General features: G+C 54.9%; 54 protein-coding genes, 3 tRNA genes, 1 other RNA gene and 1 other annotated feature (2 of these 59 running past the window's edge). Of the genes, 36 read left to right on the plus strand and 22 right to left on the minus strand.

The features are described 5' to 3' along the window. From thrS to ihfA, 8 genes are all read left to right on the plus strand, one after another. On the plus strand, positions 1–1,474 hold the 3' portion of the coding sequence (gene thrS / locus LQ945_RS24310) for a threonine--tRNA ligase (RefSeq protein ID WP_270101931.1). The gene continues 455 nt to the left of window position 1, outside the view; the window shows 1,474 of its 1,929 coding nt (coding positions 456–1,929); its start codon lies beyond the left edge, outside the window; its stop codon occupies positions 1,472–1,474. A gap of 3 nt (positions 1,475–1,477) precedes the next feature. Then, the gene (gene infC / locus LQ945_RS24315; protein ID WP_013812633.1) at positions 1,478–2,029 is read left to right on the plus strand and encodes a translation initiation factor IF-3; all 552 of its coding nucleotides are present in this window, start codon (positions 1,478–1,480) and stop codon (positions 2,027–2,029) included. A 98-nt stretch (positions 2,030–2,127) separates the two neighbouring features. Then, complete coding sequence (gene rpmI, locus LQ945_RS24320) at positions 2,128–2,325, plus strand: 50S ribosomal protein L35 (RefSeq protein WP_004931418.1); 198 nt, start codon at positions 2,128–2,130, stop codon at positions 2,323–2,325. A 43-nt stretch (positions 2,326–2,368) separates the two neighbouring features. Then, positions 2,369–2,725 carry a 50S ribosomal protein L20 gene (gene rplT / locus LQ945_RS24325; protein WP_020826620.1) on the plus strand — a complete coding sequence of 119 codons (357 nt, stop codon included), beginning with the start codon at positions 2,369–2,371 and terminating at the stop codon, positions 2,723–2,725. 113 nt (positions 2,726–2,838) lie between these two features. Further along, positions 2,839–2,961 (plus strand) — a sequence feature (Phe leader region). After that, positions 2,843–2,887 (plus strand): pheST operon leader peptide PheM, encoded by a 45-nt coding sequence (gene pheM / locus LQ945_RS24330; RefSeq protein WP_121626058.1) that lies wholly within the window; start codon positions 2,843–2,845, stop codon positions 2,885–2,887. It overlaps the preceding feature by 45 nt. Before the next feature lie 118 nt (positions 2,962–3,079). Then, positions 3,080–4,063, plus strand: a complete 984-nt coding sequence (pheS, locus tag LQ945_RS24335) for a phenylalanine--tRNA ligase subunit alpha (RefSeq protein ID WP_020826621.1) — start codon at positions 3,080–3,082, stop codon at positions 4,061–4,063. Between the two features lie 14 nt (positions 4,064–4,077). After that, complete coding sequence (pheT, locus tag LQ945_RS24340; RefSeq protein ID WP_270101932.1) at positions 4,078–6,465, plus strand: phenylalanine--tRNA ligase subunit beta; 2,388 nt, start codon at positions 4,078–4,080, stop codon at positions 6,463–6,465. Positions 6,466–6,469: 4 nt separating this feature from the next. Next, positions 6,470–6,766: an integration host factor subunit alpha gene (ihfA, locus tag LQ945_RS24345; RefSeq protein WP_004943604.1), complete on the plus strand. Its 297-nt coding sequence runs from the start codon at positions 6,470–6,472 to the stop codon at positions 6,764–6,766. Positions 6,767–6,968: 202 nt separating this feature from the next. Here the strand turns inward: ihfA and LQ945_RS24350 are convergent, their stop codons facing one another. Beyond that, positions 6,969–7,100 carry a hypothetical protein gene (locus tag LQ945_RS24350; RefSeq protein WP_255477928.1) on the minus strand — a complete coding sequence of 44 codons (132 nt, stop codon included), beginning with the start codon at positions 7,098–7,100 and terminating at the stop codon, positions 6,969–6,971. Positions 7,101–7,332: 232 nt separating this feature from the next. Here LQ945_RS24350 and LQ945_RS24355 point away from each other — a divergent pair, with 232 nt between their 5' ends. The 15 genes from LQ945_RS24355 (at position 7,333) to LQ945_RS24425 (ending at position 22,785) form a co-directional block, all read left to right on the plus strand. Continuing rightward, the gene (locus tag LQ945_RS24355) at positions 7,333–7,746 is read left to right on the plus strand and encodes a DUF2502 domain-containing protein (RefSeq protein WP_262241522.1); all 414 of its coding nucleotides are present in this window, start codon (positions 7,333–7,335) and stop codon (positions 7,744–7,746) included. 173 nt (positions 7,747–7,919) lie between these two features. Continuing rightward, complete coding sequence (gene btuC, locus LQ945_RS24360) at positions 7,920–8,927, plus strand: vitamin B12 ABC transporter permease BtuC (RefSeq protein ID WP_269934482.1); 1,008 nt, start codon at positions 7,920–7,922, stop codon at positions 8,925–8,927. A 41-nt stretch (positions 8,928–8,968) separates the two neighbouring features. Next, entirely contained in the window at positions 8,969–9,520 is a 552-nt protein-coding gene (locus LQ945_RS24365) for a glutathione peroxidase (protein ID WP_270101933.1), read from the plus strand. 20 nt (positions 9,521–9,540) lie between these two features. Next, a complete protein-coding gene (btuD, locus tag LQ945_RS24370) occupies positions 9,541–10,296 on the plus strand; it encodes a vitamin B12 ABC transporter ATP-binding protein BtuD (protein ID WP_270101934.1) in 756 nt (251 codons plus the stop codon). Positions 10,297–10,696: 400 nt separating this feature from the next. Then, positions 10,697–11,851 (plus strand): UDP-4-amino-4-deoxy-L-arabinose aminotransferase, encoded by a 1,155-nt coding sequence (arnB, locus tag LQ945_RS24375; RefSeq protein ID WP_270101935.1) that lies wholly within the window; start codon positions 10,697–10,699, stop codon positions 11,849–11,851. Next, positions 11,838–12,818, plus strand: a complete 981-nt coding sequence (gene arnC, locus LQ945_RS24380; RefSeq protein WP_044550484.1) for an undecaprenyl-phosphate 4-deoxy-4-formamido-L-arabinose transferase — start codon at positions 11,838–11,840, stop codon at positions 12,816–12,818. The genes arnB and arnC overlap by 14 nt, the downstream gene beginning before the upstream one ends. Then, positions 12,818–14,800: a bifunctional UDP-4-amino-4-deoxy-L-arabinose formyltransferase/UDP-glucuronic acid oxidase ArnA gene (gene arnA, locus LQ945_RS24385; protein ID WP_270103029.1), complete on the plus strand. Its 1,983-nt coding sequence runs from the start codon at positions 12,818–12,820 to the stop codon at positions 14,798–14,800. The genes arnC and arnA overlap by 1 nt, the downstream gene beginning before the upstream one ends. Beyond that, positions 14,797–15,702, plus strand: coding sequence for a 4-deoxy-4-formamido-L-arabinose-phosphoundecaprenol deformylase (gene arnD, locus LQ945_RS24390; RefSeq protein ID WP_270101936.1), 906 nt, complete (start codon positions 14,797–14,799; stop codon positions 15,700–15,702). Before arnA ends, arnD begins: the two co-directional genes overlap by 4 nt. Further along, positions 15,699–17,363 (plus strand): lipid IV(A) 4-amino-4-deoxy-L-arabinosyltransferase, encoded by a 1,665-nt coding sequence (gene arnT, locus LQ945_RS24395; protein WP_270101937.1) that lies wholly within the window; start codon positions 15,699–15,701, stop codon positions 17,361–17,363. The genes arnD and arnT overlap by 4 nt, the downstream gene beginning before the upstream one ends. Then, positions 17,360–17,707: a 4-amino-4-deoxy-L-arabinose-phosphoundecaprenol flippase subunit ArnE gene (arnE, locus tag LQ945_RS24400; RefSeq protein ID WP_270101938.1), complete on the plus strand. Its 348-nt coding sequence runs from the start codon at positions 17,360–17,362 to the stop codon at positions 17,705–17,707. The genes arnT and arnE overlap by 4 nt, the downstream gene beginning before the upstream one ends. Further along, complete coding sequence (gene arnF, locus LQ945_RS24405) at positions 17,704–18,096, plus strand: 4-amino-4-deoxy-L-arabinose-phosphoundecaprenol flippase subunit ArnF (RefSeq protein WP_020826634.1); 393 nt, start codon at positions 17,704–17,706, stop codon at positions 18,094–18,096. Before arnE ends, arnF begins: the two co-directional genes overlap by 4 nt. A 174-nt stretch (positions 18,097–18,270) precedes the next feature. After that, positions 18,271–18,735 carry an NlpC/P60 family protein gene (locus LQ945_RS24410; RefSeq protein ID WP_041414519.1) on the plus strand — a complete coding sequence of 155 codons (465 nt, stop codon included), beginning with the start codon at positions 18,271–18,273 and terminating at the stop codon, positions 18,733–18,735. A 57-nt stretch (positions 18,736–18,792) separates the two neighbouring features. After that, positions 18,793–19,806, plus strand: a complete 1,014-nt coding sequence (locus tag LQ945_RS24415) for a lipoate--protein ligase A (RefSeq protein WP_270101939.1) — start codon at positions 18,793–18,795, stop codon at positions 19,804–19,806. 552 nt (positions 19,807–20,358) lie between these two features. After that, complete coding sequence (locus LQ945_RS24420) at positions 20,359–21,096, plus strand: EAL domain-containing protein (protein ID WP_270101940.1); 738 nt, start codon at positions 20,359–20,361, stop codon at positions 21,094–21,096. A gap of 246 nt (positions 21,097–21,342) precedes the next feature. Further along, the gene (locus tag LQ945_RS24425) at positions 21,343–22,785 is read left to right on the plus strand and encodes a protein adenylyltransferase SelO (protein ID WP_270101941.1); all 1,443 of its coding nucleotides are present in this window, start codon (positions 21,343–21,345) and stop codon (positions 22,783–22,785) included. Positions 22,786–22,835: 50 nt separating this feature from the next. Here LQ945_RS24425 and LQ945_RS24430 read toward each other — a convergent pair whose 3' ends face one another. From LQ945_RS24430 to ppsR, 9 genes are all read right to left on the minus strand, one after another. Next, positions 22,836–23,621 carry a heme ABC transporter ATP-binding protein gene (locus LQ945_RS24430; protein ID WP_044550500.1) on the minus strand — a complete coding sequence of 262 codons (786 nt, stop codon included), beginning with the start codon at positions 23,619–23,621 and terminating at the stop codon, positions 22,836–22,838. Beyond that, positions 23,614–24,618, minus strand: coding sequence for a FecCD family ABC transporter permease (locus LQ945_RS24435; protein ID WP_044550503.1), 1,005 nt, complete (start codon positions 24,616–24,618; stop codon positions 23,614–23,616). The genes LQ945_RS24430 and LQ945_RS24435 overlap by 8 nt, the downstream gene beginning before the upstream one ends. After that, positions 24,618–25,448, minus strand: a complete 831-nt coding sequence (locus tag LQ945_RS24440) for a heme/hemin ABC transporter substrate-binding protein (protein WP_270101942.1) — start codon at positions 25,446–25,448, stop codon at positions 24,618–24,620. The genes LQ945_RS24435 and LQ945_RS24440 overlap by 1 nt, the downstream gene beginning before the upstream one ends. Continuing rightward, the gene (locus LQ945_RS24445; protein WP_044550508.1) at positions 25,445–26,479 is read right to left on the minus strand and encodes a hemin-degrading factor; all 1,035 of its coding nucleotides are present in this window, start codon (positions 26,477–26,479) and stop codon (positions 25,445–25,447) included. Before LQ945_RS24445 ends, LQ945_RS24440 begins: the two co-directional genes overlap by 4 nt. Before the next feature lie 63 nt (positions 26,480–26,542). Further along, positions 26,543–28,528 (minus strand): TonB-dependent hemoglobin/transferrin/lactoferrin family receptor, encoded by a 1,986-nt coding sequence (locus LQ945_RS24450; RefSeq protein WP_420136193.1) that lies wholly within the window; start codon positions 28,526–28,528, stop codon positions 26,543–26,545. 189 nt (positions 28,529–28,717) lie between these two features. Beyond that, complete coding sequence (hemP, locus tag LQ945_RS24455; protein WP_044550514.1) at positions 28,718–28,903, minus strand: hemin uptake protein HemP; 186 nt, start codon at positions 28,901–28,903, stop codon at positions 28,718–28,720. A 168-nt stretch (positions 28,904–29,071) separates the two neighbouring features. Further along, the gene (locus LQ945_RS24460; RefSeq protein WP_270101944.1) at positions 29,072–29,557 is read right to left on the minus strand and encodes a glutathione peroxidase; all 486 of its coding nucleotides are present in this window, start codon (positions 29,555–29,557) and stop codon (positions 29,072–29,074) included. Between the two features lie 102 nt (positions 29,558–29,659). Continuing rightward, positions 29,660–30,706: a 3-deoxy-7-phosphoheptulonate synthase gene (locus LQ945_RS24465; RefSeq protein WP_044550519.1), complete on the minus strand. Its 1,047-nt coding sequence runs from the start codon at positions 30,704–30,706 to the stop codon at positions 29,660–29,662. Between the two features lie 194 nt (positions 30,707–30,900). Beyond that, entirely contained in the window at positions 30,901–31,722 is an 822-nt protein-coding gene (ppsR, locus tag LQ945_RS24470; RefSeq protein ID WP_044550522.1) for a pyruvate, water dikinase regulatory protein, read from the minus strand. A gap of 532 nt (positions 31,723–32,254) precedes the next feature. Here ppsR and ppsA point away from each other — a divergent pair. Continuing rightward, positions 32,255–34,633, plus strand: a complete 2,379-nt coding sequence (gene ppsA, locus LQ945_RS24475) for a phosphoenolpyruvate synthase (protein ID WP_270101945.1) — start codon at positions 32,255–32,257, stop codon at positions 34,631–34,633. Positions 34,634–34,745: 112 nt separating this feature from the next. Here ppsA and rprA read toward each other — a convergent pair. After that, positions 34,746–34,856, minus strand: an RNA gene (rprA, locus tag LQ945_RS24480) — antisense sRNA RprA. Between the two features lie 240 nt (positions 34,857–35,096). Next, on the minus strand, positions 35,097–36,197 hold the full coding sequence (gene ydiK, locus LQ945_RS24485; protein WP_270101946.1) for an AI-2E family transporter YdiK: 1,101 nt from the start codon (positions 36,195–36,197) through the stop codon (positions 35,097–35,099). A 243-nt stretch (positions 36,198–36,440) separates the two neighbouring features. Between ydiK and LQ945_RS24490 the strand changes: the two genes are divergently transcribed. Then, positions 36,441–39,497, plus strand: a complete 3,057-nt coding sequence (locus tag LQ945_RS24490) for an FAD-binding and (Fe-S)-binding domain-containing protein (protein ID WP_270101947.1) — start codon at positions 36,441–36,443, stop codon at positions 39,495–39,497. Then, positions 39,494–39,910 carry a 1,4-dihydroxy-2-naphthoyl-CoA hydrolase gene (gene menI, locus LQ945_RS24495; RefSeq protein ID WP_081835844.1) on the plus strand — a complete coding sequence of 139 codons (417 nt, stop codon included), beginning with the start codon at positions 39,494–39,496 and terminating at the stop codon, positions 39,908–39,910. Before LQ945_RS24490 ends, menI begins: the two co-directional genes overlap by 4 nt. A gap of 53 nt (positions 39,911–39,963) precedes the next feature. On the opposite strand, the gene LQ945_RS24500 is transcribed toward menI, so the two are convergent. Next, positions 39,964–40,368: a hypothetical protein gene (locus LQ945_RS24500; RefSeq protein WP_004943694.1), complete on the minus strand. Its 405-nt coding sequence runs from the start codon at positions 40,366–40,368 to the stop codon at positions 39,964–39,966. A 555-nt stretch (positions 40,369–40,923) separates the two neighbouring features. Here LQ945_RS24500 and sufA point away from each other — a divergent pair. The 7 genes from sufA to LQ945_RS24535 all read left to right on the plus strand — a co-directional run bounded on the left by sufA (position 40,924) and on the right by LQ945_RS24535 (position 47,892). Further along, the gene (sufA, locus tag LQ945_RS24505) at positions 40,924–41,295 is read left to right on the plus strand and encodes a Fe-S cluster assembly scaffold SufA (protein WP_020826654.1); all 372 of its coding nucleotides are present in this window, start codon (positions 40,924–40,926) and stop codon (positions 41,293–41,295) included. Positions 41,296–41,309: 14 nt separating this feature from the next. Next, on the plus strand, positions 41,310–42,806 hold the full coding sequence (gene sufB, locus LQ945_RS24510; RefSeq protein WP_041414521.1) for a Fe-S cluster assembly protein SufB: 1,497 nt from the start codon (positions 41,310–41,312) through the stop codon (positions 42,804–42,806). A gap of 42 nt (positions 42,807–42,848) precedes the next feature. Beyond that, positions 42,849–43,595, plus strand: a complete 747-nt coding sequence (gene sufC / locus LQ945_RS24515; RefSeq protein WP_044550535.1) for a Fe-S cluster assembly ATPase SufC — start codon at positions 42,849–42,851, stop codon at positions 43,593–43,595. Beyond that, positions 43,570–44,862: a Fe-S cluster assembly protein SufD gene (gene sufD, locus LQ945_RS24520; RefSeq protein WP_044550538.1), complete on the plus strand. Its 1,293-nt coding sequence runs from the start codon at positions 43,570–43,572 to the stop codon at positions 44,860–44,862. The genes sufC and sufD overlap by 26 nt, the downstream gene beginning before the upstream one ends. Beyond that, positions 44,859–46,079 carry a cysteine desulfurase SufS gene (gene sufS / locus LQ945_RS24525; RefSeq protein WP_044550541.1) on the plus strand — a complete coding sequence of 407 codons (1,221 nt, stop codon included), beginning with the start codon at positions 44,859–44,861 and terminating at the stop codon, positions 46,077–46,079. The genes sufD and sufS overlap by 4 nt, the downstream gene beginning before the upstream one ends. Before the next feature lie 93 nt (positions 46,080–46,172). Continuing rightward, on the plus strand, positions 46,173–46,586 hold the full coding sequence (gene sufE / locus LQ945_RS24530; protein ID WP_270101948.1) for a cysteine desulfuration protein SufE: 414 nt from the start codon (positions 46,173–46,175) through the stop codon (positions 46,584–46,586). A gap of 292 nt (positions 46,587–46,878) precedes the next feature. Beyond that, positions 46,879–47,892 (plus strand): L,D-transpeptidase family protein, encoded by a 1,014-nt coding sequence (locus tag LQ945_RS24535; RefSeq protein WP_182822428.1) that lies wholly within the window; start codon positions 46,879–46,881, stop codon positions 47,890–47,892. Positions 47,893–48,033: 141 nt separating this feature from the next. On the opposite strand, the gene LQ945_RS24540 is transcribed toward LQ945_RS24535, so the two are convergent. The 7 genes from LQ945_RS24540 to LQ945_RS24570 form a co-directional block, all read right to left on the minus strand. Next, positions 48,034–48,270 (minus strand): major outer membrane lipoprotein, encoded by a 237-nt coding sequence (locus tag LQ945_RS24540; RefSeq protein ID WP_005165631.1) that lies wholly within the window; start codon positions 48,268–48,270, stop codon positions 48,034–48,036. Positions 48,271–48,578: 308 nt separating this feature from the next. Next, positions 48,579–49,991 carry a pyruvate kinase PykF gene (gene pykF / locus LQ945_RS24545; RefSeq protein ID WP_044550577.1) on the minus strand — a complete coding sequence of 471 codons (1,413 nt, stop codon included), beginning with the start codon at positions 49,989–49,991 and terminating at the stop codon, positions 48,579–48,581. A gap of 404 nt (positions 49,992–50,395) precedes the next feature. Then, positions 50,396–50,701: a cupin gene (locus LQ945_RS24550; protein ID WP_270101949.1), complete on the minus strand. Its 306-nt coding sequence runs from the start codon at positions 50,699–50,701 to the stop codon at positions 50,396–50,398. Between the two features lie 121 nt (positions 50,702–50,822). Continuing rightward, positions 50,823–50,899, minus strand: a tRNA-Val gene (locus tag LQ945_RS24555). Positions 50,900–50,919: 20 nt separating this feature from the next. Continuing rightward, positions 50,920–50,996: transfer RNA gene (locus LQ945_RS24560), tRNA-Val, on the minus strand. Between the two features lie 20 nt (positions 50,997–51,016). Then, positions 51,017–51,093, minus strand: a tRNA-Val gene (locus LQ945_RS24565). 189 nt (positions 51,094–51,282) lie between these two features. After that, on the minus strand, positions 51,283–52,659 hold the full coding sequence (locus LQ945_RS24570; RefSeq protein ID WP_270101950.1) for an MATE family efflux transporter: 1,377 nt from the start codon (positions 52,657–52,659) through the stop codon (positions 51,283–51,285). 243 nt (positions 52,660–52,902) lie between these two features. Here LQ945_RS24570 and LQ945_RS24575 point away from each other — a divergent pair, with 243 nt between their 5' ends. Continuing rightward, positions 52,903–53,553, plus strand: coding sequence for a riboflavin synthase (locus LQ945_RS24575; RefSeq protein ID WP_044550585.1), 651 nt, complete (start codon positions 52,903–52,905; stop codon positions 53,551–53,553). Between the two features lie 29 nt (positions 53,554–53,582). Further along, positions 53,583–53,879 carry an I78 family peptidase inhibitor gene (locus tag LQ945_RS24580; RefSeq protein WP_262242486.1) on the plus strand — a complete coding sequence of 99 codons (297 nt, stop codon included), beginning with the start codon at positions 53,583–53,585 and terminating at the stop codon, positions 53,877–53,879. Between the two features lie 223 nt (positions 53,880–54,102). Here the strand turns inward: LQ945_RS24580 and cfa are convergent, their stop codons facing one another. Together cfa and punC are read right to left on the minus strand one after the other, a co-directional pair. Continuing rightward, positions 54,103–55,254: a cyclopropane fatty acyl phospholipid synthase gene (cfa, locus tag LQ945_RS24585; protein ID WP_262242485.1), complete on the minus strand. Its 1,152-nt coding sequence runs from the start codon at positions 55,252–55,254 to the stop codon at positions 54,103–54,105. Positions 55,255–55,596: 342 nt separating this feature from the next. Continuing rightward, positions 55,597–56,808 (minus strand): purine nucleoside transporter PunC, encoded by a 1,212-nt coding sequence (gene punC / locus LQ945_RS24590; protein WP_270101951.1) that lies wholly within the window; start codon positions 56,806–56,808, stop codon positions 55,597–55,599. Between the two features lie 123 nt (positions 56,809–56,931). Between punC and punR the strand changes: the two genes are divergently transcribed. After that, positions 56,932–57,135, plus strand: the 5' portion of a protein-coding gene (gene punR, locus LQ945_RS24595; RefSeq protein WP_270101952.1) for a DNA-binding transcriptional activator PunR. 705 nt of this gene lie beyond the right edge of the window; the window shows 204 of its 909 coding nt (coding positions 1–204); the start codon lies at positions 56,932–56,934; the stop codon falls past the right edge of the window.

A 57,135-nucleotide genomic window follows, 5' to 3' on the forward strand; every position in this document is an offset into this window, starting at 1 on the left:
TGAAAACTACAAGGTGGCGATTCTGGATGAGAACATCAGCCATGACGACCGTCCTGGCCTGTATCACCACGAAGAATATGTCGACATGTGCCGCGGTCCGCACGTACCGAACATGCGTTTCTGCCATCACTTCAAGCTGCAGAAAACGTCTGGCGCCTACTGGCGTGGCGACAGCAAAAATAAAATGCTGCAGCGTATCTACGGCACAGCATGGGCAGACAAGAAACAGCTGAATGCCTATTTGCAACGTCTGGAAGAAGCCGCCAAGCGCGACCACCGCAAGATCGGCAAGCAGCTCGACCTGTACCATATGCAGGAAGAAGCGCCGGGCATGGTGTTCTGGCACAACGATGGCTGGACGATTTTCCGCGAGCTGGAAGCCTTTGTGCGCATGAAGCTCAAAGAGTACCAGTATCAGGAAGTGAAAGGGCCCTTTATGATGGACCGTGTGCTGTGGGAAAAAACCGGCCACTGGGAAAACTATAAAGACGCCATGTTCACCACCTCGTCGGAAAACCGCGAGTATTGCATCAAGCCGATGAACTGCCCGGGTCACGTGCAGATCTTCAACCAGGGCCTGAAATCCTACCGCGATTTGCCGCTGCGTATGGGTGAGTTCGGCAGTTGCCACCGTAACGAGCCTTCGGGTTCTCTGCATGGCCTGATGCGCGTACGCGGTTTCACCCAGGATGACGCCCATATCTTCTGTACTGAAGAGCAGGTGCGTGCCGAGGTGAACGAATGTATCCGTATGGTCTATGATGTTTACGGTACCTTTGGCTTCGACAAGATTGCGGTAAAACTGTCTACCCGCCCTGAAAAGCGCATCGGGACTGACGATATGTGGACCCGTGCGGAAGAGGATCTGGCTGCGGCGCTGACTGAAAACGGGATTCCGTTTGAATATCAGCCGGGTGAGGGTGCCTTCTACGGACCAAAAATTGAATTTACTCTGCATGATTGTTTGGATCGTGCATGGCAATGTGGTACCGTGCAGCTCGATTTCTTCTTACCTGGCCGTTTAGGCGCATCGTATGTTGGCGAAAACAACGATCGCGTGGTCCCGGTAATGATTCACCGCGCTATTTTGGGCTCCATGGAGCGTTTCATCGGTATCCTTACCGAAGAATACGCAGGGTTCTACCCAACCTGGATTGCTCCGGTGCAGGTGGTGGTGATGAATATCACCGACAGCCAGTCTGATTATGTCCAGCAATTGACCAAAAAACTGCAGGATGCAGGGATTCGCGTTAAAGCGGACTTGAGAAATGAGAAGATTGGCTTTAAAATTCGCGAACATACTTTACGACGGGTTCCTTACATGTTGGTCTGCGGTGATAAAGAGGTCGAATCAGGCAAAGTTGCCGTTCGTACCCGCCGTGGCAAAGACCTGGGAAGCCTGGACGTAAACGAAGTCGTAGACAAGCTGCTGAAAGAGATTCGCAGCCGTAGTCTTCATCAACTGGAGGAATAAAGTATTAAAGGCGGAAAACGAGTTCAACCGGCGCGTCCTAATCGCATTAACAGAGAAATTCGCGCGCAAGAAGTTCGCCTAACCGGCGTCGATGGCGAGCAGATTGGTATTGTCAGTCTGAATGAAGCTCTTGAAAAAGCTGAGGAAGCGGGTGTTGATTTAGTAGAAATCAGCCCAAATGCCGAACCGCCAGTTTGTCGAATCATGGATTACGGCAAATTCCTCTACGAGAAGAGCAAGTCGACAAAAGAACAGAAGAAGAAGCAAAAAGTTATTCAGGTCAAGGAAATCAAATTCCGTCCTGGTACCGATGATGGCGACTATCAGGTCAAACTACGCAACCTGATTCGCTTTCTGGAAGATGGCGATAAAGCCAAAATCACCCTGCGTTTCCGTGGGCGTGAGATGGCGCACCAACAGATCGGTATGGAAGTGCTTAACCGCGTCCGTAAAGACCTGTGTGAAGATTCTGATTTGGCCATTGTCGAATCCTTCCCTACGAGGATCGAAGGCCGTCAGATGATCATGGTGCTCGCACCGAAGAAGAGACAGTAAGGCTTCCAAGTAATCGAACCCACGCAGCGCTTGCGTTGTGTGGGTTTTATTCGCCTCACTGATTCGTTGTTTAACAATGCGAAGTGGATTTAATTAAAATGCCAAAGATTAAAACTGTACGTGGTGCAGCCAAACGCTTCAAAAAAACCGGCAGCGGTGGTTTTAAGCGTAAACATGCTAACCTGCGTCATATTCTGACCAAAAAAGCAACCAAGCGTAAACGTCACCTGCGTCCGAAAGGCATGGTGTCTAAAAACGATTTGGTCCTGGTTACCGCGTGCCTGCCGTACGCTTAAGCCATTTTTTTTGAATCTAGAATAAGACTTTAGGAGAGAGCATATGGCTCGCGTAAAACGTGGTGTAATTGCACGCGCACGTCACAAGAAAATTTTAAAACAAGCGAAAGGTTACTACGGTGCCCGTTCGCGCGTTTATCGTGTTGCCTTCCAGGCAGTAATCAAAGCAGGTCAGTACGCTTACCGTGACCGTCGTCAACGTAAGCGTCAGTTCCGTCAGCTGTGGATTGCACGTATCAACGCAGCTGCACGTCAGAACGACATGTCTTACAGCAAATTCATTAACGGCTTGAAAAAAGCTTCTATTGAAATTGACCGTAAGATCTTGGCTGACATCGCGGTCTTCGACAAAGTGGCATTCTCTGCACTGGTTGAAAAAGCGAAAGCAGCACTGGCGTAAGTCAGTTGAAGAGGGAGCTTGCTCCCTCTTTTAATCTTTAGCTTTCAGAGACAATATTGACTTTTATTGCCCATCGCTATATCACTGGTGGACAATCATCGACAAGGTAACGCAATCATGCACGCTGCTATTTTTCGTTTCTTCTTTTACTTTAGCGCCTGATCTCAGGAGGCTTTGCGCGTAAGAAAAGAAACGAAAAGTAGCGCCTAAGCCTCCCCTGTGGAGGCTTTTTTGTTTTTGGCCGTCTTCTGAGCCGGGTTAAAGCGTTAAATGCTTTGAAGATGTGCCAAAGGCGTGTTCGAATAATAGATAACAATTACTTAGAGCCATATCGGCCAGAGGAAGAGGAAAGCAATGCCACATCTCGCAGAGCTGGTTGCCAATGCCAAGGCAGCCGTAGAAGATGCCCAGGATGTTGCCGCGTTGGATTTGGTGCGCGTCGAATATTTAGGCAAGAAAGGCCATTTTACCTTGCAGATGCAATCGCTGCGTGACGTGCCGGCAGAAGATCGCCCGGCAGCAGGCGCGGTAATCAACCAGGCAAAACAGGCAGTGCAGGATGCGCTGAACGCGCGTAAAAATACGCTGGAATCGGCTGCGCTCAATGAGCGACTGGCTGCAGAAACCATCGACGTTTCCCTGCCGGGCCGTCGTATGGAAAACGGTGGGCTGCATCCGGTCACCCGTACCATCGACCGTATCGAAGCTTTCTTCGGCGAACTGGGTTTCTCCGTGGAGACCGGGCCTGAGATTGAAGACGACTATCATAACTTCGACGCGTTGAACATTCCGGGTCACCACCCGGCGCGTGCCGATCACGACACCTTCTGGTTCGATGCTACGCGCTTGCTGCGCACCCAGACTTCCGGCGTGCAAATCCGCACCATGAAGAACCAGCAGCCGCCAATCCGCATTATTGCGCCGGGCCGCGTGTACCGTAATGACTACGACCAAACACACACACCGATGTTCCATCAGATGGAAGGCCTGATTGTCGATAAAGACATCAGCTTCACCAATCTGAAGGGCACGCTGCATGATTTCCTGAACAACTTCTTTGAAGAAGATTTACAGGTTCGTTTCCGTCCGTCTTACTTCCCGTTTACCGAACCTTCTGCTGAGGTGGACGTGATGGGTAAAAACGGCAAGTGGCTGGAAGTTCTGGGTTGCGGCATGGTGCACCCGAACGTTCTGCGCAATGTAGGCATCGATCCGGAAATCTACTCCGGCTTCGCTTTCGGTATGGGTATGGAGCGTCTGACGATGCTGCGTTACGGCGTCACCGACCTGCGTGCGTTCTTCGAAAACGATCTGCGTTTCCTCAAACAGTTTAAGTAAGGCGGGAATATCACATGAAATTCAGTGAACTCTGGTTGCGCGAGTGGGTAAACCCGGCCATCAGCAGCGAAGCATTATCCGATCAAATCACCATGGCCGGTCTGGAAGTGGACGGTATGGAACCGGTTGCCGGTGCCTTTAACGGCGTGGTAGTAGGCCATGTGGTTGAGTGCGGTCAGCACCCGAACGCAGACAAATTGCGCGTGACCAAGGTCAACGTGGGCGGCGATCGTCTGCTGGACATCGTCTGCGGCGCACCAAACTGCCGCACCGGCCTGAAGGTGGCGGTTGCTACCGTAGGCGCAGTACTGCCGGGCGACTTCAAGATCAAAGCCGCCAAACTGCGTGGTGAGCCTTCCGAAGGCATGCTGTGCTCGTTCTCCGAGCTGGGCATTACCGACGATCACGACGGCATCATCGAACTGCCGGAAGACGCGCCGATTGGAACCGATATCCGTGAATATCTCTCGCTTGACGACAACACCATCGAAATCAGCGTAACGCCGAACCGTGCCGACTGCTTGGGCATTATCGGTGTGGCGCGTGACGTTGGGGTGTTGAACCAGGTCGCCCTGAACGAACCGGATATGAGCCCGGTAGCGGCCACTATTGCGGATACGCTGCCAATCCGCGTTGACGCGCCGCAGGCGTGCCCGCGTTACCTGGGCCGCGTAGTAAAAGGCATCGACGTCAAAGCGGCAAGCCCGCTGTGGATGCGCGAGAAGCTGCGTCGCTGCGGTATCCGTTCCATTGATGCGGTGGTTGACGTGACCAACTACGTGCTGTTGGAACTGGGCCAGCCAATGCATGCATTCGATCTGAGCCGTATTGAAGGCGGTATCGTGGTGCGCATGGCGAGCGAAGGCGAAACCCTGACGCTGCTGGACGGCAACGAAGCCAAACTGAATGCCGATACCTTAGTGATCGCCGATCACCAGAAAGCTCTGGCAATGGGCGGTATCTTCGGGGGCGAACACTCCGGCGTGAATGAAACTACGCAGGACGTGCTGCTGGAATGCGCGTTCTTCAGCCCGCTGTCCATTACTGGCCGCGCGCGCCGTAATGGCTTGCACACTGACGCTTCACATCGCTACGAGCGCGGCGTTGATCCTGCGTTGCAGTACAAAGCGATGGAACGTGCGACCCGCCTGCTGATTGATATCTGTGGTGGCCAGGCCGGCCCGGTTATCGATGTGACTACCGAAGCCGAGTTGCCCAAGCGTGCCACCATCACCTTGCGTCGCGAAAAGCTGGATCGTCTGATCGGCCACGTGGTGCCGAGCGAGCAAGTCAGCGATATTCTGCGTCGTCTTGGCTGCCAGGTGACTGAGCAGGGTGACAACTGGCTGGCAGTGGCGCCGAGCTGGCGTTTCGATATGGAAATCGAAGAAGACCTGGTAGAAGAAGTTGCGCGTGTTTACGGCTACAACAATATTCCTGACGTTCCGGTGCGTGCTGACCTGATCATGACCAAGCATTGCGAAGCGGATCTGACCCTCAAGCGGGTGAAAACCATGCTGGTCGATCACGGTTTCCAGGAAGCGATCACTTACAGCTTCGTCGATCCCAAGGTTCAGGCCTTGCTGCACCCAGGCGAAGAAATGCTGATCCTGCCAAGCCCAATCTCGGTAGAGATGTCCGCAATGCGCCTGTCGTTGTGGACCGGCTTGCTGTCCGCGGTGGTTTATAACCAGAATCGTCAGCAGACTCGTTTGCGCCTGTTCGAAAGCGGCCTGCGCTTTGTGCCTGATACTGCGGCAAATCTGGGTATCCGTCAGGACGTCATGCTGGCAGGCGTGATTGCCGGTCATACGCATGAAGAACATTGGGATCTGGCGCGTAAGCCGGTCGACTTCTATGATTTGAAAGGGGATCTGGAGTCTGTCCTGGAGCTGACCGGTAAATTATCCGAAATTCAGTTCAAGGCAGAGGCTAATCCGGCCTTGCACCCAGGGCAAAGCGCGGCTATTTATTTCCAGGGCGAACGTGTTGGTTTTATCGGTGTTGTTCATCCGGAACTTGAACGTAAACTGGATCTTAACGGCCGCACCGTGGTGTTTGAACTGGAGTGGGACAAGGTCGCAAGCCGCGCCGTGCCTCAGGCGCGGGAGATTTCTCGCTTCCCGGCAAACCGTCGAGATATCGCCGTTGTGGTGGCTGAAAACGTCCCCGCAGAAGATATTTTGGCAGAGTGTAAGAAAGTTGGCGCAAATCAGGTAGTTGGCGTAAACTTGTTTGATGTGTACCGTGGCAAGGGCGTGGCAGAGGGTTATAAGAGCCTGGCTATCAGTCTGGTATTGCAGGATACCGCTCGTACACTGGAAGAAGAGGAGATAGCCGTTACCGTTGCAAAATGTGTAGAGGCTCTAAAACAGCGATTCCAAGCATCCTTGAGGGATTGAACCTATGGCGCTTACTAAAGCTGAAATGTCAGAACACCTGTTTGAAAAGCTTGGGCTTAGCAAACGGGATGCCAAAGACCTGGTAGAACTGTTTTTCGAAGAGGTACGTCGTGCTCTTGAGAACGGTGAGCAGGTGAAACTGTCAGGTTTTGGCAATTTTGATTTGCGTGACAAGAACCAACGTCCGGGGCGTAACCCGAAGACCGGCGAGGACATTCCGATTACGGCGCGCCGCGTGGTCACTTTCCGTCCAGGGCAAAAACTGAAAAGTCGGGTAGAGAACGCAAGCCCGAAAGAGTAAGTTACGTGAAACCAAAAAAGGCCGCATTAGCGGCCTTTTTCTTTTTCGAAGCTAAATTCGGTTTATTCTTAGAGGAACGGTAAGAAAATCCCCAATTAATTACATTGAGATTTTCTTTATATTGGTTTTGCAGACTTATCTTATGGCTATTTGTGCGTTGTAGGTTATTTGAAATAAAACAGGAGCCTAAGCCCCCTGAGTATTAATCGTGGTTATAATAGTGGCCCGGGCCACCACCGCCACGATGACCGCCACCGTGGGGCCCGAAGCAGCAGGCGCTGAGCGCCGTGGTCAGAACGGCGACCGCGAACAACAATCCAATGCGTTTAATCATAATAATATCTCTCTGGTCAATGTCAGCGTAATTATAAATAGCGGTATGGCATCAGGTATGTCAGCTATTCGTTAAGCGTTGTTAGCAGCTATTTTATTTAATTTGAAAAATGAGAGTGTATGGATTACGTAAGGGAGATGAAAACGATCTGAAAATAGGCATTGAGGCGATAGGCGGAAAATAATCACGCTGATATAACCAGCTCAGCAAGAAAATAAAGCGAGAGTGTAAAATGAAAAAGATCCTGTTGCTGGTGTGTTTACCGCTGCTGTTGCCGCTCGTGGCACAGGCAGATGTCTCTATTGATATTAACGTGCCGGGCGTCTCGGTCCATCTGGGGGATCAGGATCGGCGAGGTTACTACTGGGACGGTTATGACTGGCGTCCGCCACAGTGGTGGCACGCGCATCAGGGACGTGGCATGGGTGAGCGTAACAGTCGCGGGATGTATTGGGATGGTGGTCGCTGGCAAGCTTCTCCTCCACGCGGCAACGGCCATTCTGGCCCCGATCGGCCCGGCAATCCGTTCCACGGTGACCGTGATAACCGTAACGATGGCAACCGTCATGACAATGATCGCGGTAAGGGCCGCGCCAATGACCACGGCAAACCCTACCCGCAAAACGGTAACGATCCTCGACGCTAATGGATTTTACGGCGGCTGATGTTGCTCCTCTGCCTAGGGGGGCAGTATCAGCCGCTGTTTTCCTGCCATAATCCTTAAGCAAGGCTTTCCCTTCTGGCGCTAACCCCCTAATATTTGACCCAGACGTCAATTATTCGACCGCTGTTCGCGGCCCGCAGGGAATCGCCACACCTATGTCAACCAGCCAGACCTTTACTTTATTGCTGCACAAACAGCGCCATCGCGATAAACGCCGTTTATTGCTGTTGGCGCTGGGCGTTGTCGTGGCTTTTGTTTTTAGCCTCAGTGCGGGTGATATCTGGCTCTGGCCTTCACAGTGGTCAGGTGAAGCGGCGCAGCTGTTTGTCTGGCAATTACGCCTGCCGCGTGCGCTGGCGGTGATGTTGGTGGGGGCCAGTCTGGCGGTGGCCGGTGCGGTGATGCAGGCGCTGTTTGAGAACCCGCTGGCCGAACCTGGCTTGCTGGGGGTGGCGAACGGTGCCGGCGTGGCGTTGGTACTAACCGTGCTGCTGAGCAACGGCCTGTTACCGGTAGCGTTGATGAGCCTGAGCGCCATTGCTGGTGCGTTGATCATGACCTTTATGCTGCTGAGCTTTGCGCGCCGCAAGCGCCTGACCAATGCGCGACTGTTGTTGGTGGGGGTTGCCTTGGGCATTGTGTGCAGCGCAGTGATGACCTGGGCAGTGTACTTCAGTTCAAGCCTGGATCTGCGCCAGCTAATGTACTGGATGATGGGCGGCTTTGGCGGCGTAGACTGGCGCCAAAAATGGCTGGTGCTGGCCCTGGTGCCGGTGGTGCTGTGGCTGTGTTGCCAGGGCAAGGCGCTGAACTTTATGGCGCTGGGCGAGGTGCAGGCGCGTCAGCTCGGGCTTTCCCTTCATCTGTGGCGCAATCTGCTGGTGCTGGCAATCGGCTGGCTGGTGGGCGTTAGCGTGGCGTTGGCGGGGGTGATCGGATTTGTCGGGCTGGTGATACCGCATATGCTGCGTCTTAGCGGTCTGACCAATCAGCGTTATTTATTACCGGGTTGCGCACTGGCAGGTGCCGGTGTCTTGCTGGCGGCCGACGTGGTGGCACGTATTACACTGCTGTCGGCTGAGTTGCCTATCGGAGTGGTGACGGCCACACTGGGGGCTCCGCTGTTTATCTGGTTGCTGACCCGGGTTAAAAGCGTAAGGTAGTTTCTCTGTTCACCTGCTAGTAAAACAAGAGGATAAGCTTCATGACTCAAGCTATTTATGACATTCCCCTGAACACCATCGAAAATCAATCCACCACGCTGGCACAATATAAAGGCCGCGTGTTGCTGGTGGTGAATGTGGCGTCGGAATGCGGCCTGACCAAGCAATATGAAGGGCTGGAAGCCCTGTACGAAACCTACCGGGATCAAGGTTTTGAAGTACTGGGGTTCCCCTCCAACGAATTCCTGGGGCAGGAGCCGGGCAGCAACGAAGAGATCCTGGCATTTTGCCGTGGCACCTTTGGCGTCCAGTTCCCGATGTTTGCCAAACTGGAAGTGAACGGCGAAAACCGCCATCCATTGTATCAGGCGTTGACCGTCGCCAAACCGCACGCCGTTGCGCCGCAGGGCAGTGAATTCCTGGCGCGCATGAGCAGCAAGGGGCGAGCACCAAAGCAAACTGGCGATATCCTGTGGAACTTCGAGAAATTCCTGATTGGCCGCGATGGCAAAGTCATCGAACGCTTTTCCCCGGATACGACGCCGGAAGATCCTGCGTTGGTGGCCGCAGTCAAACAGGCGTTGGCCGACTAAAGAAGGAGCGGTAATACATCATGCTGCAACTCAGGCAGGTTGGGGTAGAAGGGCGCTTGGCCCCATTTTCAGCACAGGTTGATGCTGGGTTGCAGTTTCACCTTATCGGCCCTAACGGCGCCGGTAAAAGCACTCTGCTGGCCTGTCTGGCGGGTATCTTGCCCGGCATCGGGGAGATCCTGCTGGACGGTTATCCGCTGAAAAGTTTTCAGGGCAATGAGCTGGCGCTGCGCCGCGCCTATTTAAGTCAACAGCAGCCACCGGTGGCGTTGATGCCGGTATTCCAGTATCTGGCATTGCATCAACCGGCGGGAGCGTCGGAAGAGGCGCTGGAAAGCACGATTCTTTATCTGTGTCAGCGTTTAAAGCTGATGGACAAGCTGCCGCGCATGCTGACTCAGCTCTCCGGCGGGGAATGGCAGCGAGTACGCCTGGCCGCGGTTTTGCTCCAGGTCTGGCCGACGGTCAATCCGAACAGCCAACTGCTGCTGCTGGACGAACCGACCAACAGCCTGGACGTGGCGCAGAAGGTGGCGCTGGATCGGCTATTGCGGGAGTTCTGCCAGAGTGGGCGTAGTGCATTGGTTTGTGCGCACGATCTGAACCACACCTTGCAGCAGGCCGACCGGGTCTGGCTACTACATGCCGGCCGTTTGGTCACGCAGGGCACTACGCGAGAAGTGATGGAGCCGGTTCTGCTTTCACAAATTTATGACGTCGATTTTCATTTGCAGGCGGTGGGCGATCAACGCTGGATTATGACCAAAACGGCCTAGCTCGTCACCGTAGTGAAAATTCAGCTTAAACGAAAATTAAACGGACCTGATATAAATAGCCGAGTAAGCATCGGCTTTATTTCCCTCCTTGTTAAAAATTACCTCATAAATCTTGAAAACCGTCGCTGACGTGCTACGCTGATTTAGTTCGAATAAAATAAGTAAATAATTATTAATAAATATAACTAATTGATTTTTAAATCAATATGAAATGATGATGATGGCCCTCGCAAATCAGATAGTCCGCTGATAATTAATCTCGCCTTAAGGTTTAGTTAAGCTTGCGGCCGTACATTGGCAGTTAATCCACCGGGAACGATTCTCTCTGGCGTTTAATATTCGTTAAATAAAAGAGATCTACAGTGTCATTAAAAGAAATTTGATACGTTTGGGGTTAACTATGGATCAATTTTTACCTTTCTCACGCCCGGCGATTGGCGATGAAGAAATCGCGGCGGTAGAAAAGGTACTGCGCTCCGGTTGGATCACCACCGGACCGCAAAATCAGCAGTTGGAAAGTGAGTTTTGCGCCACCTTCGGCTGCAAACACGCCATCGCCGTCTGTTCCGCTACCGCCGGCATGCATATCACCCTGATGGCGCTGGGCATTGGCCCCGGCGATGAAGTCATCACTCCCTCACAAACTTGGGTTTCAACCCTTAACATGATCGAACTGCTCGGTGCAACGCCGGTAATGATCGACGTTGACCGCGATACGTTGATGGTCAATGCCAGGGATGTTGAAGCCGCCATTACGACCAAAACCAAAGCCATTGTCCCGGTGCATTATGCCGGTGCGCCACTGCAAATGGACGCATTGCGAGACGTGGCCAAACGCCACAACCTGCCGCTGATTGAAGACGCCGCTCATGCGGTGGGTTCCCGTTACAACGGTGAATGGATTGGCGGACAAGGAACGGCAATCTTCTCGTTCCACGCGATTAAAAACCTGACCTGTGCCGAAGGTGGACTGATTGCCACCGACGATGATGCACTGGCGGATCGTCTGCGCTGTCTGAAGTTTCATGGTCTGGCCGTTGACGCTTTCGACCGCCAGCAACTGGGGCGCAAGCCGCAGGCCGAAGTGGTGGAGCCGGGTTACAAATACAACCTTTCCGATATCCACGCGGCCATCGCCGTCGTGCAGTTGGCACGTCTGCCGCAGTTGAACGTCCGCCGTAAAGAGCTGGCTCAGCGTTATCTCACTGCGCTGGAAGGTTCACCTTTCCTGCCGCTGGGGTTGCCTGATTATCCGCATGACCACGCCTGGCACCTGTTTATGGTGCGCGTTGACGCCGAACGTTGCGGTATTGATCGCGACCAACTGATGGAACGCCTGAAAGAGGTGGGCATTGGTACCGGGCTGCATTTCCGCGCGGCGCATACTCAGAAGTTTTACCGTGAGCGTTATCCGCAATTGTCCTTGCCCAATACCGAATGGAACTCGGCGCGTTTATGCACCTTGCCGCTATTCCCTGATATGACCGACGCCGATGTTGATCGGGTGGTCAAAGCCTTGTCTTCTGTTGTGGAGTCTTTACGTGTCTCGCGTTGAACCGATAAAAAAAGTTTCGGTGGTGATCCCGGTGTACAACGAGCAGGAAAGTTTGCCTGCCTTGCTTGAGCGTACCACCGCCGCCTGTAAACAGCTGGCCCAGCCTTATGAAATTATCCTGGTCGATGACGGCAGCAGCGACAATTCTGCCGATATGTTGACTGCCGCCGCCGAACAGCCCGGCAGCTGTGTGATTGCGGTCTTGCTGAACCGTAACTACGGACAGCACTCGGCGATTATGGCCGGTTTCAATCAGGTGAGCGGTGATCTGGTGATCACGTTGGATGCCGATTTGCAAAACCCGCCGGAAGAGATCCCGCGCCTGGTGCGAGTGGCAGAAGAGGGCTACGACGTGGTCGGCACCGTGCGTGCCAACCGTCAGGACTCCTGGTTCCGCAAAAGTGCTTCCCGCGTCATCAATATGATGATCCAGCGCGCCACCGGTAAATCGATGGGCGACTACGGCTGTATGTTACGCGCCTATCGCCGCCATATTATCGAAGCGATGCTGAACTGCCACGAGCGCAGCACTTTTATTCCAATTCTGGCGAACACCTTCGCCCGGCGCACCACTGAAATCGACGTGCTGCACGCCGAACGCGAGTTTGGCGACTCAAAATACAGCCTGATGAAGCTGATCAATCTGATGTATGACCTGATCACCTGTTTGACCACCACGCCGCTGCGTTTGCTGAGCGTCGTGGGCAGTGTGATTGCGCTCTCAGGTTTTCTGCTGGCGGTCTTGCTGATCGCGCTGCGTTTGATTATGGGCCCTGAATGGGCGGGCGGCGGGGTGTTCACCCTGTTTGCCGTACTGTTTTCCTTTATTGGCGCCCAATTTGTCGGCATGGGTTTGTTGGGAGAGTACATCGGTCGCATCTATACCGACGTGCGCGCTCGTCCCCGTTATTTTGTTCAGAAAGTGGTCGGTGAACAGCCGAACCACAATACTCAGGAAGAAGAATGATGAAAGCTATTGTATTTGCTTACCATGATATTGGCTGCGCAGGTCTGAAAGCGCTGACTGACGCAGGCTATGACGTTCAAGCAGTATTCACGCATACCGACGATCCTGGTGAGAACAACTTCTTCTCCTCCGTTGCCCGTGTGGGTGCAGAATTGGAGTTACCGGTCTATGCGCCGGAGGACGTTAACCACCCGCTGTGGATCGAGCGTATTCGCCAGCTGCAGCCGGACATCATTTTCTCCTTCTATTACCGTAATCTGCTGAGCGACGAACTCCTGTCGCTGGCGCCGCTTGGCGGTTTCAACCTGCACGGCTCACTGCTGCCTCGTTACCGTGGTCGCGCACCGGTGAACTGGGCGCTGGTGAACGGCGAAACAGAAACCGGCGCTACGCTGCACAAAATGGTCAAGCGCCCGGACGCCGGTGACATCGTCGGCCAACGCAAAGTGGCGATCGCCGCTGAAGATACTGCGCTGACGTTGCACAAGAAAGTGCTGGAGGCGGCGCAAGCGCTGCTGAAAGACGAATTGCCGAAGCTGAAAAACGGTACGGCTTCATTCAGCGCACAAAACGAAGCTGAAGCCAGCTATTTTGGTCGTCGGACAGCGGCAGACGGCGAGATCCTGTGGCACAAATCCGCGCAGGAAATCAATAACCTGATCCGCGCAGTGACCGAGCCTTACCCTGGCGCTTTCAGCTATCTCGGCCAGCGTAAACTGATTGTCTGGCGTGCTCGTGTGCTGGATGCACAGCATGACAAACAACCTGGTACCGTGCTCAGCACTTCGCCACTGGTTATTGCCTGCGGTGAAGGCGCACTGGAAATCGTTGCCGGTCAAAACGATGCTGGCCTGTACGTACAGGGTAGCCGTCTGGCGCAGGAAATGGGCATCGTCACCGACGTACGTCTGGCCGCCAAGCCCAACGCAGTGATGAAGCGCCGTACCCGCGTACTGATCCTCGGCGTTAACGGCTTTATCGGTAACCACCTGACCGAGCGCCTGCTGCGTGACGACCGTTACGATATTTACGGTTTGGATATCGGTTCTGATGCCATTAGCCGTTTCCTGGATAACCCGCGCTTCCACTTTGTGGAAGGGGATATCAGCATCCATTCCGAGTGGATCGAATATCACATCAAAAAATGTGATGTCGTTCTGCCGCTGGTGGCCATCGCCACCCCGATCGAGTACACCCGCAATCCACTGCGCGTGTTCGAGTTGGATTTTGAAGAAAACCTGAAGATCGTTCGTGACTGCGTGAAATACAACAAACGCATCATCTTCCCGTCCACTTCCGAAGTGTACGGCATGTGCGACGACAAGGAATTCGATGAAGATCATTCCCGCCTGATCGTCGGGCCCATCAACAAACAACGCTGGATCTACTCGGTGTCCAAACAGCTGCTTGACCGAGTGATCTGGGCCTATGGTGCCAAGGAAGGGCTGAAGTTCACGCTGTTCCGTCCGTTTAACTGGATGGGACCGCGCCTGGATAACCTGGATGCAGCGCGCATCGGTTCTTCCCGCGCCATCACCCAGTTGATCCTCAATCTGGTGGAAGGTTCGCCGATCAAACTGATGGACGGCGGGGCGCAAAAACGCTGCTTTACCGATATCAACGACGGTATCGAAGCGCTGTTCCGTATTATCGAAAATCGCGACGGCCTGTGCGATGGCCAAATCGTCAACATCGGTAACCCGACCAACGAGGCCAGCATCCGCGAACTGGCGGAAATGCTGCTCGAAAGTTTCAACAATCACCCGTTGCGCGACCGTTTCCCGCCGTTTGCCGGCTTTAAGGATGTCGAAAGCAGCAGCTATTACGGCAAGGGTTATCAGGACGTTGAGCACCGTACGCCAAGCATCAAGAATGCCCGCCGCCTGCTGGACTGGCAGCCGACCATCGCGATGCAGCAAACCGTTGCCGATACCCTGGACTACTTCTTGCGTACCACCGTTCAGGAAGGTGACGGTGCATGAAGAAAGTCGGTCTGCGAGTTGATGTAGATACTTTCAGCGGTACCCGTGAAGGGGTACCGCAGTTGCTGGAGTTGTTCGACAAGTACAACATTCAGGCCAGTTTCTTCTTCAGCGTAGGGCCGGACAATATGGGGCGCCATTTGTGGCGCCTTTTACGTCCGAAGTTCCTGTGGAAAATGCTGCGCTCGAAGGCTGCGTCGCTCTACGGCTGGGATATTCTGTTGGCCGGCACCGCCTGGCCGGGGCGTAATATCGCCCGTGCCCTGGGGCCATTGATGAAACTCACGGCGCAGGCCGGGCATGAAGTGGGCCTGCACGCCTGGGATCATCAGGGCTGGCAGGCCAAAGTCGGCCGTTGGTCTGAGGCGCAACTGACGCAACAGGTGCAGCTGGGTGTGGATGCGCTGACCGCCAGTACCGGGCTGCCGGTAAAATGCTCGGCCGTTGCCGGTTGGCGCGCGGATACGCGGGTGCTGGAAGTGAAGCAGCGCTTCGGTTTTCACTACAACAGCGATTGTCGCGGTACCCATCCGTTCCGTCCGGTGTTAAGCGATGGCCGCGTGGGCACCGTGCAGATCCCGGTGACGTTACCAACCTTTGATGAGGTGATTGGCAGCGAGGTCAGCATGGCTGACTTCAACGATTATATTTTACAGGCGATTGAAAACGACCGTGGCGTGCCGGTGTACACCATTCATACCGAAGTAGAGGGGATGTCACAGGCGGCGATGTTTGAGCAGTTACTGCAGCGGGCGCAACGGCAGGGCATAGAATTCTGTCCGTTAAGCGCCTTGTTGCCACAAGATTTGGCGTCATTGCCATTGGGCCGCGTCGAGCGTGCTCCTTTCCCTGGCCGCGAAGGTTGGCTGGGTTGTCAAACCGATGTGAAGGACGATTCATGAAGGCGCTAAAAGGATCCTGGGCCATTGTGTTGGCCATTTTTTTTGCTCTGGTTTACCTGATCCCCCTCAATGGTCGCCTGTTATGGCAACCGGACGAAACTCGCTACGCCGAGATCAGCCGTGAAATGCTGCAACGCGGCGACTGGGTAGTGCCGCATCTGCTTGGGCTGCGTTATTTTGAAAAGCCGGTTGCCGGATATTGGTTCAACAACATCAGCCAGTGGCTGTTTGGCGATACCAACTTCGCGGTGCGTTTTGGCTCGGTATTCAGTACCGGCATGACCGCCGTGCTGGTGTTCGCGCTGGCGATGCTGATGTGGCGCAACGCGCGCCGTGCCAGCCTGGCGACGCTGATTTTCCTGTCAATGGTGCTGGTGTTCAGCATCGGCACGTACAGCGTGCTGGATCCGATGATTTCCCTGTGGCTGGCGGCGGCCATGGTCAGTTATTACCTGACGGTGAAAGCCACCACGGTCAAGGGCAAACTGGGCGGCTACGTGCTGCTGGGGCTGGCCTGCGGCATGGGCTTTATGACCAAGGGGTTCCTGGCGCTGGCGGTACCGGTGATCGCAGTGATCCCGATAGTCATTCAGCAGCGGCGGATCAAAGATTTGTTAATCTACGGCCCGCTGGCGATCCTGACTGCGGTATTGCTTAGCCTGCCTTGGGCACTGGCCATTGCTCAACGTGAGCCGGACTTCTGGAACTACTTCTTCTGGGTGGAACATATTCAGCGCTTCGCCGAGGATAATGCCCAGCATAAAGCGCCGTTCTGGTATTACATTCCGATTTTGATGGCGGCGGTGTTGCCATGGCTGGCGTTGTTACCGGGATCCTTGCTCAAGGGGTGGCGTGAGCGCGTGCAGCGACCGGAGCTGTTCTTCCTGCTGAGTTGGGTGATGATGCCGCTGATCTTTTTCAGCATCGCCAAAGGCAAACTGCCGACCTATATTTTGCCGTGCATGGCACCGTTGGCGCTGTTAATGGCCGCTTACGCCGAGGACTATGCGGCATCCTTGCGCAGTAAAATGTTCAAGGTCAACGCATTGCTGAACGGTTTGTTTGGCCTGATTTGCGTGGTGGCGCTGCTGGTGCTGGGCTCAGGATTGCTGCCGAAGGTGAAGCTGTTCGGGGCTCAGGAGTGGCCGAAGATCGTCATCGGCATTATTATGTTCGCCGGTTGGCTGTTGTTTGCCATAGTGTCGGCGCGTAATAACGCACAACGTTGGCGCTGGGCGGCGGCTTGTCCGCTACTGCTGTGCTTGCTGGTGGGTTACGCCATTCCGCAGCAGGTCACTGATTCCAAGCTGCCGCAAAACTTTATCAGCGCGAATATGGCGCAGTTGGGCCACAGTCGTTACGTATTGACTGACAGTGCAGGGGTAGCGGCAGGGCTGGCCTGGGAGTTGAAGCGCAGCGACGTGCTGATGTTCAGCGAGAAAGGCGAAGTGGCTTATGGCCTGGCCTATCCGGATGCCCGCAGCCATTTCATCAGCGATGCCGATTTCCCGCAGTGGCTGGCGCAGGCGCGCAAACAGGGCGACGTCTCATTGGTATTACAACTGTCGAGAGGAGATCACGTGCCGCAAAACTTGCCGGCAGCGGACAAAGTGGTTGAGATGAACCGCTTGGCGCTGCTTTGGTATCAACAGCAGCCATGATAGTCGGCTACTTGCTGGTGCTGGTGGTCAGTCTGCTCACCTGTGGTGGGCAGCTGTGCCAGAAACAAGCGGCCCAAAGCTGGCAATTGCCCCCCGGCGTGAGGCGGGGGGCGACGCTGCGCTGGCTGATACTGGCGGTGCTGTTGCTGGGGGGGGGCATGGCGGTCTGGCTCAACGTGCTGCAACGTTTACCGCTCAGCCTGGCTTATCCGACGCTCAGCCTGAATTTTGTGTTGGTGACATTGGCAGCCCGATGGTTGTTTAAAGAACCTACCACCGTACGCCATTGGTGCGGCGTGGCGTCGATCATGCTGGGGATCCTGCTGATGAGTATCAATCCATGAGGGGTTACGCCTGGGGCGCGGCCAGCGTGCTACTGGTCACGTTGGCGCAACTGCTGATGAAATGGGGCATGGCGCAGATCCCATTGATGTCGTTTGCCGACGTTACGCTGAGCCTGTTTGCCCAATACTGGGTGCCGTTACTGGCGGTTAGCGGCGGTATTTTTGGCTACGCACTGTCCATGCTGTGCTGGTTCTTCGCACTGCATCATCTTCCGCTAAACCGCGCTTACCCATTGCTGAGTGTGAGCTATGCGCTGGTGTACCTGGCCGCGGTGATCCTGCCGTGGTTTAACGAATCCGCCACCCTGTTGAAAACGTTGGGAACGCTGTTTATCCTGTTTGGCGTGTGGCTGATTAACAGCCAGGCCAAGGTAAAAACGCCTCAATAGCGCAAAAAGTGGCGCCACTGCGATTATCTCCTTCACCGCGCTTGCCTTTTTCCCCTACTGGGGGATAAATTAGCCCCAAATAGCGCTTTCCTTATGGGGTGCCGGCTTTGCCTCGCAGGCGGTATACTTTTACCGGGCGGCATGCTGCGGCAACCTGTTCAATGAAGGGATATTATGCGGATGCGTATTTGGTTTTTATTAGCCAGTTTAATTCTTGCCGGTTGCAGCAGCCATGCACCGCCGCCCAGCGGTCGGTTGGCGGACTCTATCGTGGTGGTGGCTCAGTTGAATGAGCAACTGCGTCAATGGTACGGCGCACCTTATCGTTACGGTGGGGTGGATCGCGGCGGCGTCGACTGCTCCGGTTTCGTTTATCGCACCTTCCGCGACCGTTTCGATATGCAATTACCTCGTTCGACGGTGGAACAAACCTCGCTGGGAACCAAAGTTTCGCGCGATGAGCTGATGCCGGGCGATCTGGTGTTTTTCAAAACCGGCGGCGGTGAGAACGGTTTGCACGTTGGCATTTATGATACCAACGATCAGTTTATTCATGCCTCCACCAGCCGTGGCGTGATGCGCTCCTCGCTGGACAATGTGTATTGGAAAAAAGCCTACTGGCAGGCGCGGCGCATTTAATCTTAAGCTGTTGATTTGGTGTATCATGGCGGTATCACGTGCTTAACGGGGACCGCCATGAATAACTTACGCTTACTGATTTCCGATTCTTACGACCCCTGGTTTAATCTGGCCGTGGAAGAGTGCATCTTCCGCGAAATGACCACGCAGAAAATCCTGTTCTTATGGCGCAATGCCGAAACGGTGGTCATAGGCCAGTCACAAAACCCGTGGAAAGAGTGCAACACCCGGCGAATGGAGCAGGACGGCATTCGCCTGGCTCGTCGCAGCAGCGGCGGTGGGGCGGTATTTCACGATTTGGGCAACACCTGTTTTACCTTTATGGCGGGTAAACCGGGTTACGACAAAACCCTTTCCACCGGCATCATTCTGCAGGCGTTGGCGCAGTTGGGTATTTCTGCCACGGCGTCGGGCCGTAATGATCTGGTGATCGAAACGCCGGAAGGCGTGCGTAAAATCTCCGGCTCGGCCTATCGGGAAACGCAGGATCGCGGATTTCACCATGGCACCTTGCTGCTGAATGCCGATCTTAACCGTCTGGCAAATTATCTTAATCCGGATCCCAAAAAGCTGCAGGCCAAAGGCATCACCTCGGTACGCTCCCGCGTGGCCAACCTGGTGGAATTTAAGTCTGACATCACTCACCAGCAGGTTTGCGATGCGGTGACTCAGGCCTTTTTCGACCACTATGGCGAGACCGCCACGGCGGAAATCATCTCACCGGATGTTTATCCCGACCTGCCGGATTTTGCCACGCAGTTTGCCAAACAGAGCAGTTGGGAATGGAATTTCGGCAAGGCGCCGGCATTTAGCCATTTGCTGAATGAACGCTTTGTTTGGGGTGGGGTGGATATCTTTTTTGACGTAGAGAAAGGCCTTATCTGCCGGTCGCAGATTTTCACCGACAGCCTTAGTCCGGCACCGTTGCAGCGCTTGGCAGAGATGTTGGTGGGCTGCGCCTACCGCAGTGAAGCCTTGGCAGAGTGCTGCGACAAGCTGATTGCTCAGTTTCCGGAGCAGGCTGTCGAGTTAGCCGAGCTGCGGCAATGGTTGGTCGAAACGATCAAATAATAACCACGATTCAAATATCAAGGGATGACGGCTGTCATCCTTTTTTTATGCCGAAAGTTTGTTCCGCTTTATTGTTGTTGTTGATTCTCAGCTACCGAAATCCACCACAATAGCGGGTAGCATGAATTTCCCATAAATCAAGGTGTGCATTTTTTTGCTGTTTCAATGCAAAGAATAACGTACGGAATTGATGTGTTATTAAATTTAATCAGTTGGCGACAGGCTTGCGCTTGTGTAGATTTCATGCTTAATTGATATTTAGATTTACTTAAGAATTTCTTTAATGAAAACAATGGCGATAAGCCAAATTTTCAGTGTAACTATATTACTTAACCTAAATCCAGTTTGAATTCAGTGAGGTTACGGCAATTTTGCCTTAAGCCAAATTGGCTTTGATTCAGCGCCACCTGAACACAACATAGCTTTAATCTATCAATTAAATGATAAGTTATCACTATTTGCATTGATATTTCCGATTAATCTCAGAGGGATTGATCGATAAAATATATTGATATACGATGAGGTGCTCGCCATTCAGCCTGTGGCATTGAAATGAAAATACAATTCGAAGCTGACTTTATTAGTAGCTATGTTTTTCAACCTGTTTACTCAATGGAGGGCAGGCTGTTAGCGGTGGAAATCTTGAACCGCTTTAATAGTCTGGACGGTGATTTGGCTATGCCGGCTGACATTGGGATTAATTTACTGACCGCTGAGCAAAAGATTGAGTTATTTAATGAGCAATTGAAACTGGCAGAACAGAATGCACCCTGGTTTGTCGAAAACGACGTTCTGTTGACGCTTAATATTGAAGAAACCCTGGTCGATTTGATTCTCGCTGACGGTCAACTCTGTGATCGTATCCGGCAATGGTCATTCATTGCCTTTGAAATCAGTGAGGGATTCCCGAATCTGTCGGCCGGCAAGAACAACCCAAAGATCCTCCGGCTGAGCGAATTATTTTCGCTGTGGTTGGATGATTTCGGCTCCGGTCAGGCGACCTTGACCGCCTTGTATGACGGGTTGTTCGACTACGTGAAGATCGACAAGCGTTTTTACTGGCAGTTGTTTACCCATCAGGGATATGACGTGGTCATTGACTCGCTATTAAAGAATATCAATCTGCTGTGCAAAGGGGTAATCGTCGGAGGAATAGAAAAAAGGGAATATTTTAATAAGCTCAGACACGCCGGGGTTTTTGGCCTGCAAGGTTTTTTATGGCCCAGCGTTGGTGTGGATAATCTGGCGGCGTTACGGGTAACACCCGATGAGTTCAATAACAATAATTGAGAGTACTACACACAACGGAGCCAATAATGGACTGGATGATGTCAGTTGTGATTCCGGCGCTGTTATTCATTATGATTTTCTCGCCGATCGGGTATTTTTCCGTTCAGCGTAAAAAGGCATTCAAACCGTATCGGCATAAACGCTGATCCCCGCATCTGCCCAGGTATCAGGCAGATGCGTTCTCCCTGCATTTCCTCTGTGTTAATCGCCCCGTCCAAGCTCTACACTAGGTGGAACGGAGGGCCTATGCCGCAGTTTGAAAACGCTTACCAACATCAGTTAGCCGGTTTTTATACCGAATTGAATCCCACGCCGCTGAAAGGCGCTCGTTTGCTGTATCACAGCGAACCGCTGGCGCGCGAACTGGGGCTGGACGAAAGCTGGTTTACCCAGGACAAAACCCCGATTTGGGCGGGTGAAACGCTGCTGCCGGGCATGCGACCGCTGGCACAGGTCTACAGTGGCCACCAGTTCGGCGTCTGGGCTGGGCAACTGGGCGATGGCCGGGGGATTTTGCTGGGTGAACAACGCCTGGCAGATGGTCGCAGCATGGACTGGCACCTGAAAGGGGCGGGATTGACGCCTTATTCACGCATGGGCGACGGCCGTGCGGTGCTGCGCTCGGCGATCCGTGAGTTCCTCGCCTCCGAGGCACTGCACCATCTGGGCATTCCAACCACCCGTGCATTGACCATTGTGACCAGTGAAGAGCCGGTTTACCGTGAACAACCTGAGCGTGGCGCTATGTTGCTACGCGTGGCGGAAAGCCACGTGCGTTTCGGCCACTTCGAGCACTTTTATTACCGTAAGCAGCCGGAACAGGTGCAGCAACTGGCCGATTTTGTCATTGCCCGTCACTGGCCGCAGTTGCAAGATCAGGCGGAGGGCTACTTACTGTGGTTTACCGACGTGGTCGAACGCACTGCGCGGCTCATCGCCCATTGGCAGACCGTCGGTTTCGCTCACGGCGTAATGAACACCGATAACATGTCGATTCTTGGTCTTACCCTCGACTATGGCCCCTATGGCTTCCTCGACGACTACAAGCCCGACTATATTTGCAACCACTCCGATCATCAGGGGCGTTATGCCTTCGATAACCAACCGGCGGTGGCGCTGTGGAACCTCCATCGGCTGGCTCAGACCCTGTCCGGGCTGATGAGTACCGAACAGCTGCAGCAGGCGCTGGCGGCCTATGAGCCGGCCCTGATGCGGGCTTACGGGGAACAGATGCGCGCCAAGCTGGGTTTCTTCACCCCGTCGCAGCAGGATAACGATCTGCTTACCGGTCTGCTGAGCCTGATGGTGCAAGAGGGCCGGGACTACAGCCGAACCTTCCGCTTGTTAAGCCAAACCGAACAGCAACAGGCACAGTCGCCGCTGCGTGATGAATTTATCGATCGCGCTGCGTTCGACAGTTGGTACCAACAATACCGCCAGCGCTTGCAGCAAGAACAGGTGAGCGACGCGGAGCGTCAACAGGCGATGAAGGCGGTGAACCCGAAGCTGATCCTGCGCAACTATCTGGCACAGCAGGCGATTGAAAGTGCCGAACGGGATGATGTCAGCAAACTGGCGCGCCTGCATCAGGCCTTGTTGACGCCGTTTGCCGACGCGCCGGAGTATGACGATCTCGCCGCATTGCCGCCGGATTGGGGCAAGCATCTGGAGATATCCTGCTCGAGCTAAATGAGATGAAAGGATGACGGGCGCGAAGAGGATCGCGCCCGGTACAGCCATTACTGGCGCAAATACACCTGCGGTAACGCCACTTCCGGATGATGCACTACTCCCAAATCTGCCTGATACCAGCGGGTGAGGATTTCCGCCTGCAACACCTCCTGCGGCGTACCTGAGGCGACCAATTGCCCCTGATGCAGCAGTAAAATACGGTCGGCATACAGCGCGGCCAGGTTGAGGTCATGCAGCACGCAACAGACCGCAATCGGCTGTTGGCGCGTAAGCGTGCGCAGCAACCTCAGCGTATGTTGCTGGTGGTAGAGATCCAGTGCCGAAGTCGGTTCGTCAAGGAACAGCCAGGACGGTGTGGGCTGTGGTTGCCAAAGTTGCGCCAGCACGCGGGCCAGCTGTACCCGCTGCTGCTCGCCGCCGGAAAGTTGGCGATAATCACGTTGGGCCAGCTCAAGGCAGTCGGTTTGCGCCATCACCTGTTGCACCGCTTGCCGTGCATCGCGTTTGCCGTGCGGCGCGCGTCCCATGCTGACCACTTCCTCAACGGTAAAGGGAAAGGCCAAATCACTGTGCTGGCGCATCACCGCGCGTACCTTCGCCAACTGCTGCGGTTGCCACTGTTCGAGCGGTTGGCCCAGCAACTGGCATTCGCCACAGCCCGGCGCCAGATAACCGGTTAACAGCCGCAGCAGCGTAGACTTGCCTGCGCCGTTTGGCCCGATGATCGCCACCATCTCGCCGCTGGCGATGCTGAGCGAAACGTCGTTGATCAGCCGGCGTGAACCCAGGCTGTAACGTAATTGCTGCGCCGTCAGGCTTGATGAGTTATCCACCCACACGCTCCCGCTGGCGCATGACCAGCCATAAGAAGTAAGGCCCGCCGATCAGGCTGGTCATCAACCCGACCGGCATTTCTGCCGGCGCCACCAGGGTGCGGGCCAGCGTGTCGCTGACCAACAGCAGGCAGGCGCCGCCCAACGCAGAGCAGGGCAGCAGCCAGCGGTGATCGCCGCCGAGGCGCATACGCACCAGGTGCGGTACCACCAGACCGATAAAGCCAATCACGCCGCTCATCGCCACCGAGGCGCCAATCAGCAAGGCGCTAAGCAACAGCAGTTGCAGCTTGGCGCGCTGGACGTTGACCCCGAGGTAATGTGCTTCTTCATCCCCCAGTTGCAACAGGTTCAGACGACGCGCCTGTAGCAGGGTCAGCAAGGTGGCCGGCAGGATCAGGGAGGCGCAAACCACCAGCGTCGGCCACTGCGACTGGCTAAGGCTGCCCATCATCCACAGGGAAAACTGACGTAGCTGTTGGTCGTTGCTGAGATAAGACAGCACGCCAATCGCCGCCATGCACAGGGCGTTGATAGCAATCCCCGCCAGCAGCAGGCGCGACAGGCTGCCGTGACCGCTACGGCTGATACCGTAGATCAACAGCGACACCAGCATGCTGCCGAGGAACGCCGCCAGCATATGGCCGTACAGGGCAATCACCGGGGGCAACGCCAGTGGCATCACGATAATCAGCGCGACAAACAGCGCGCCGCCGCTGCTGATGCCCAGCAGGCTGGGATCGGCCAACGGATTGCGAAACAACCCTTGCATCACGGCGCCAGATACCGCCAGTGCACAACCGATCACCACCGCCAGCAGTACGCGCGGCAGGCGGATGTTTAGCCAGATATGCCAGGCGGTATCGCTGAACGGCTGTTGCCACAGGGTGCGGAACGACAGGGTCAGCGCACCCATATTGGCGGCCCCCAGCGCCAGCAGCGCCAGTAACACCAGCAGGCTGGCAATCGCCAGGCGTGGGGAAGTGCGACTGCGCATTACTTTTGCTCCGCCGCGTGGCGCAGTTTGGCCAACGCCGCCGGCGTTTCCAGCCCAAAGCCCAGCAGAGCCATATCGTCAACCACCAGCACGCGGTGGTTTTTCCCCGCTGGCGTGAGCGCGACGCCCGGCAAGTTCCACAATTGTTGTTGGCCACCGAGCGTTTTTATGCCGTCTGTGGTGACCAACAGCAGGTCGGGCGCGCTGGCGATCACGCCTTCCTGCGACAGCGGACGATAGCGACTGAATCCCTGCATCGCATTTTTCAAGCCTGCGGCCGTGATGACCGCGTCGGCAGCGGTGTGCTGCCCGGCGGCCATCGGCGTAATGCCCCCGTGGCTCATGACGAACAGGACCTTGACCGGCAGAGCATCGGTTTTCACCGCCGCCAGCTGTTGCTGATACCGTTCGCTCAGCTTTTTGCCTTGCTCGGTGCGCTGCAACGCATTGGCGATCACCTCGATTTTCTCCGGCACGCTTTGCAACGTGGTATCACCCGGAATACGCACGACCTTAACGCCGCTTTCTTCCAGCTGTTTGAGCACCAGCGCCGGTTCGGCCAGTTCTGTCGTCAGCACCAGAGAGGGTTTCAATGCCAGAATACCTTCGGCATTGAGCTGACGCATGTAGCCGACATCCGGCAGCTTTTTGACGGCTTCCGGCTGCAGACTGGTGCTGTCTCGCGCAATCACTTCATCGCCCGCGCCGAGTGCGAAGGCAATTTCGGTGACGTCACCGCCTATCGAGACAATCCGTTCCGCCGCCGCAGCGGTGAAGGGTAACGCCAGCGCAATCCACAACGCCAGGCGACGGGTCAATGAGGGTTTCATGCGGCAATGTCCTTGGGTTCAAGCGCGGCAACCTGCTCACGCCACTGGGTTTGTTCCGGTTGGCCTTCGGTACGCTGGCCGTAAAGCTGGGCGATTTGCGTGCCGTCCGCGGCAAACAGCTCCAGGCTGGTGACAAAGCCGTCTTTGGTCGGCTTGCGGGTGATCCAGCTTTCGGCAATGGCGTCTTCGATCAGGTGCAGGGTGAAACGACGGTTAAACACGTTAATCCAGCCTTCCTGCGGCATTAGACGCTCGATCTGACCGGTGAAGATCTGCACGCAACCACGGTTGCCGACAAAAATCATGATTTCGTTTTGCAGGCCCAACGCTGCGTTGAGCAACTGGGACAGGGCGCTGTTATCCACCCGGTAGGCCAAATCGTTGCCGACGGCCTTGAAGGCCTGCTGACGCGTCAGCTTATTGCGGCTTAACAACTGGAAGAACTGGTGAACGTCGGTCATTTCACGCCATTCGCGGTCGATCTTTTCGTTGTCCGGCGCGGCGTTACTGACGGTGGCGTCCGGGGCTTTCAGTTCCAACGCCGGATTTTCTGCACTCAGATGGCGTTCCACCAGTGCCATCCAGGCGGCCAGGTCGGTTTCGTCGGTGGTGTACACCTTATGCAACGCGTCACCCTGATGATCGAAGAACTGAATGCTGTGACGTACACCGCGCTTGTTGGTTTCGCTCATCGCGAAGGCGCTGGCCCACTGGTTGAGGAACAGCCGCAAATCCAACTCGCGTGGGTTGAGGATAAGCCCCGCGTGGCCGTTCAGGTGTTGGTTGAGGTAGCGTCCCATCTGCTCGTGCACCGCGTAGCTGTTACGGGTGATGGATTTGGTGACGCCAACCTGCTCCAGCTCGGTCAGCAGGGTACGGGCATCGGCCTGCAGACGACGGGTATCCTGACCAACGCGAGCATGGGTCAGTTCCGCTTCGCTGACGCCAAGCAGCTCGGCCAGATCGCGCGCGTATTTGCCTGGGTTATCAATTTTGGCCTGCTGGTAGCGTTCATAGAGGGTATTGCTCATAGATAGTTCTCCTGTGTGAGGTTCAATCGGCGGGCATTCGGGTTGCCCGCCGGACTTAAAACGTTACCACTGGTAGCTGACCAGCAGTTTGGCGTTACGGCCATCCTGCGGAATGCCCTGCGGCGAGTAGTATTCTTTGTCGAAGGCGTTGCCCAGCACCACGGTGGTGGTGACGCCCTGCAGACGATCGCGACCTTTATAGCTCAGGTAGAAATCGTTGACGCCGTAGCCGCCTTGCTCCGGCGTGCCGGTTTCTACACGGCTGGCGCGTTGGGCCAGCGTCGTGACCCACCCGGTAGAAAGACCGGTTTCACCCAGCGGGATATCCAGCGTGCTGGTAACAGTGTCAGGATTGATGCTGTTTAACCATTCGCCGCTGGTTTCATTTTTTCCACGTGTTCGGTTGTATGCCAAATCCCAGCCAAAAATGGGCGTTTTATAGCTCAGCATGGCATCCCAACCCCAGATCTTCGCACGATCGATATTGGTCGAGAAAGTGGTGCAACTGATGCAATAAGGGCCACGGGGACCACGTCCCAACTCCATGGTGACGTCGGTAGTGATGTAGTCTCGGGCTTTGGTGTCGAAGTAACTGGCTTTGAATTGCAGACTATCGTCAGCTAAGAGCAGATCGTCAAAGCGCAGCCCGAAACCATACTCTTGAGTGGCATTAGTTTCCGGTTTCAGATTCGGATTGGGTACCCAATTGTTGGTGATGGTGGTAGGTCCCATGGGAATAGAAAAGTGTTTAGAGTCGTTATACATTTCACCCATGGTCGGCGCACGAAATGCCTGCGAGTAAGAACCGAACAACATCAGCCAATCAGTTGGCGTAACGCTGATAGCGCCACGGGACGACCACTTGTCAGCATCCACATCCGCATAGCCGTCGCTGGAGCCTTTGTAGTTATCGTAACGAGTCCCGGCAAGCAGGGTCACCGGCAGGTCTCGGAGGGTAATTTCATCTTGTAACCAACCGGAGGCAAAGTTGATTTTCGCTTGTGGGAAGCTCTCTGTCGCGCCGCCTGGCGTCTGTTCCTGCTTGTAAGCTTCACTGCCATAGGTAAACAGATGAGAAGCGAAAGTGTCGGCAAACAGGCGAGTACGGTTCTCCAGCTTCGCGCCACGGGTAGTTTGTTTGCGCGCCTCGTCTTCGTTGCCATGGGAGTGGGCGTTGATCTCCACTTCGGAATAATAGACTTTGGCTACGGCGTCGAGCCAATCCTGACCCACCGGTTTAAGTTTGTAGCTGAGTTGACCGTCACGCTGGATGCTTGAACGGTCGGTCATCAGGTTACCGCTGCTGCTAGCGGACTCCTGCGGGTTTTTCGGTTCCTGAGCCCGATTATTGTAGTAGCGGAGGTCACCACTTAATGATTGATTTTCATCAATCTTCCAGGTGCCTTTGGCCAGCACATTGCTGATGGTCTCGTCGTTGGGCGCGTCAAAACCATTGCCCTGGCGCAAATCGCCAACGTCGCGGGTGCCGAATGACAGCAGGCCGTCGAGGTTGTCGGTCTTGCCGTAGGCGCTGGCACCCATACCCAGGCTGTGATCGCCGCTGCCGGCGGTGCCGTAAACCCGGAACCCGGTGTCATGACCCGGCAGCAGCAGATCGGCGGCATCCACGGTTTCATAAGCAATGACGCCGCCCAGTGCGCCGCTGCCGTACAGCAGGGCCGAAGGGCCGCGTACCACTTCAATGCGTTTTACCAGTGCCGGATCCAGGAAAGTGGCACCAAGATGACCAGTGTCGGTGCCCTGACGGATGCCGTCTACCAGCGTCAGTACGCCGTTTTTACCGTAGCCGCGCATGAAAACATCTTGGCCATTGGTACGACCGGTGCCATTAACGGTAATACCCGGCACGCGGCGCAGCATGTCGGCGGCGCTGGTGGCCGTCTGGCTCTCAGGGGTATTGCCTTCGATCACGGTGACCATCATCGGCGCTTCAAAGCTGCTGCGTGCGTTACCGGTGGCGGCGACAGTCAGGGTTTCGTCGCTGGCTTTGTCCGTTTTAGCCGACACATCGCTGGAAGAAGAAGCCATGTGGTTGGTTTGTGCAAAAGTCACCGTCGGCAGAGCGCAGGCAATCGCCAGACTCAATGCGGATAAACGCAGCCGGGTGTAAGGGATCAGAGGCATGTCGCAACTCTCCGTATGTTTTTAACATATCAATAGATTTGCTGGCTGCCTGGATCAACATCGATCGGGGTGGCTGGCGTTGAGGGATGGGTGTTATTTGGTCAGGATCAATTTCCCGGCTTTGGTCTGCCGCAGCTGATAACGCTGGCCCTGATGGATGATGATCGCCACGCCGTCTGCATCAAGCAGCTGCGCGCTGTCGTAGCAAGGAGGCGAGGTCAGGCCGCTCGCCGCGGGGCTAGCGGCTTTGGCGGGGACATTGTGATTGTGATTATCCATCGTCATGTGTTTATAAAACAGACCGTTAAATAGTAATTAATATCAAAGTGAGAATCATTATCATGTGAACGAAAGGTTACATCAAGGAAAATTTTCTTACCGATGGAACCTTTTTGCAGGAAGGGGAGGTGACAGGGGCTGAAGGGGCTCAGCCCGTCTAAAACAAGGTTATTTCAGCAGGGTTTCGATGCGGTCAAACAGGCGCTCGGGTTTGGTGATCGGCGCGAAGCGTTTCACCCTCTGGCCGTCGGCGGTCAACAGGAATTTGGTGAAGTTCCATTTGATTCGCTGGCTGCCCAGTACGCCCGGAGCGAGGCGTTTCAATTCGTTGAACAGCGGATGCGCATCCGGGCCATTGACGTCAATCTTACCGAACAGCGGGAAACTGACGCCGTAGTTCAGGGTGCAGAAGTTGGCGATCTCCAGGGGATTGCCGGGTTCTTGTGAACCGAACTGATTACAGGGAAAGCCCAGCACCATCAGCCCTCGTTCGCGGTAATACTGCCACAGGTTTTCCAGCCCGCGGTACTGCGGCGTAAAACCGCATTTGCTGGCGGTGTTAACCACCAGATAGGCTCGGGCGGGGAAGTCCCCCAGCGTTTTGTGTTCCCCTTGCAGGGTGACGCAGGGGATAGATAACAGTGAGTGGATCATATCGAGGTTCCAAATCCTTTTCAGGGGAATGCGGGCATTGCTAACAGTATAGATGAGCGGGTGACAGGAGAAAAAACCGGGACGGGCGCCCCGGCTTTGGCATCAGAAGCGGGTATCTACCGCATCCGCCAGCATGGCCAGCAGCTGTTCGCTGTCGGCCCAGCTCAGGCAAGGATCGGTAATTGACTGACCGTAGGTGAGCGGCTGACCGGCCACAATTTTCTGGGTGCCTTCCACCAGGAAGCTTTCCGCCATCACGCCGGTTACGGCAGCGGAGCCGGCGCGGATTTGCTGGCAAACATTTTCTGCCACTTCCAACTGGCGGCGATGCAGTTTCTGACAGTTGCCGTGGCTGAAGTCGATCACCAGGTGTTCCGGCAGGTCGAACTCACGCAGGCTGTCGCAGGCGGCAACGATATCGGTAGCATGGTAGTTCGGTGTTTTGCCACCGCGCATGATGATATGACCGTAAGGATTGCCGCTGGTTTGATAGATAGTCATCTGGCCGTGTTTGTCCGGGGACAGGAACATATGCCCGGCGCGCGCCGCACGGATAGCGTCAATGGCGATGCGGGTATTGCCGTCGGTACCGTTTTTGAAACCCACCGGGCAGGAGAGCGCCGAGGCCATCTCACGGTGGATCTGGCTTTCAGTGGTCCGTGCGCCAATCGCGCCCCAACTGATCAGGTCGGCGATGTATTGACCGACCACCATATCGAGGAATTCGGTAGCGGTAGGCAGTCCAAGCTGGTTCACTTCCAGCAGCAGCCGACGCGCCATTTCGATGCCACGATTTACCTGGAAGCTGCCATCCAGCGCCGGATCGGAGATCAGGCCTTTCCAGCCCACCACGGTACGCGGTTTTTCAAAATAGGTGCGCATCACGATTTCCAGGCGATCCTGGTAACGAATGCGCAACGCGTTCAGGCGACCGGCATAGTCTACGGCGGCGTCGAGATCGTGTATCGAGCATGGGCCGATAACCACCAGCAGGCGGCGATCTTCACCGGTCAGGATTTTTTCAATGCGTTGCCGGGAGGCCGTCACGTTATCCGCGATTTCCGCCGAGATCGGCAACTTCTCCGCCAGTTCTTGCGGCGTGACAAGGCTGTCGATGCGCGCGGTCCGCAGTTCATCTGTTTTGTGCATGATTTTCTCTAAAGACTTTTCTTCGCTGCGGCAGGAGTGCCGGGAAGTGATGGCGATCACAATAACGTAAAAACCGATGAATTCAACCGGAGAAACTGTGTTCTGTTGATCAGAATCGCTAAAAAAAGCACAAAAAACGTCGCCAGTGGAGAAATAATCAACACGCGGCAGGGTACCGGCCCACCGCGTGAAAGCTAGAACATCCGGCGGCTCATGCCCAGAATGTCCAGAATTTTGGTCGAGATCTCTTCTACCGAATAATTGGTGGTATTGAGATAACGGATCTGGTTCTTACGGAACAGCGCTTCCACCTCGGCAAGCTCCATCCGACACTGGCGAATAGAAGCATAACGGCTGTTTTCGCGCCGTTCTTCACGGATGGCGGCCAAACGCTCCGGGTCGATCGTCAGGCCGAAAAGTTTGTGCTGAAACGGCTTCAGCGCGGCGGGAAGGTGTAAATTGTCCATATCATCGGCGGTAAAAGGGTAGTTGGCGGCGCGGATGCCGAATTGCATCGCCAGGTACAGGCTGGTGGGGGTTTTGCCACAGCGTGAAACCCCGAGCAAAATCACCTGGGCCTGGTCGAGATTGCGCAGCGAAATGCCGTCATCGTGGGCTAACGTGTAGTCAATAGCCGCGATACGGGCATCGTATTTACCGAGGTTGCTGGCCGTCAGGCCGTGGGTACGATTCGGGACCGGGGTGGGCTCTACTTCCAGCTCGCCCTGCAGCGGGCCTACCAGTGCCTGGACAATATCCTGACAGAACCCTTCGCTCTGGGTGATGACTTTGCGCACTTCCGGCGAAATGATCGAGTAAAACACCAGTGGCCGCACGCCGGTCTCTTGATAGATATCGTTAATCTGCTGACAGACTCCCCGGGCTCGCGCCTCGGTTTCGACGAAGGGCAGCGTAAAGGTCGTGGCCTTCACCGGAAATTGTGACAGCACGGCGTGGCCCAAAACCTCGGCGGTGATCGCCGTGCCATCCGAAATATAAAAAACGCTTCTTTCCACCCGAGGCTCCTTACCTGAAACGGTGATGCAGTTATCGCGCCTGCTTGCTCTTATCATGGGCTTGAGATGATCGAGCGGTAAAGGGGCGGGCAAAAAAAATGTGATAGTGAGGGCAGAGTCGTCGATTAATTTTGACGATAAGGGAATAAGCTTTCGTCGAAGCGTTATTTATTGAAACGATATTTTAAATTTTATGAAAAATGGAGGTTTCTTTTTCTTGAGGAATTGTTCGCCAGGGCGATGTTATTTTCACCAAAGTCATGATGAAAAATAGGGTTTTTAAAACTCAAGTTTAAAAATTATTTAATTTGTTGAGTTTTAAGCTATTAGTGCGACAGGGAACGATTCCATCCTCATTTTTCATTTCAGGAAGTTTTCCTAAAATCCATTTTCTTCGCCGGGTTGATCGATTCACCTTTCCATTTCCTATGGATCATTGTGCTAGTCTGATTCGGCACCGTTTTAGCGGCGCTGAGAAAGCAAGCGAATTAAATCCGTCTATACCCTACTGATAGCAATAAGGATTGTCTCGATGTCCAACAATGGCCCAGACTTGCGTAATGTGCTTTGGTACAACCAGCTCGGCATGCACGACGTTGACCGTGTCGGCGGCAAAAATGCCTCCCTCGGTGAAATGATCACCAATCTTTCCGATTTGGGCGTAGCCGTGCCAAACGGTTTTGCCACCACCGCGCAGGCGTTTAACGATTTCCTCGAGCAAAGCGGTGTTAACCAGCGCATCTATCAGTTACTGGATCAAACTGACGTTGACGACATTGCCCAACTGACCAAGGCCGGCGCGCAAATCCGTCAATGGGTTATCGACACGCCGTTCCACGCAGAATTTGAACGCGAAATAAACCTGGCTTACCAGCAGCTGGCAGACGGCGAGCCGGAGGCCTCTTTTGCCGTACGCTCCTCCGCTACCGCAGAAGACATGCCGGACGCCTCCTTTGCCGGCCAGCAGGAAACCTTCCTCAACGTGCAGGGCATCGACGCCGTGATGGTGGCGATCAAGCACGTGTATGCCTCACTGTTTAACGATCGTGCCATCTCTTACCGCGTGCATCAGGGTTACGATCACCGCGGCGTGGCCTTGTCGGCCGGCGTGCAGCGGATGGTGCGCTCTGACCTGGCGTCTTCCGGCGTGATGTTCACCATCGATACCGAATCCGGTTTTGATCAGGTGGTGTTTATCACCTCCGCCTTCGGCCTGGGTGAAATGGTGGTGCAGGGCGCGGTAAACCCTGACGAGTTCTACGTGCATAAACCGACGCTGCTGAAAGGCAAGCCGGCTATCGTGCGTCGTAATCTCGGTTCGAAGAAAATCCGCATGGTCTACGCACCTTCACAAGATCACGGCAAGCAGGTACAAATCGAAGATGTGCCAGAGCAGCAACGCAATCGTTTCTCTCTGACCGACGAAGAAGTACAGGGCCTGGCGCATCAGGCACTGCTGATCGAAAAACACTACGGCCGCCCGATGGATATCGAGTGGGCCAAAGACGGTCATACCGGCAAACTGCTGATTGTGCAGGCCCGTCCGGAAACCGTGCGCTCCAACGAACAGACGATGGAGCGTTATCAGCTTAACGGCAACAGCCCGGTGCTGGTGGAAGGACGCGCAATCGGCCACCGCATTGGCGCAGGCCCGGTAAAAGTCATCCACAACATCAGCGAAATGGATCTTATTGAGCCAGGCGATGTGCTGGTGACGGACATGACCGACCCGGACTGGGAACCGATCATGAAAAAAGCGGCGGCGATCGTCACCAACCGCGGCGGCCGTACCTGCCACGCGGCGATCATCGCGCGCGAGCTCGGCATTCCTGCCGTGGTCGGCTGTGGTAATGCCACCGATCTGCTGAAAGCCGGCCAGAAGGTGACCGTTTCCTGCGCAGAGGGCGATACCGGCTTTGTGTACAGCGATATGCTCGACTTTAGCGTGCAGAGTTCTGAAGTGACCGAGCTGCCTGAGCTGCCATTGAAAATCATGATGAACGTCGGCAACCCAGACCGTGCTTTTGATTTCGCGCGCTTGCCAAACGAAGGCGTGGGCCTGGCCCGGCTGGAATTTATCATCAACCGCATGATTGGCGTGCACCCGAGGGCGTTGCTGGAGTTCGACCAGCAGACCCCGGAGCTGCAGCAGGAAATCAAGGCGCTGATGCAGGGCTATGACCATCCGGTCGAGTTCTATGTGGGCCGCCTGACGGAAGGGATCGCCACGCTGGGCGCGGCATTCTGGCCAAAGCGGGTGATTGTGCGCCTGTCTGACTTCAAGTCCAACGAATATGCCAACCTGGTGGGCGGTGAGAAATACGAGCCGCATGAAGAGAACCCGATGTTGGGCTTCCGTGGCGCCGGCCGTTATGTTGCCGACAGCTTCCGCGATTGTTTCGCGATGGAATGCGACGCGGTAAAACGCGTGCGTAATGAAATGGGCCTGACCAACGTCGAAATCATGGTGCCTTTCGTTCGCACCGTAGCGCAGGCGGAAGCGGTGGTCGCCGAATTGGCGCGCCAGGGGCTCAAGCGTGGCGAAAACGGCCTGAAAGTGATCATGATGTGCGAAATCCCGTCCAATGCCCTGTTGGCCGATCAGTTCCTGGAACACTTCGATGGCTTCTCCATCGGCTCCAACGACATGACTCAGCTGACGCTGGGCCTGGATCGCGATTCTGGCGTGGTGTCTGAACTGTTTGACGAACGCAACGAGGCGGTCAAGGCGCTGCTGTCGATGGCGATTCAGGCGGCCAAGCGCCATGGTAAATACGTCGGGATTTGCGGGCAGGGGCCTTCCGATCATGAGGACTTCGCCGAGTGGTTGATGGAGCAGGGCATTGACAGCCTGTCGCTCAACCCGGACACCGTGGTGCAAACCTGGGTTAATTTGTCGAAGAAAAAGTAATTCTTCGGCATAAGATTCCGCATTAACTCTAAAGCCGTAGCTCAGGTTACGGCTTTATTATTTCTGAATGTAAATTGAAAAGGCGACGGGAATAACATTAGCCAAAAAAAGAATAAAAAAAAGCCCATCATAGGAGACGGGCAAAGACTACACACAGCAATTCACATGTATGGCATTACATTGTTTGGAAATCTTGCTTTAAATCAGGTATTTGAAGCAATAGATGGCAATAATACTAGATATTTAAACATCATTAGTCATTAAGAATCATCCTAATCAATATCTCGCATCCCATTTATTGTTAATCCGAATGAGTTTTATCACCGGGCTAAAAAGATGCATTTATTCGGTATGTTTAATTAATATCCAGTTGCCCGGTGACTTTATTTCAGCAGGATCGGGCCCAGTACAGAAGAATGGATTAAGAGGGGATCCTGCCCGGCGATCCGGGCAGAAATAGGGATTATTGCTGTTCCAGGTCTTTGGCGACCTCTTTCAGATCGGCAGTCGGTTCTGGCGCCTCGTTCATCCAGGCGGTGAGCAAGCGATAAGATACTGCCAGCACAACCGGGCCGATAAACAGGCCAATCATGCCGAAAGCCAACAGGCCGCCAATAACGCCGGACAGGATCAGCAACATCGGCAGATCGGCGCCCATACGGATCAATACCGGCCTTAGCACGTTATCCAGCGTAGCCACTACGCAGCTCCAGACCAGCAGCACGGTGCCCCAGGTGGTGTCACCGCTCCAGTACAGCCAGATAATGGCCGGGACCAGCACCAGCAGCGGCCCCAGTTGTGCGACGCAGCAGATAAAGATCAGCACCGTCAGCAGGGTGGCGGCAGGAATGCCGGTCACCGCCAGGCCAATGCCGCCCAATACCGATTGCACCAGCGCCGTTACCACAACGCCCAGTGCCACCGCGCGGATCGCCTGACCGCCCAGTACCACTGCGGCATCACCGCGTTCGGCGCCAAGGCGGGTCGCAAAGTGACGAATGCCCAGGGCAACCTGCTCTCCACGAGCATAGAGCAATACGCTAAACAACAGCATCAGCGTGCAATGCAGCAGCAGACGGCCAATATGCGCCGCCTGTGCCACAAACCAGGTGGCGGTTTGGCCGAAGTAGGGTTGTACTTTTGCCACCAGGGCGGTGCCGCCGGCGCTTACCAGCGTATGGTAACTGTTATAAATTTTATCGCCGATCATCGGGATTGATTGCAGCCAGGCCAGATCGGGAATATGCAGCTTGCCGGGGGTGCTGGCCCAGGCAACCACGGGGGCGCTGTTGTCTACCACGCTGCTGACCAACAGAGAAATTGGCAGGATGAACAGCAGGATCAACAGCAAGGTCATGACCAGCACGGCCAGCGAGCGGCGGCCCCAGAGTATTTTTTGCAGCTTGATCAGCAGCGGCCAGGTGGCGATGACCACCATGCCGGCCCAGGCAAAGCCGAGAATAAAGGGTTGAATGACCCAAAAACAGGCGACGATCATAATGGCGATAAACAGCACGCCAAAAATAATCCGTGGCAAATCGTATCGGGACTGCGGGAGTGTCATGAATGGGTTCTCATCCTGGTAAGTTAATTCCTTTGTTTAGCTTAAGCATGGTGCATTTTCGTCACTTTTCATAATGCGACGCACCTTTTATCGCGCGTCGCCTGACGACCTAATAATGTGCATGCCTTCACTAAACGAGTATGTTAGTTTTTATGCCTAATAAAAAGTAGGGTGGGTCTGAATAAAGGCCTGATTCAGCGTGCATAAGCGCATAAAAAATAGACAAACAGGGTCAAAAAGCGAATGATCCCACAGATTTCTCAGGCACCCGGCCTCGTTCAACGGGTGCTCGACTTTTTGGAAGCCTTAAAGCAAAACGGATTCAATGGCGATATCGCCACCAGCTACGCCGACCGGCTGACGATGGCGACCGACAACAGTATCTATCAGTTGCTGCCCGACGCGGTAGTGTTTCCCCGCTCCACCGCAGACGTGGCGCTGATTGCACGCCTGGCGGCAGAAGAACGTTTCAGCGCGCTGACCTTCAGCCCTCGTGGCGGTGGGACCGGCACCAACGGACAGTCGCTTAACAGCGGCATCGTGGTGGACATGTCGCGCCACATGAACCGTATTCTGGACATCAACGTCGAGCAGGGGTGGGTCAAGGTGGAGGCTGGGGTGATCAAAGACCAGCTTAACCAGTACCTGCGGCCCTTCGGTTATTTCTTCTCGCCGGAGCTTTCCACCAGTAACCGCGCCACGCTTGGCGGCATGATCAATACCGACGCCTCAGGCCAGGGGTCGCTGGTGTATGGCAAAACCTCCGATCACGTACTTGGCCTGCGGGCGGTTTTGCTGGGCGGCGACATGATCGACACCCGCGCCATGCCGACGCCGCTGGCGGAAACGATTGCCTGCGAGGAAACCCTCGAGGGACATATTTACCGGACGGTACTCAACAGTTGCCGTGACCAACGCGCCCTGATCCTGGAAAAATTCCCCAAGCTAAACCGCTTCCTGACCGGCTACGATCTGCGGCACGTGTTTAGCGACGATCTGCAAACCTTCGATTTGACGCGTATTCTGACCGGCGCCGAAGGGACGCTGGCCTTTATTACCGAAGCGCGGTTGGACATTACACCGCTGCCGAAGGTTCGTCGCTTGGTGAACGTCAAATACGACTCCTTTGATTCCGCGCTGCGCAATGCGCCCTTTATGGTGGAAGCCAAGGCGCTGTCGGTAGAAACCATTGATTCCAAGGTGTTGAACCTGGCGCGTGAGGATATCGTCTGGCATTCGGTGAGCGAACTGATCACCAACGTGCCGGATAAAGAGATGCTGGGCCTGAACATCGTCGAATTTGCCGGTGACGACAAGGCCCTGATCGACCAGCAGATGGAAAGCCTGTGCCTGCGATTGGACGAGCTGATCTCCGAGAGGCAGGGCGGCGTGATTGGCTATCAGATCTGTGGCGATCTGGTGGGCATCGAGCGCATTTATAACATGCGCAAAAAGGCGGTCGGATTATTGGGTAACGCCAAAGGGCGGGCCAAACCGATCCCCTTTGCCGAAGACACCTGCGTGCCGCCTCAGCATCTGGCCGATTACATCGTCGAATTCCGTCAGTTGCTGGACAGCCACAACCTCAGCTACGGCATGTTCGGTCACGTCGATGCCGGCGTACTGCATGTGCGCCCCGCGCTCGACATGTGCGATCCCCAGCAGGAAGTGCTGATGAAGCAGCTCTCCGATCGGGTGGTGGCACTGACCGCCAAATACGGCGGCTTGCTGTGGGGCGAACATGGCAAAGGCTTCCGCGCCGAATACAGCCCGGAGTTTTTCGGCGAGCAGTTGTATCTGGAACTGCGTCGCATCAAAGCCGCATTCGATCCGAACAACCGCCTCAACCCCGGCAAAATTTGTTCGCCGCTGGGCGTCGATGCGCCAATGATGAAAGTCGACGCCGTCAAGCGCGGTACCCTCGATCGCCGCATTCCTGTCGAAGTACGTACTTCGTTCCGGGGGGCGATGGAGTGTAACGGCAACGGCCTGTGCTTCAATTTTGACGTGCGTAGTCCGATGTGCCCGTCGATGAAAATCACCGGCAACCGTATTCATTCGCCAAAAGGCCGGGCCGCGCTGGTGCGTGAATGGCTGCGTCTGTTGTCCGAGCAGGGTGTCGATCCCGTGGCGTTGGAAAAACAGCTGCCGCTGCAGCGGCTCAGTTTCCGAGCGCTGATCGAGAAAACCCGTAACAGCTGGTACGCCAGTAAAGGCGAATATGATTTCTCGCACGAGGTGAAAGAGGCGATGTCCGGCTGTCTGGCCTGCAAAGCCTGTTCCACCCAATGCCCAATCAAGATTGACGTGCCGGGCTTCCGTTCGCGTTTCCTGCAGCTTTACCACACCCGTTATCTGCGGCCGGCGCGTGACTATATGGTCGCCGGAGTAGAGAGCTATACGCCGCTGATGGCGAAAGCGCCCAAGGTGTTCAACTTCTTCTTCCGTCAGCCCTGGGTGCGTGAGCTCAGCCGCAATACTGTCGGCATGGTTGATTTGCCGATGCTCTCCAGCCCGACGCTGCGTCAGCAACTTTCCGGCCATGGCGCCATGACCATGACGCTGGAGCAGCTTGAAGCGCTGAATGCCGAACAACGCGAGCAGCACGTTTTGATCGTGCAGGATCCCTTCACCAGCTATTACGATGCCAAAGTGGTGGCGGACTTTGTGCGGCTGGTGGAAAAGCTCGGCTATCGGCCGGTGCTGCTGCCGTTCTCACCGAATGGCAAGGCACAGCATATTAAAGGTTTCCTGGCGCGTTTTGCCCGTACCGCGCGCAAAACCGCCGATTTCCTCAATCGGGTGGCAAAACTCGGTATGCCGCTGGTGGGGGTCGATCCGGCGCTGGTGCTGTGTTATCGCGATGAATATAACGAGATCCTGGGGGAAACCCGCGGGGATTTCCAGGTGCAGCTGGTGCACGAGTGGTTGCAGCAACTGCTGGCCGAGCGTGCTGAACAGCCTGCCACCGGTGAGGCCTGGTATCTGTTTGGTCACTGTACTGAAACCACCGCCTTGCCGGCCAGCGGCCAGCATTGGACGTCGATCTTTGCTCGTTTCGGCGCCAGGCTGGAAAATGTCAGCGTGGGCTGCTGTGGTATGGCGGGCACTTACGGGCACGAAGTGAAGAACCTGCAGAATTCGCTCGGCATTTATGAGCTATCATGGCACCAGGCATTGCAGCGTCTGCCTCGGCAACGTTGTCTGGCGACCGGTTATTCCTGTCGCAGCCAGGTCAAACGCATTGAGGGTAACGGTGTACGGCACCCATTACAGGCACTTCTGGAGATGATTGAGTGAAACTGTGGAAACGAGAAACGACGCTGGAACAATTAAACCAGGCCGGCGAAGGATGTATGGTCAGCCATGTGGGGATCCACTTTACCCGAATGGAAGAGGATTACCTTGAGGCGACCATGCCGGTAGATCAGCGTACGCGGCAGCCGTTTGGCCTGTTGCACGGCGGCGCCTCGGTGGTGCTGGCGGAGTCGATGGGATCGATGGCCGGTTATCTGTGCAGCGAAGGCGATCAGAAAGTGGTAGGGCTGGAAATCAATGCCAACCACCTGCGGGCGGTGTTTGAAGGGCAGGTGCGCGGGGTTTGTCGTGCGCTGCACGTTGGCCGTCGGCATCAGGTCTGGCAGATCGAGATTTTCGATTCACGCGATCGCCTTTGCTGCACTTCGCGTTTAACCACCGCAGTGATCGATTAAGTTTCCTTCCCCGCAGGCATTCCGACCTGCGGGTTTCTTGTCAGTCGGCGGGGTTACAGCTGAAATGGCACCCGCTTGACGAAGTCCTTCTGGAAGGCGTTGGCCTTCTCCCAGGTTCCTTCCATCGCGTATTTCTGGCAGATCAGGGTCAGGGTATGGCGGGCAAAATGGTAGCTCTGAACCCGAAACAGCTGGCAGCGCTGCGGGTTGTTAATCTCCACGATCAGCCGGTTATGCAGCTTGCTCAACGCGTGCAGATAGCTTTCATCATCGCCGTTTTCCAGGCACAGATTGGCCATGTTGAGGCTGACGTTGTTGTAGCGCTTCAGGTGGTTGATATTGCATTCCGGCCGCCTGAGCGACGCTTCCGCCATATAGAAATCTACCGTGGCGTCACGCACGCTGAACTTATAGTCATCAATTTTGCCCAGCAGCCACGCATTCATCGAGATATTCATTTGCCCGCGCTCAATTTGTATTTGAATGATAATCATTATCATATTTACTGGCGCGTTTACGATCAATCATTCTGTTGAAATTTTTATCGCGACAGGGGGATGCATTGAGCGGGCGGCGACCCAATATGGTCAGTAACGACTAAACTTTAGTCATAGAGCCTGCGAATTGTCTGCCTGCACTGAAGCGCGAAAGGGGGAGAAAAGTCCCTAATTGTCGATAAACGCATTTTTAAGACAGACAAAATTCAGAAATAGGTATTTTCTATGAATGTTTAAAACGAAATAAAAATCCGGATCTGTAAAGCGTTCGAGCCAATAGGCAAGCGCGAAGGTAGTACAGGATGTGCTGTAAATTCATAGGGATAAATTGATCCCCTTGCCGACCTGCAGCGATTGTCTCGCTGACTGTCCCGCGCGCTTGCCGCATACCGAAACGAAAATCCGGGTTTTTGGCGGATACCCCCGCAAAACAAACGGTTGAAGTGATAATTGTTATCACTAACATAGTAGCAACCCAGATTGGCTGTGGAAAAACACGAGTGTGAGGTAGGCCATATGCAAACGGAAAATGTCGGCACCTTTTCTCTGGACGAAAATGTCTGGCAAGGCATTTTGCTCAGTGATAATGCCGTACAACAAATTACTAAATTAATGCAGCAGGATCCGCAGGTGAAGGGGCTGCAGCTCGGGGTGAAGCAGTCAGGCTGCGCCGGGTTTGCCTATGTGCTGGATCTCACCCGTGAACCCGCTGACGACGACCTGCTGTTTGAGCGCGATGGCGCCAAACTGTATGTGCCGTTAAAAGCCATGCCGTTTATCGATGGCACCACGGTGGATTTTGTCCGTGAAGGGCTGAATCAGATATTCAAATTTAATAACCCTAAAGCTCAGCATGCCTGCGGGTGCGGCGAGAGTTTTGGCGTTTGAGCGATGCAATCAACATGACACGAAGCAATGTAGAAATGCCTAATGAAGTGCAGGCTTGGGTCAGCGAAGGTCGCTATAAAGAAGGCTTTTTTACCCAACTGGCCACCGACGAGTTAGCGAAAGGCATCAACGAAGACGTGGTGCGCGCCATCTCGGCCAAGCGTAACGAACCTGAGTGGATGCTGGAGTTCCGCCTGGAGGCTTACCGCGCCTGGCTGCAAATGGAAGAGCCGCACTGGCTGAAAGCCAACTACGACCGGCTGAATTACCAGGACTACAGCTATTATTCGGCGCCCTCCTGCGGCAGCTGTGATGATGCCTGCGGCTCGCAGCCCGGCGCAGAACAGCAACCCGGCGCGGTCACGGACAACAATTACCTGACCAGCGAGGTTGAACTGGCGTTTAACCAGCTCGGGGTGCCGGTGCGTGAAGGCAGTGAAGTGGCGGTGGACGCGATCTTTGACTCCGTCTCGGTCTCCACCACCTATCGCGAAAAGTTGGCCGAGAGTGGGGTGATTTTCTGTTCGTTCGGCGAAGCGATCCACGAATACCCGGATCTGGTACGCAAATACCTCGGCCGCGTCGTGCCCTCAAACGACAACTTTTTCGCCGCGCTGAACGCCGCGGTCGCCTCCGACGGGACCTTTGTCTATGTGCCGAAGGGCGTGCGCTGCCCCATGGAGCTGTCGACCTATTTCCGTATTAACGCCGCCAAAACCGGGCAGTTCGAACGCACCATCCTGATCGCCGACGAAGGCAGCTATGTCAGCTACATCGAAGGCTGCTCGGCCCCGGTTCGCGACAGCTATCAGCTGCATGCGGCGGTGGTAGAAGTGATCCTGCACAAAGACGCCGAAGTGAAATACTCGACCGTACAGAACTGGTTCTCCGGCGGTGACAGCAAGGGCGGGATCCTGAACTTTGTGACCAAGCGCGCACTGTGCGAAGGCGCCGGGTCGAAAATGTCCTGGACCCAGTCGGAAACCGGCTCGGCCATCACCTGGAAATACCCGAGCGTGATCCTGCAGGGCGACAACTCTATCGGTGAGTTCTTCTCTGTGGCGCTGACCAGCGGCCATCAGCAGGCGGACACCGGTACCAAGATGATCCACATCGGCAAGAACACCCGTTCGACCATTATCGCCAAGGGTATTTCTGCCGGGCACAGCGAGAACACCTATCGCGGCCTGGTGAAGATCCTGCCGGGGGCAGAAAACGCGCGTAACTTTACCCAGTGCGACTCGATGCTGATCGGGCCGGACAGTGGCGCCCATACGTTCCCCTATGTTGAGGCTCGCAACAACAGCGCGCAGCTGGAGCATGAAGCCACTACCTCAAAAATTGGCGATGACCAACTGTTCTACTGCCTGCAACGCGGCATCAGTGAAGACAATGCCATTTCGATGATCGTCAACGGATTCTGTAAGGACGTGTTCTCTGAGCTGCCGCTGGAGTTCGCCGTCGAGGCGCAGAAGTTATTGGCCATCAGCCTGGAACACAGCGTGGGCTAACCGCCGGATTTACAGCGCGAAAGCGCGACCTAAGGACACTGCATGTTAAGTATCAAGAATTTAAAAGTCAGCGCGGAAGGCAACGAGATCCTCAAGGGTCTGGATCTGGAGATCAAACCCGGTGAAGTGCATGCCATCATGGGGCCGAACGGCTCGGGCAAAAGCACGCTTTCGGCGACTCTCGCAGGGCGCGAAGAGTATGAAGTCACTGCGGGCGAGGTGACCTTTAAAGGTAAGGACCTGCTCGAGTTGGATCCGGAAGATCGTGCCGGTGAAGGCGTGTTTCTGGCGTTCCAGTATCCGGTGGAAATTCCCGGCGTCAGCAACCACTTCTTCCTGCAGACTTCGGTGAACGCGGTGCGAAAATACCGCCAGCAGGAGGCGCTTGATCGCTTCGACTTCGCTGATTTTATCGAAGAGAAGATTGAACTGCTGAACATGCCGCCCGATCTGTTGACCCGTTCGGTCAACGTCGGTTTCTCCGGTGGGGAGAAAAAGCGTAATGATATTCTGCAGATGGCGGCGTTGGAGCCGGATCTGTGCATTCTGGATGAAACCGACTCCGGTTTGGATATCGATGCGCTGAAGATCGTCGCCAACGGCGTTAACTCGCTGCGCGACGGCAAGCGCTCGTTCATTATCGTCACGCACTACCAGCGTATTCTGGATTACATCAAACCGGATTACGTCCATGTTCTTTCTCAGGGGCGCATCGTCAAATCCGGCGATTTCTCCCTGGTGAAACAGTTGGAGGAGCAGGGCTATGGCTGGCTTACCGACGAACAATAATTCACGCGCGCTGCAGCAGCTTTATAGCCTGTTCGAAGAGCGCGGTGGCGAGCATTCCGCTCATGCGCTGGCGCACTGGCAGCAGGCTTTGCGCCTGGGCTGGCCGACCCGCAAGCATGAGAACTGGAAATACACGCCGCTGGAAGGCCTGCTGGAGCAGCAGTTCCTGGAACCGCCCGTAGAGCAGATCAGCGCCGCTCAGGTCGATGCGTTGGCGTTGGCCCTCGATGCTTATCGCTTGGTGTTTATCGACGGCCGCTACAGTGCGGCGCTGAGTGACACTGAACTGGGTGATTACCAGTTTGATGTGGCCTCCTACGGCACGCCGCAGGCACTGCCTGAGCCGGTTCAGCCCGAGATATTTCTGCACCTGACCGAAAGTCTGGCGCAGGAAACCAGCATTATCCGCGTGGCGGCCGGCAAAAGCGTGGCGCGCCCCTTATACCTGTTGCATATCAGCAGCGGACGCGGTGCTGCGGGCGAAGTGAATACCGTGCATCATCGTCATCACCTTGAGATTGGGCGCAGCGCACAGGCCGAAGTGATTGAGCATTACGTCAGTTTGAACGATGCCGCGCATTTTACCGGCGCACGCCTGACCGCCAACGTGGCTGACAATGCCCAGCTGCATCACTGCAAACTGGCGTTTGAAAGCCAGCCAAGTTACCACTTTGCCCATAACGATTTGGTGATTGGCCGCGACGCGCAGGTGAAAAGTGACAGCTTCCTGCTAGGCGCGGGCCTGACGCGCCACAACACCAGCGCGCAGCTGAACGGCGAAGGATCTAATTTGGTGATCAACAGCCTGGTGCTGCCGGTCGGCAAAGAAGTATGCGATACCCGAACTTATCTGGAGCACAACAAGGGTTACTGCGAAAGCCGCCAACTGCACAAAGTGGTGGTTAGCGACCGCGCCAAGGCCGTGTTCAATGGCATGATCAAAGTGGCCAAGCACGCGATTAAAACCGATGGGCAGATGACCAACCACAATCTGCTGTTGGGCAAGGTGGCGGAGGTCGATACCAAACCGCAGCTCGAAATCTATGCCGATGACGTGAAGTGCAGTCATGGCGCCACCGTCGGGCGTATCGATGAAGAGCAGCTGTTCTATCTGCAATCGCGGGGCATCGACAAGCACGCGGCGCAGCAGATGATTATTTTTGCCTTTGCCGCTGAGCTTACTGAGGGGATCGGCAACGAAACCATCCGTGAATCGGTGTTGGCGCGCATTGCACGGCGCTTGCCGGAGCCGGGGGAGGCCGCATGAGTTTTCCCATCGAACGGGTACGCGGCGATTTCCCGATCCTGTCGCGTGAGGTCAACGGCCAGCCTTTGGCTTACCTCGACAGCGCGGCCAGTGCACAAAAGCCGCAGGCAGTAATCGATCGCGAGTTGGATTTTTATCGTCACGGTTATGCGGCGGTGCATCGCGGCATCCACACCATGAGCGCCGAGGCGACTCAGGAAATGGAAGCGGTGCGTGAAAAGGTGGCGGCGTTTATCAATGCCGGCTCGGCGGAAGAGATCGTATTCGTTAAAGGCACCACCGAAGGCATCAATCTGGTGGCCAACAGCTTTGGCCGCCACTTCCTGCAGCCCGGTGACAGCATCATCATCACCGAGATGGAGCACCATGCCAACATCGTGCCCTGGCAGATGCTGGCGCAAGAGCGTGGGCTGAACCTGCGCGTCTGGCCGCTACAGCAAGATGGCACGTTGGATTTGGCACAGCTGCCTGGATTGATCGACGCTTCCACCAAACTGCTGGCGCTGACCCAGGTTTCCAACGTGCTGGGCACGGTCAACCCGGTGCAGGAAATTACGGCGCAGGCTAAAGCAGCCGGTCTGAAGGTGCTGATTGACGGCGCGCAGGCGGTCATGCATCAACGGGTTGATGTGCAGGCGCTGGATTGCGATTTCTACGTGTTCTCCGGCCACAAGCTGTATGGGCCTTCCGGCATTGGCGTTCTCTACGGTCGTCAGGCGCTGTTGCAGCAGATGCCACCGTGGGAAGGGGGCGGCTCGATGATTCAGCAGGTGAGCCTGACCCTCGGCACCACCTATGCCGAGCCACCGTGGCGTTTTGAAGCCGGTTCCCCCAATACTGCGGGCATGATGGGACTGGGGGCGGCGATTGACTACGTGAATGCGCTGGGGCTGGAGGCGATTGCTGACTATGAGCATTCGCTGATGCATTATGCGCTGGAAGCGCTGCAGCAGGTGCCGACGCTGAAGATCTATGGTCCGGCGGATCGCGCTGGAGTGATCGCCTTTAATCTGGGCGAACACCATGCCTATGACGTCGGCAGCTTCCTCGATCAGTACGGCATCGCCATTCGCACCGGACACCATTGCGCGATGCCGCTGATGGCGTTCTATAATGTGCCGAGCATGTGCCGCGCCTCGTTGGCGTTGTACAACACCCGCGAAGAAGTTGACCGGCTGGTGGCCGGGCTGCAGCGAATTCAAAAACTGCTGGGATAGGGTAGACTGTCGGGCATGGCGCTATTGGCTGAACGCCGGTGGCCAGTGACATGGGGTCGGCATGCCGGCCTCTGAATTATTGAAAGGAACCTCATGGCGAACTTGCCGGATAAAGAAAAGTTGATGCGTAATTTTTCCCGTTGCCTGAACTGGGAAGACAAGTACCTGTATGTCATCGAACTGGGTGCGAAGCTGCCGGCGCTTGACGATAGCGAACGTCAGGCGAGCAATCTGATTTCCGGTTGTCAGAGCCAGGTATGGATTGTGATGCGGCTCGATGCACAAGGGCAGGTCGAGTTTCACGGGGATAGCGACGCCGCTATCGTCAAAGGGCTGCTGGCGGTGGTGTTTATTCTTTATCATCAAATGACGCCACAGCAGATTGTCGAGCTGGATGTGCGGCCGTTTTTCGCCGAACTGGCGTTGAGTCAGCACCTGACGCCTTCGCGTTCTCAGGGGCTGGAAGCGATGATCCGCGCTATCCGCAGTCAGGCCGCCAAACTCTGATATTCCCAAGGCTCATTGATACGGCGCCCGTATTTGCTATGTCAATGAGTCTTTACAAAACCCGCCCAGCCCTGCCATTCACCCCGCAAATCAGTGACATATCAGCAGCTTATCCCTTGACGTTATATTGACAAATGGAGAAAGCGATTACGTTATAACATGTTGATTTTTAGAGGACTTATTGCCTTTGACGTCAGCATTGCTAGTATTAATCAGGTCTTGTCTGATTTACCGGTCGCCAAGTGCCAGATAGCCTTGTGGCCGAACCGTAATAAGCATAATAGGGATGATAATGAAACGTGCGTTGAGTTTAATGGGCATGCTATTTGCCACCGTACTGACTGGCACGCAAGCCGCCAGTGCGAGCGAATACCCGCTGCCGCCGCCGGACAGCCGTCTGATTGGCGAGAACACCACTTATACCGTACCGAACGATGGGCGTCCGCTGGAGGCCATTGCTGCCGACTATAAAATTGGTCTGCTGGGCATGCTTGAGGCCAACCCGGGTACCGATCCCTTCTTACCGAAGCCGGGTTCGGTGTTGACCATCCCGACCCAAATGCTGTTGCCGGACACCAAGCGCGAGGGGATTGTTGTCAACCTGGCTGAACTGCGTCTGTACTACTACCCGAAAGGCGAGAACAAAGTCATCGTTTATCCTATCGGCATCGGCCAGACCGGGATGCACACTCCGCTGCAGGTGACCTCCGTTAGCCAAAAGATCCCGAACCCGACCTGGACGCCGACGGCCAATATCCGCAAGCGCTATCTGGAGAAAGGCGTGAAGCTGCCAGGGGTGGTGCCGGCAGGTCCGGATAACCCTATGGGCCTGTTCGCCATGCGTCTGGCTATGGGGCACGGTGAGTATCTGATCCACGGCACCAACGCCAACTTCGGTATCGGCATGCGCGTCAGCTCCGGCTGTATCCGCCTGCGTCCAACGGATATCGAGGCGTTGTTCAACATGGTACCGCGCGGTACCCGCGTTCAGGTCATTAACGACCCGGTGAAAATCTCCGTTGAGCCGGACGGCAAACGTTACGTAGAAGTGCATCAGCCGCTGTCGAGAGTCGAGAGCGACGATCCGCAGACCATGCCGATTACGTTGTCCAAAGCCGAGAAGGCTTTTGTTGGTGATGCACAGACCGACAAGGCCGTGTTCGATAGCGCGGTTGTACGCCGCTCTGGCATGCCGGTGCTGGTTAACGTGGGGCAGAACCCCTCTGACGTCAGTTTGGCGCCTGTAGCCTCACAGGAAGCGAATAAGGGCCCATTCAAGGGTGCACCTATCAGTTCGGTGAATTAAAACGGGTCGTAATGGATGATCCTGAGGGGGTTCAGCGTGCTGAGCCCTTTTTTTTCGCCTGGTGGCAGGGGGTAATCTGGGGGATTTGCAGACAAAAAAAACGGCGCACATTGTGCGCCGTTTTCAATAACCGAAGCTAACTTACTTTTTGTAAGCGTGTGCTTGGTTGTCCAGGCGCTGGTTAGCACGTGCTGCGTCGTCTTTAGCTGCTTGAACGTCAGAACGGATTGCGTTCACGTCGTTGCTCAGCTGGTCAACTTTAGCGTTCAGAGTCTGAACGTCAGAAGACAGTTGATCGATTTTAGCATTGCTTGAACAGCCAGCCAGCATAGTGGAAGCCAGGATTACCGCGCCCAGTACCAGTTTAGTACGATTCATTATAACACCCTCTAGATTGAGTTAATCTCCATGTAGCGTTACAAGTATTACACAAACTTTTTTCGAAAGAGAATAATTTTTTTGGATTGGAGTGCTTTATTTTGATCGTTCGCTCAAACTTACACCTTCTTTTGAAAAATAGTTAAAAAATGTAGGGAAAACAGCTGGATTCCATGGGACAACTCCGATTTATAATTAGCTAAATAATGAGCAATCCACGGTTGCGTTTTTGAGAAAACAGTTTACCAGTGCTAAAAAAAACGCCGCTAAGCGGCGTTTTTGTCAAAATAATTATGTCACGTTTTATATTAAAGCACGTGAACCGAGGCAGTATTGGTAGTGCCGCTTGGAACCAGTGCACCGGAAACCATCACCACAACGTCGCCTTTTTGTGCCAGACCGCTGGCCAGCGCCGCTTCTTTACCGATGCGATAGAAGTCGTCGGTAGAGGCAATTTCCTTGACCATCTGTGGGATCACGCCCTTGGTCAGAATCAGTTGATGCGCGGTGGTTTCGTTGGTGGTCAGCGCCAGGATCACGGCGTTAGGAAAGTACTTACGCACGGATTTGGCAGATTTGCCGCCGCTAGTGGCAACCACGATCAGTGGCGCATCCAGTTTCTCTGCGGTTTCAACGGCGCCACGGCATACGGCTTCGGTGATGCGCAGCTTGCGGTTGTCGTTCAGGCTGTCGATACGGCTCGGCATCACGCGATCTGTGCGCTCACAGATGGTCGCCATGATGGTAACGGCTTCAAGCGGGTACTTACCCTTGGCGCTTTCGCCTGACAGCATCACCGCGTCGGTACCGTCCAGAATGGCGTTGGCCACGTCGCCGGCTTCTGCACGGGTAGGGCGCGGGTTCTTGATCATGGAATCGAGCATCTGGGTGGCGGTGATCACCACTTTACGTGCGCGGTTACATTTTTCGATCATCATCTTCTGAGCGAAGATCACTTCTTCTACCGGGATTTCTACGCCCAGATCGCCACGAGCTACCATGATGCCGTCAGAAGCTTCGAGGATTTCATCGAAGTTGTTTAGGCCTTCCTGGTTTTCGATTTTGGAGATGATCTGGATTTGCTCGCCGCCGTGGGCTTTCAGGTGCTCACGGATTTCCAGCACGTCTGAACGCTTGCGGATAAAGGAAGCGGCAACAAAGTCCACACCCTGTTCGCAGCCGAAGATCAGATCGCGCTTGTCTTTTTCAGCCAATGCCGGCAACTGGATGGAAACGCCCGGCAGGTTAACGCCTTTGTTTTCGCCCAGGTCGCCGCTGTTAAGCACCTTACAAACCACTTCATTTTCGGTCACGTTGGTGACTTCCATGCCGATCAGGCCGTCGTCCACCAGTACGGTGTTGCCGATTTTCAGATCTGCGCTAAAACCGGCGTAGGTTACTGCAACGCGTTCGTTGTTGCCGATAACGCTCTGATCGGTGGTGAAAGTAAAGGTCTGGCCGGCAACCAGAGAGGCATCTTTGCCGCCTTCCAGTTTCATGGTGCGGATTTCCGGGCCTTTGGTATCCAACAGGATACCGGCGTTCTGACCGGTTTTCGCCATCACGGCGCGCATGTTCTTGATGCGGTTGCCGTGCTCTTCGTAATCACCGTGGGAGAAGTTAAGGCGCATTACGTTCATGCCGGCGTTCAGCAGGTTGGTCAGCATTTCTTCCGATTCGGTTTTTGGACCGATGGTACAAACAATTTTGGTCTTTTTCATGACGGAGTTTTCTACAAGTTGTGATGGATAATAAAACGAATAAAACCAGCGGTCAGGCCACTGATAAGGGATTTGAGTCGTGCCTGGTGGTGCAAAACATAGTTAAGGATAGGTGACCGGAGTCGAAATGGGGCGGAAAAATTCAGCCCGCGCCGGGATGCGGGGATGCTGCGCAACGTGATGAGATGAAAATGTGTTGTTATTGCGTTTTCGCAGATCAAGGGCTGAAACCATTCAACTGAAAGACGTTGCGCATTATAAAGGCTAAGCGGCGGGAAACAAAATAAAAAACCGGTGCTAACGCTCGGATCCGCTAAATCAGCAGCAAATGTGGCGCAAATGCAAACTGACAGCTGCGGTTTGTTGCGCAAATAACCTTAGTGTAAACATGTCATTGGCCGATTTTAGCCGGATACGATAATTTCCAGCAGCGTACCGGCCGACAGGCAGAAGCAGCCGCTGGCAATGTTAGCGGGGATGGCGATAGTTTCACCGGCCACGATCACCTGGGTATCATTGCCGACGGTGAATTCAAACTCACCGGAAACCACCCGCGCCTGCAGAGCGTAAGCCCGCTTTTGCAGTTGGCCGAAGGTTCCTGCGTCGAACTTCACTTCCGTGGCGCTGGTGCCGTCGCTCATTACCCCTTGTCTGCGGGTAAGGCCGTTATCCAGTTTTTCAAACGGAGTTTCTGCGGTAAATTTCAGCATGAGATCTGTCCTGATAGGGTATTGGCCTTGATGATACCTGATGTGGCTTGCGGTAGCAGGAGCAAAGTTTTTAAAGGAGGAAGTGCCGGGCCGATAGGGTGAAACTGTGGATATTATGATTTGGTGCGTCCGAGTGGACTCGAACCACCGACCCCCACCATGTCAAGGTGGTGCTCTAACCAACTGAGCTACGGACGCACTGCACTGCTTTAGAATTTTGGTGCGTCCGAGTGGACTCGAACCACCGACCCCCACCATGTCAAGGTGGTGCTCTAACCAACTGAGCTACGGACGCACTGTACTGCTTTAGGAATTTGGTGCGTCCGAGTGGACTCGAACCACCGACCCCCACCATGTCAAGGTGGTGCTCTAACCAACTGAGCTACGGACGCATCTTTTCCTGTCTGTCATGGCTGACAGCGGGGACGAATATTAACGAGCTACCCGCGCGCTGGCAAGGAGAAAAACGTAATTTTATCCGGTATTTCGCGCGATTGCTGCGCTTGTGTGCAGTGCGGCGGTTTTTTCTGCAATCCATGCCGATGAAGCCACCGGTCGGCATAACCGGCCGGTGGCGATACTTAGCGTGCAGAGCGCTGCAGGATCAGTGCGGCGGGCTGTTTTTGCAGCCAACGCATACGCAAGGCCATCATGATAGCGGCGAAGGTCAGCCCGATAATAAACCCAATCCAGAAGCCGCTTGGCCCCATCGCCGGCACGACAATGTCGGTCAATGCCAACAGATAACCGCTTGGCAGCCCCAGCACCCAATAGGCGATAAAGGTGATGAAGAATATCGAGCGGGTGTCTTTGTAGCCACGCAGAACGCCGCTGCCAATCACCTGAATAGAATCGGAGATCTGGTAAATGGCTGCCAACAGCATCAGCTGCGATGCCATGGCCACTACCGCCGGGCTGTCGTTGTACAGCAGCGCGATTGGCTCGCGGAAGGTGGCGGTGAACAACGCGGTGCCGCAGGCCATCAGAATACCAACGCCGATAGCCGAATAAGCGGCAATCCGCGCCCCTTCGACCGAGCCTTCGCCCAACCGATAGCCGACGCGAATCGTCGCGCTGACGCCTAACGACAGAGGCAACACGAACATCAGCGAGCTGAAGTTCAGGGCAATCTGATGCCCGGCCACCGAAACGATACCCAACGGAGAAACCAGCAGGGCGACGACGGCGAACAGCGTAACTTCAAAGAACAGCGCCAGCGCGACCGGCAGACCGATGCCGAACAGGCGTTTTATTGCCGGCCAGTCGGGCCGCAGGCTGCTGCCTTCGTGTGGCAAAATATCGCGCTGCGAAGAGGCGCGCTTTACGTACCAGCGCATCGCCAGGAACATAAACCAGTAAACGCTGCCGGTCGCCACGCCACAACCTATGCCGCCCAATTCAGGCATGCCGAACTTACCGTAGATAAAGATATAGTTGATCGGGATGTTCACCAGCAGGCCGAGGAAGCCAATTACCATGCCGGGCTTGGTTTTTGACAGCCCTTCACACTGGCCGCGCAGCACCTGGAAGAACAGATAACCCGGCGCGCCCCACATGATGGCATGCAGATAACCCACGGCTTTATCCGCCAATTGTGGGTCGATGTTGTGCATCATGTCGATGACGAACTTACTGTTATACAGCACGATAATCACCAGCAGCGAGACCGCCGCCGCCAGCCAGAAGCCCTGGCGCACCTGATGAGCAATGCGATCTCGTCGGCCCGCGCCGTTAAGTTGTGCGATGACCGGCGTCAACGCCAACAACAGACCGTGACCGAACAAAATGGCCGGCAGCCAAATAGAGGTCCCGACGGCGACCGCCGCCATATCTGTGGCACTGTAGGCGCCGGCCATAATGGTATCTACCACGCCCATTGCGGTTTGTGATATTTGCGCGATGATTACCGGGATTGCGAGGGCCAATAAACTACGCGCTTCAATGAAGTACTTCTGCACGCATACACCTTTTCTATTTATTTATGATGGAGGGGAGGGTCGTCGCGAAAGGACAACAATTAAAAATAGCGGAATTTTGTCAAAAAGATTGTACCCGCTCGGCGGGGTTAAGCAAATGCTGTGATGAAATAGTTATTAAATGCGCAGGCGCAGACTTTTTGTCGCCCCGGGTTTGGATTTCCTCGCCAACTGGGGCAAACTGCCTCCAAACGTTGTAAACATTTTCAGAAAGAAGAGGCTCACATGTTCACCGGTATCGTACAAGGCACCGCGCCGCTGGTCGCCATTGATGAAAAATCCAACTTCCGTACCCACGTCATAGAAATGCCTACCGAACTGCTTCCTGGGCTGGAGCTGGGCGCGTCCGTGGCGCATAACGGCTGCTGCCTGACCGTCACCGCGGTAGAGGGTAACCGCGTCAGCTTTGATCTGATCAAAGAAACCCTGCGTCTGACCAACCTCGGTGATCTGGCGCTGGGCGATGTGGTTAACATTGAAAGAGCGGCCAAGTTTAATGATGAAATTGGCGGTCACCTGATGTCCGGCCATATTATCTGCACGGCGGAAGTGGCCAAGATTTATACCTCCGAGAATAATCGCCAGGTATGGTTACGTATGCCGGATGCGGAACTGATGAAATATGTTCTGCACAAAGGGTTTATCGGTATTGACGGAATAAGCCTGACCATCGGTGAAGTGGTGAATAACCGTTTTTGCGTGCACCTGATCCCGGAAACGCTGGAACGCACCACGCTGGGCAAAAAACGCCTGGGCGATAAGGTGAATATTGAGATCGACCCGCAAACGCAGGCGGTGGTAGACACCGTCGAGCGGGTGTTGGCAAGCCGCGAAGCGGCAATGGCGGCGGCGAGCGCGCTGGCGCAGAAGATCTGACAAACGACCCACCAGAGAGGAGCAATCGCGTGAAGTTTTATGGGAAAACGTTGATGTTAACGGCGCTGCTGGCGCTGAGTGCTTGTAGCAGTTCGCCCGATCAGGGCGCGGCCAACCCGGCAGTGGATGCCGATAGCGACACCTGCGGCGCGGCGCAATACCAGAATTATGTCGGTAAACCGATGTCGTCGCTGGAAGGTGTTCAGATTGAATCGCAGGTGCGTGCGATTCCTTATAACTCAGCGGTCACGATGGATTTCAATCTGCGCCGTCTGAATTTCCTGGGTGATAGCGAGGATAAAATTATCCGCGTTTATTGCGGCTGATATACCCGTCGTATTTCAAGTTGTAGCGTTGTTACCTGCTTTACAAGACCCATCCGTGGGTCTTGCCCCTTTGGGGCCGCTGCAAGCAGCGTTCAAATCTGTTCCCGACAGATTTGTCGCTCATCCCAGTTACTTACTTAAGTAAGCGCCTGGGAATGAGCGAGCTGGTCGCCTAGCTACAACTCGAAATTCATAGGGTATATGCTTTTATACTGAATGATAATTAGCGCGTCACGCGGATACCGCCTTCGACGCCTTTCGGGCTGAAGACGACCTGCCACAATTGAATGTCACGGGCGCGAAACGCACCGGCGCAGGCGTTCAGGTAATAACTGAACATGCGCTCGAAACGATCCGAATAACGCTGGGCCAGTTGCGGCCACGCCTGTTTGAATCGTTCGTACCACACCATCAGAGTGCGATCGTAATCAGCGCCAATATTGTGCCAATCTTCCATCACAAAATGCCCTTCGCTGGCCTGAGCAATATGGGCGACCGACGGCAGGCAGCCATTCGGGAAGATATATTTGTTGATCCACGGGTCAACATTCATATCTGTCTGATTCGAGCCAATGGTATGCAGCAGGAAAAGGCCGTCCGGCTTTAAATTACGTTCGACCACGTTGAAGTAGGTGCGGTAATTTTTCGGGCCGACGTGCTCAAACATGCCGACGGAAACAATGCGGTCAAACTGCAGGTGCAAGTCGCGGTAGTCCTGCAGCAGGATCTCGACGTCCAGCCCGGCACAGCGCTCCTGCGCCAGCTTTTGCTGCTCGGCGGAAATGGTTACGCCAACCACCGAAACGCCGTAGTTTTTCGCCGCATAGGCAGAAAGGCCGCCCCAGCCGCAGCCGATATCCAGCAAATTCATGCCGGGTTGCAGCTGCAGTTTTTCGCAAATCATCCGCAATTTGGCTTCCTGCGCTTCTTCCAGCGTGGTCGCCTCTTTCCAGTAGGCGCAGGAATATTGCATATAAGGATCCAGCATCAGGGTAAAGAGATCGTTCCCCAGATCGTAATGTTCTTTGCCGACTATCCAGGCGCGTTTCTTCGATTGCAGATTAGTTAATCGCGCGGCGGCAATACGCAGGGTATCTTTGAGATGGCGGGGCAGTTTCTTTTCCAGACCGGCGCGGACCACGTGATGAAAGAATATATCCAGCCGTTCGCATTCCCACCAGCCGTCCATATAACTTTCGCCCAGGCCGAGAGAACCCTCCTGCAGCACGCGTTTAAAAAAATTAGGATTTTTAACCTGAATATCGAAAGGGCGCGAGCCGTTTATTTCAATACCGGCCATGCTGAGCATTTCATGAGCGATACGGTACCATTGGTTGTCCTGGATGCTCACATCTTCTATACACGATGAACTCATAGCTTCTCCATCACCTTCTTCTGACTTATGACCCGTCAAAAAAATAGCTTAGACCTATTCTGCGGGTGCATACGTTTACCTACGGTAAAAGATCCCGTGGCGTCTGATATCCGACTATGAACAGAGGAAAATTTTAAGAAGGTTCCTGCGCAAGAAACGCGGGAAAGACAATCCTTAAAAAAGTGTGACGCCATACGCGTACACAACAGCTACTTGTGATAAAGAAATTATAAAAGTGTTATTTTTAAAGGTCGTTTTTGAGTATAGGCTTGCCGAGGCGCTTACTCAACTGTAAATCGCACTCGGCAAATATATTCTTTAAGTGATTATTAATGCAGGTAATTATGACGCAGAGTTAGCATGCTCCTGGCGCGTCGCCTGCCGATCGTCCATCACCTTTCTCCGTTGCATCAGATAGCCCAACGCGGCCAGTACCACCGTCGAAACCATCACCGTGACCGTTGCCAACAGAGGCTGAGCAATAAAGGCCGAAACCAGCATGCTGGCGACAAAACACAGGCCTAACTGCAGCGTGTTTTGCAAGGCGGCAGCTTTACCGGTGCCCTCCGGGAACGGGGTCAACGCATTGGCTACCACGATAGGGTAAATGGCTCCGTTGACCAACGCCATCACGCAGAACGGAATTAACAACGTAGTAAGCGTGGGCTGAGTAAGCGTGGCAACCAGATATAATGCAACCATACTGATGCCATAAACTACCAGCAGCCAGGGCAACAAGGTGTTGCCATTCATGCGGTTTAACGCGGTACGGCAACCATAGCCTCCCAATAAGAAAGCCAGAGTCTGCGGCACATAGCTAAGGCCGATATCATTGGGGCTGTAGCCCATCTCGCCAAGAATAAACGGCGAACCGGTCAGCCAGGCGAAGAAACCGGCAGAACAGGCGGCAAAGATCATGACGTTGCCGCTGAAAATGCGAGATTTCAGCAGTTGCATGAAGCTGAGCGCGCTCTTCTTATTGTCGATGGAAGGCACGGTTTTGGCGCTTTCTTTCAGCATCAGCGTCGGCAGCAACAGGATCACGGTGATGCCCAGCAACACGGCGAAAATGGCGCGCCAGCCCATGTGGTTCAGCAACCAGGCACCCACCAATGGCGCCAGCGCCGGTGAAAGGGCCACCAGCGGCATAATGGTGGCGAACACGCGGTTAGCCTTGCCTTCGCGATAGCGGTCAATCACCAACGCCTGCCAGGTAACGGCAGCGGAACAAACCCCAATCGCCTGGATAAAGCGCAGCGACCAAAGTTGCACGGCATTTTGCACCCACAACATGCCGAGGCAGCCGAGGGCAAACAGCGCCAGGCCGATCAGCAACACCGGTTTGCGGCCGAGGCGATCGGAAAGCGGGCCCCACAGCAGTTGTGCAAAGGCAAACCCAGCCAGGAAGATGCTCAGGCTGGCGCTGATGGCCCCGGCGGAAATCTGCAGGTCTCGCTGCATCATGCCAAAGGCGGGCAGGTACATGTCGGTGGCCAGGTAACCCAGCATGCTCAGGCCGGCAAGGTAGAACATAAAACCAAAGGAATTTCGCATGGTATTTCTCGTTAATATTTTATTGTCGCAGGTTTTTAGCGCCGGCAAGTGTATCCGGCTGGATCTCTGCTTGTGAAACGGTAATATTTGCGAGGTGCTGTTAAAAAAATTGAAGGCAAAACTATGTGGTCTGAATATTCACTGGATGTCGTAGATGCGGTAGCCCGCACCGGCAGTTTCAGCGCCGCGGCGCAGGAGCTGCATCGTGTGCCGTCGGCGGTCAGTTACACGGTGCGGCAGTTGGAGCAATGGCTGGCGGTGCCGCTGTTTGAGCGCCGTCATCGTGACGTGGAATTGACACCTGCGGGCGTGTTGTTTATTCAGGAA

The sequence above is a fragment of the Serratia liquefaciens genome, assembly GCF_027594825.1.
GTDB classification, from domain to species: Bacteria; Pseudomonadota; Gammaproteobacteria; order Enterobacterales; family Enterobacteriaceae; genus Serratia; species Serratia liquefaciens_A.

What these genes read in the sequence shown, in the direction of transcription:
- LQ945_RS24550 (WP_270101949.1), bottom strand. Translation starts at nt 50,701, where the DNA reads ATGCTGAAATTTACCGCAGAAACTCCGTTTGAAAAACTGGATAACGGC.
- LQ945_RS24490 (WP_270101947.1), top strand. Translation starts at nt 36,441, where the DNA reads ATGATCCCACAGATTTCTCAGGCACCCGGCCTCGTTCAACGGGTGCTC.
- rpmI (WP_004931418.1), top strand. Translation starts at nt 2,128, where the DNA reads ATGCCAAAGATTAAAACTGTACGTGGTGCAGCCAAACGCTTCAAAAAA.
- LQ945_RS24350 (WP_255477928.1), bottom strand. Translation starts at nt 7,100, where the DNA reads ATGATTAAACGCATTGGATTGTTGTTCGCGGTCGCCGTTCTGACCACG.
- sufA (WP_020826654.1), top strand. Translation starts at nt 40,924, where the DNA reads ATGCAAACGGAAAATGTCGGCACCTTTTCTCTGGACGAAAATGTCTGG.
- ppsA (WP_270101945.1), top strand. Translation starts at nt 32,255, where the DNA reads ATGTCCAACAATGGCCCAGACTTGCGTAATGTGCTTTGGTACAACCAG.
- LQ945_RS24575 (WP_044550585.1), top strand. Translation starts at nt 52,903, where the DNA reads ATGTTCACCGGTATCGTACAAGGCACCGCGCCGCTGGTCGCCATTGAT.
- LQ945_RS24410 (WP_041414519.1), top strand. Translation starts at nt 18,271, where the DNA reads ATGCGGATGCGTATTTGGTTTTTATTAGCCAGTTTAATTCTTGCCGGT.
- punC (WP_270101951.1), bottom strand. Translation starts at nt 56,808, where the DNA reads ATGCGAAATTCCTTTGGTTTTATGTTCTACCTTGCCGGCCTGAGCATG.
- sufS (WP_044550541.1), top strand. Translation starts at nt 44,859, where the DNA reads ATGAGTTTTCCCATCGAACGGGTACGCGGCGATTTCCCGATCCTGTCG.
- LQ945_RS24535 (WP_182822428.1), top strand. Translation starts at nt 46,879, where the DNA reads ATGAAACGTGCGTTGAGTTTAATGGGCATGCTATTTGCCACCGTACTG.
- LQ945_RS24445 (WP_044550508.1), bottom strand. Translation starts at nt 26,479, where the DNA reads ATGAGCAATACCCTCTATGAACGCTACCAGCAGGCCAAAATTGATAAC.
- sufE (WP_270101948.1), top strand. Translation starts at nt 46,173, where the DNA reads ATGGCGAACTTGCCGGATAAAGAAAAGTTGATGCGTAATTTTTCCCGT.
- LQ945_RS24465 (WP_044550519.1), bottom strand. Translation starts at nt 30,706, where the DNA reads ATGCACAAAACAGATGAACTGCGGACCGCGCGCATCGACAGCCTTGTC.
- LQ945_RS24440 (WP_270101942.1), bottom strand. Translation starts at nt 25,448, where the DNA reads ATGAAACCCTCATTGACCCGTCGCCTGGCGTTGTGGATTGCGCTGGCG.
- LQ945_RS24435 (WP_044550503.1), bottom strand. Translation starts at nt 24,618, where the DNA reads ATGCGCAGTCGCACTTCCCCACGCCTGGCGATTGCCAGCCTGCTGGTG.
- hemP (WP_044550514.1), bottom strand. Translation starts at nt 28,903, where the DNA reads ATGGATAATCACAATCACAATGTCCCCGCCAAAGCCGCTAGCCCCGCG.
- arnD (WP_270101936.1), top strand. Translation starts at nt 14,797, where the DNA reads ATGAAGAAAGTCGGTCTGCGAGTTGATGTAGATACTTTCAGCGGTACC.
- LQ945_RS24500 (WP_004943694.1), bottom strand. Translation starts at nt 40,368, where the DNA reads ATGAATATCTCGATGAATGCGTGGCTGCTGGGCAAAATTGATGACTAT.
- LQ945_RS24540 (WP_005165631.1), bottom strand. Translation starts at nt 48,270, where the DNA reads ATGAATCGTACTAAACTGGTACTGGGCGCGGTAATCCTGGCTTCCACT.
- arnA (WP_270103029.1), top strand. Translation starts at nt 12,818, where the DNA reads ATGAAAGCTATTGTATTTGCTTACCATGATATTGGCTGCGCAGGTCTG.
- arnE (WP_270101938.1), top strand. Translation starts at nt 17,360, where the DNA reads ATGATAGTCGGCTACTTGCTGGTGCTGGTGGTCAGTCTGCTCACCTGT.
- rplT (WP_020826620.1), top strand. Translation starts at nt 2,369, where the DNA reads ATGGCTCGCGTAAAACGTGGTGTAATTGCACGCGCACGTCACAAGAAA.
- sufB (WP_041414521.1), top strand. Translation starts at nt 41,310, where the DNA reads ATGACACGAAGCAATGTAGAAATGCCTAATGAAGTGCAGGCTTGGGTC.
- LQ945_RS24355 (WP_262241522.1), top strand. Translation starts at nt 7,333, where the DNA reads ATGAAAAAGATCCTGTTGCTGGTGTGTTTACCGCTGCTGTTGCCGCTC.
- sufC (WP_044550535.1), top strand. Translation starts at nt 42,849, where the DNA reads ATGTTAAGTATCAAGAATTTAAAAGTCAGCGCGGAAGGCAACGAGATC.
- ydiK (WP_270101946.1), bottom strand. Translation starts at nt 36,197, where the DNA reads ATGACACTCCCGCAGTCCCGATACGATTTGCCACGGATTATTTTTGGC.
- pykF (WP_044550577.1), bottom strand. Translation starts at nt 49,991, where the DNA reads ATGAAAAAGACCAAAATTGTTTGTACCATCGGTCCAAAAACCGAATCG.
- LQ945_RS24450 (WP_420136193.1), bottom strand. Translation starts at nt 28,528, where the DNA reads ATGGCTTCTTCTTCCAGCGATGTGTCGGCTAAAACGGACAAAGCCAGC.
- cfa (WP_262242485.1), bottom strand. Translation starts at nt 55,254, where the DNA reads ATGAGTTCATCGTGTATAGAAGATGTGAGCATCCAGGACAACCAATGG.
- pheS (WP_020826621.1), top strand. Translation starts at nt 3,080, where the DNA reads ATGCCACATCTCGCAGAGCTGGTTGCCAATGCCAAGGCAGCCGTAGAA.
- sufD (WP_044550538.1), top strand. Translation starts at nt 43,570, where the DNA reads ATGGCTGGCTTACCGACGAACAATAATTCACGCGCGCTGCAGCAGCTT.
- arnB (WP_270101935.1), top strand. Translation starts at nt 10,697, where the DNA reads ATGGATCAATTTTTACCTTTCTCACGCCCGGCGATTGGCGATGAAGAA.
- LQ945_RS24415 (WP_270101939.1), top strand. Translation starts at nt 18,793, where the DNA reads ATGAATAACTTACGCTTACTGATTTCCGATTCTTACGACCCCTGGTTT.
- btuD (WP_270101934.1), top strand. Translation starts at nt 9,541, where the DNA reads ATGCTGCAACTCAGGCAGGTTGGGGTAGAAGGGCGCTTGGCCCCATTT.
- ihfA (WP_004943604.1), top strand. Translation starts at nt 6,470, where the DNA reads ATGGCGCTTACTAAAGCTGAAATGTCAGAACACCTGTTTGAAAAGCTT.
- LQ945_RS24425 (WP_270101941.1), top strand. Translation starts at nt 21,343, where the DNA reads ATGCCGCAGTTTGAAAACGCTTACCAACATCAGTTAGCCGGTTTTTAT.
- btuC (WP_269934482.1), top strand. Translation starts at nt 7,920, where the DNA reads ATGTCAACCAGCCAGACCTTTACTTTATTGCTGCACAAACAGCGCCAT.
- pheT (WP_270101932.1), top strand. Translation starts at nt 4,078, where the DNA reads ATGAAATTCAGTGAACTCTGGTTGCGCGAGTGGGTAAACCCGGCCATC.
- LQ945_RS24365 (WP_270101933.1), top strand. Translation starts at nt 8,969, where the DNA reads ATGACTCAAGCTATTTATGACATTCCCCTGAACACCATCGAAAATCAA.
- LQ945_RS24420 (WP_270101940.1), top strand. Translation starts at nt 20,359, where the DNA reads ATGAAAATACAATTCGAAGCTGACTTTATTAGTAGCTATGTTTTTCAA.
- arnT (WP_270101937.1), top strand. Translation starts at nt 15,699, where the DNA reads ATGAAGGCGCTAAAAGGATCCTGGGCCATTGTGTTGGCCATTTTTTTT.
- LQ945_RS24460 (WP_270101944.1), bottom strand. Translation starts at nt 29,557, where the DNA reads ATGATCCACTCACTGTTATCTATCCCCTGCGTCACCCTGCAAGGGGAA.
- arnF (WP_020826634.1), top strand. Translation starts at nt 17,704, where the DNA reads ATGAGGGGTTACGCCTGGGGCGCGGCCAGCGTGCTACTGGTCACGTTG.